Source organism: uncultured Aliiroseovarius sp., from assembly GCF_947497285.1.
Classification (GTDB): domain Bacteria; phylum Pseudomonadota; class Alphaproteobacteria; order Rhodobacterales; family Rhodobacteraceae; genus Aliiroseovarius.
This window is the reverse complement of record NZ_CANMFT010000002.1, coordinates 338577-395957: the sequence shown is the minus strand read 5'-3', so window position 1 is coordinate 395957 and position 57381 is coordinate 338577. Positions and strand designations below refer to the sequence as shown.

The window sequence follows — 57381 nt, the reverse complement described above, 5'->3', positions numbered from 1 at the left end:
TTCCTTGGACGGCTGGCGTGCCAGCATGACTTCGCGAACCACCTCATCACGACCCATGCCATGAGTTTTCATCTGGTCCGGGATCTGCGCCTCGACCAGCGGTGTCAGCACATAACCGGGGCAGATCGCGTTGCAGGTGATGGGCTCTTCGGCCGTTTCAAGCGCAACCGTCTTGGTCAGCCCGACCACACCGTGTTTGGCCGCAATATAGGCCGATTTGAACGGTGACGCCGTCAACCCATGCGCCGAAGCGATGTTAACGATCCGGCCCCAGCCACCGGCGCGCATCTTGGGCAAAGCGGCAGCCGTCGTGTGAAACGCCGAGCTAAGGTTGATCGCGATGATCGCATTCCATTTGTCCACTGGAAATTCGTCCACCGGTGCCACGTGCTGAATGCCGGCGTTGTTGATCAGGATGTCGCACTGGCCCGCTTTCGCAATCAGGTCGCGACATTGATCGGCGTCCGACATGTCGGCTTGGATGTATCGCACCTCGACCCCGAATTCCTTGGCGATCTGCTTGGCCAGGGCGTGGTCTTCATCCGTATCCGTAAAGGAGTTCAGCACAACATCTGCGCCCGCGCGGGCAAGTTCGCGGGCAATGCCCAGACCGATACCGGAATTGGACCCGGTGACGACTGCGGTTTTTCCGTTCAACGATGTGGTGATGGCCATGGGGATCTCCTCTGCGTAATATGTTGCGCCGCAGCATAGCTGAATGCCGCCCGCACGCCAGCGGATATCCGAGCGGCGGCCTGATCACCCATGCGGACCGATGCAGAGCGGTCCGAGCCAACCGATTCTCTCGACCTTTGGTGTGACGTGCGCGGTATGAAGGCTGCCCGAGTGGTCCATAAAAAAAACGCCCGCACGAAGCGGGCGTTAAGTTATTGAGGCAGGTTTCATACAGGCAAGAAACCTATCGAGCAGTGAATTCTTTATAAGCGGTCTGGCGCCGCGTTCCAAGCTAAAAGTTTGAAAAGGCTCGGGGACAGGTCTAGGCTTTCCTCAAATCATATCAGGGACGTGAAGGATGCAGTCGCCAATGAGATCCGATATCTTCAACAATCTGCGCGCACTTGCTGGTGCCGTTTCGCTTTCGATCCTCACCGCCCAGTTTGCCTATGCTGAGCCCCAGCATGGCATAGCTATGTATGGCGACCCTGCCCTACCACCTGATTTTGTGTCCCTGCCCCATGTGAACCCAGACGCCCCCAAGGGTGGCAAGATCATTTTCGCCGAGGCGGGCGGCTTTGATTCGCTGCACCCGTTCATTCGCAAAGGGTCCGCCCCGTGGCAGCTTCGCTTTATGTTGGCAGAAAGCCTGATGGGGCGCAGTTATGACGAACCGTTCACCCTTTACGGTCTTTTGGCCGAATCGGTCGATACCGATCCTGATCGCACATGGGTCGAATACACCTTGCGACCAGAGGCCCGTTTTTCCGACGGCAGCCCCGTCACGGTCGAAGACGTGATGTGGTCCTATGAGACCCTCGGCACCCTCGGCCATCCGCGCTATCACGGCGCCTGGAGCAAAGTGGCCTCCATGGAGAAAACCGGCGAGCGGTCGGTGAAATTCACATTCAACACCGAGGATCGGGAATTGCCGCTGATCCTTGGCATGCGCCCGGTGCTGCAAAAAGCCCAGTGGGAGGGCAAGGACTTTGAAGCCTCTGGCATCGACGTCATCCCCATCGGGTCGGCGCCCTATGTGATCGCCGATTTCGAAGCCGGCCGTCATCTGACGTTAAAGCGCAATCCCGACTATTGGGGCAAGGACGTGCCCTTCATGCGTGGACAAGCCAATCTGGACGAGATCCGGTTCGACTATTACGGCGATGGCGATGTGATCTTCGAGGCCTTCAAGGCCGGCGAGGCAACGACACACCGCGAAACGAATGCGCAGAAATGGGCGACACAATTCACGTTTCCTGCTGTGACTTCGGGCGACATCGTGCTGTCGGACATCCCCCATCAGCGCCCCACCGGGATCATGGGGTATGTCATGAACACCCGCCGCCCCGCGTTTCAGGACATTCGCGTGCGTGACGCGATGATCCACGCCTTCAATTTCGAGTTTATCAACCAGACCATCAATGCCGGCGCCAAGAAGCGCATTCAGTCCTATTTCCACAACTCGGTGCTGGGAATGACACCGGGGGCGCCTGCGGAAGGTTTGGTGAAGGACATGCTGATGGCCTTTGACGACCTGCCGAAGGGCGCGCTTGAGGGCTATGCCCTGCCGGTGTCTGACGGCTCGGCGCGCAACCGCGACGGATTGCGCAACGCCATGGCGCTGATGGAAGACGCCGGCTGGACCGTGCAGGACGGCGCGATGAAAGACGCAAATGGGTCGCCTTTCACCTTCGAGATCCTGTTGAAAACCGGCGCCTCCGAGAACCGGCAAGAGATCGACATCTTTACCGCCGCCCTTGAGCGTATGGGGATCGCGCCCACCATCACCTCGGTCGACAGTGCGCAATACAAGGAACGCACCAACGCGTTTGATTTCGACATGGCCTATTACTGGCGCGGCCTGTCGCTCAGCCCCGGCAACGAACAAAAGCTGTATTGGGGCAGCGAAAGCGCAGACGAAGAAGGCACACGCAACTGGATGGGCGTGAAAAGCGCGGCAATTGACGGCCTGATCGACCGCATGCTGAACGCCAAGGGGCAGGACGAATTTCGCGCGGCCACCAAAGCGCTTGATCGTGTGCTGACCGCTGGCCGCTATGTCATTCCGCTGGGGTTCTCCGAAATGTCCCACATTGCTCATGTCAAAGAACTGAAATACCCCGCGCGCATTCCGATGTATGGCGATTATCTGGGCTTCCAGCCTGAGATTTGGTGGTATGAGGAATAGGATTGCCGCAGGCGAGGCACGTCGCCAAACGCTGGCGACGCTGGTTCTCGGCGTGTAGGCCCAATCATCCTTTGGGTCAGGTCAGCGACGTGACCCAAAGGATCATCGCGTCCTCATCGCTGATCGACACAACGTTATGGCCCATCGACGCATCGTAATAGGCGCTGTCGCCGCGCCGCATTTCGACGGGTTCGTAGAATTCCGTAATCAGCCGGATCGCGCCGGTCAGAACATACAGGAACTCCTCTCCGTCATGGCGCACCCAGCCGTCAAACTCGTCAAAGCTGCGGGCACGCACCCGGGCGCGATAGGGCAGCATCGCCTTTTTGGTCAACGCGCCTGCCAGCATTTCATGTTCATAGGTGGCGGTCGGATGGGACGCGCCATCCCCCGATTTGGTCACGGCCATGCGCCCGGACACCTGTGCCGCCTTCGGCGCGGTGAAAAGCTGAGGCACCGAGATCTGCAGACCCACTGCCAGCTTCTTCAGCGCCTCGTATGTGGGTGACATCTGGCCGTTTTCGATCTTCGACAGGGTGGATCGCGCCAGCCCGGCCTGAACGGCCGCTTGGGCAAGGGTCCAACCGCGCGATTTGCGCAGGTCACGCACCCGTTCGCCAAGGTTTACGGGGCTTGGATCAGGCGCATCCTCGCCGCTTTCGCGTGCCAGACGGATCAAGCTGGGTTGGTTGAGGCTCTTCATGGCCTCTGAATACACCGAAACCGGATCAATGCAACTGCTAGCCCTTGTAAGTGCCCGCAGAGCTTGGCACATCAAGGAAATGAGATCCGAAATGACACCCACGGCCCCCCTGCCTCCGCCGCCTTCGGACTTTAATATGGCGCGCTATGTGTTGACCCATGCCGATGATCTGGGCACGAAAACCGCTTTGTCGGTGGTGACGCCGAATGGTGCTGGGGAAACACATTGGACCTATGCGCAGTTGGCACGGGCCGTGTGCGGGCTTGCGGGTGGGCTGTCGGCGCAGGGCGTGCGCCCCGGTGACCGTGTGCTGCTCCGCCTCGGCAACACAGTCGATTTTCCGCTGGCTTTTCTGGGGGCCATTGCGGCAGGCGCGGTGCCGGTTCCCACCTCGTCCCAGCTGACCCGCGCCGAGATCTCCAAAATGGCCGCGATGGTCGACCCCAAGCTGATTTTCGCAGATGAGGGCATCGCGCTGCCAGATGGGACCGATGCGCCGGTTTTGAATGTGGACATGCTTCATCGTCTGGCCGACCACCCGCCCGCAAGCTTTCATATGGGCGATCCCGAGCGGCCCGCCTATATCGTGTTCACCTCTGGCACGTCGGGCAAGGCGCGTGCGGTGGTGCATGCCCATCGTGCCATCTGGGCGCGGCAAATGATGTGGACCGGCTGGTATGGTCTTACCCGCGACGACCGGCTGATGCATGCCGGTGCGTTCAACTGGACCTATACGCTTGGCACCGGGTTGATGGACCCCTGGACGGTTGGCGCAACCGCGCTGATCCCGGCGGCTGGAGCGGCGGCCGCGGATTTGGGCCACTTGCTGGCGCGCGAACAGGTGACCATCTTTGCCGCAGCCCCTGGTGTCTATCGCCAGATGTTGCGCGCGCCCCTGCCCGCCCTGCCCAACCTGCGCCACGGCCTGTCCGCGGGCGAGAAACTGCCGGCAACCACCCGCGCGCACTGGATCGACGCGACCGGCACCCCGATCCACGAAGCTTACGGGATGTCGGAATGTTCAACCTTCGTGTCCGGGTCCCCAGACCACCCCGCGCCCGAAGGCACGTTGGGGTTCCCTCAACCCGGTCGCCATATCGCCGTTGTCGATGACACAGGCCACCCGGTCGCCCGTAACGAGGCAGGCATCATGGCAGTTCATGCCTCCGATCCCGGCCTCATGCTGGGCTATCTTGGTGCCGAAAAAGACACAAAAGCCCGTTTTCGCAACGACTGGTTCCTGACAGGCGACACTGTCAGCATGAACCCAGACGGTGCCATCACCTTTGAGGGACGCTCAGACGATATCATGAACGCCGGTGGATTTCGTGTCTCTCCGATCGAGGTTGAGGCCGCAATGGCGTTGCACCCCGGCGTCCACGAAGCCGCCTGCGCCGAGGTCGCCATCAAAGCTGACGCCACCGTCATCGCCTGTTTTTATACCCTCGAAGGCGCGGCCCTGTCAGATCAAGACCTGTCAGCCCACGCCCATGCCACCCTCGCCCATTACAAATGCCCGCGCCTGTTCATTCCGGTCACCACCTTACCGCGTGGGGCGAACAACAAACTGCTCAGGTCAAGCCTGCGCACCGCCTTTGAACGTGGCGGGCTTTCTTCGGGCTGATCCCCGTGCCCTTTCCTATGACCCCAATCCCGGCTAAAGCCTAGCGCAAGGAGTTTGCCATGATCCGTCTTGATGTGTTTTCCGATCCGATCTGCCCATGGTGCTACATCGGCAAGGCCCGCCTTGACCGCGCCCTTGCCGCGCGGCCGGATCATCCGTTTCAGGTCCAATGGCACCCGTTCCAGCTGAACCCCGACATGCCTGCATCCGGCATGGATCGCCGCACCTATCTTGAGGCGAAGTTCGGAGGCCAAGCCGGTGCTGTTCAGGCCTATCTGCCGGTTGTGACCGAAGCCGAAGCCTCGGGTCTGAAGATCAATTTCGAGGGCATCACGCGCACGCCCAACACGTTGAACGCCCATCGGTTGATCCATTGGGCGGGGATCGAGATGAAGCAAAACGCCGCCGTTGATCGTCTGTTTCGGGCCTATTTCGTGGACGGTGTGGATATCGGGGATCCAGCGCAACTGGTTCAGATCGCGTCAGATATCGGTATGGATGGCGACGTGACCGCCCGGCTTTTGGAAACCGACGCGGACGCAGACGACATCCGGGCGCGTGACGCGGATGCGCGCCACAAGGGCGTGCAGTCCGTGCCGACATTCGTGGTTGCCAACCAGCACGTCATCGCCGGTGCCCAACCGACCGAGCTTTGGACGCAGGCCATCGACGAGATCACCGCCCAGCTTGGGCCGGACACGCCACAGTGATCGCCAGATCCTTTCCACCAGTCCAACCGCTTCGGCTGGGCGAATACGTTCTGCTTGTCGCCGCATTGTTTTCAATGGTCGCGTTCTCGATCGATTCAATCTTGCCGGCACTGCCCGAAATCGCCTCGACCTTGGTGCCCGAAAACGTGAACCGCGCGCAGCTTTTGATCAGCGCTTTCGTGATCGGCGCGGGTGCGGGCCAGTTGTTTTTCGGACCGCTGTCGGATGCGTTGGGGCGGCGATTTTCTCTGTCGATGGGGATGCTGCTTTATATGCTGGCAGCCTTCGCCGCCCTGTGGGCCCAAACGCTTGAAACGCTTCTGTTCTGGCGTTTCATCCAAGGGCTGGGCGCAGCAGGCCCGCGCGCCTGTGGCATGGCCATGACCCGAGACCTGTATCAAGGGCGCGAAATGGCACGGGTGAACTCGATGGCATTCGGGTTTTTCGTGTTCGTGCCAGCGGTCGCCCCGATGATTGGTCAGGGGATCGTGCTGGCCTTTGGCTGGCGCCAGATGTTCACCGCCTATATCCTGCTGGCGCTGGTCATTCTGATCTGGTTTTTGCTGCGCCAACCCGAGACCCTGCCACCCGAACGGCGGCGCGCCCTGTCACTGCGCCCCATCCTTGCGGCGTTCAAAGTGGTCTTGAGCACCCGTGTCACGCTGATCTACATGGGCGTCATCACGCTGGCCTTCGGTCAGCTCATGTCGTTCATCAGCTCGGCCCAACAGATTTATGTCGACGTGCTGGGCGTGGGCACCCGCTTTCCGCTCTACTTTGCACTGGTGACGGTGTTTTCCGCCGCCGCCGGTTTTCTGAACGCCAAACTTGTCATGCGCCTGGGCATGCGGCGCTTGGCGGTCACGGGGTTTGCGGTCCAGACCGTGCTGGCCGCGGTGACGCTGTTGGCGTGGTGGGTGTTTGCGCCTCAGGGTGCGTGGGCGCTGTGGCTGTTCTGTGGCTGGGCAACCACGCTGTTTTTCCTGAACGGCTTGAGCTTTGGCAACCTGAACGCGTTGGCCATTCAGCCTTTGGGCCACGTGGCTGGCACGGCCAGTGCTGTGATTGGCGCGGTGCCCACGATTGCAGCCATCGCCATTGCCGCCCCGGTCGGATTGGCGTTCAACGACACACCGTTTCCGCTTTTGATCGGCGTGACGATCTGTTCAGCGCTCGCGGTCGCGTTGATGCAGCTTGATCGTGGCAATACGGACTAATCCACCAGCTCAGTTGCGCGTTGCGGCTTTCGCCTTGTCCTTCGCCTCTTTCACCTTGATCGCCAGATCTTGAGCGATCGCAAAAGCCCCTTTGATCTTGTCGGCGGTCTTGCGCCAGTCGCGGCGCACAACGATCTTGTTGTCACGCACCTTGGCCAGCCCGTTCTGCGCGTGGATGAAATCGACCAACCCCTCGGGCGAGGCGAACTTGTCGTTGTAAAACTGGATCGTCGCGCCCTTCGGCCCACCATCCAGCTTGGCAATCCCGGCTCGTTTGCACATGCCCTTGATGCGCACGACCAACAGCAGCGTGTTGACCTCTTTCGGCAACGGGCCAAACCGGTCGATCAACTCGGCGGCGAAGCCCTCAAGCTCGACCTTTGACGTGAGCGAGGACAGACGGCGGTAAAGCCCCAGCCGCACATCCAGATCGGGCACATAAGTGTCGGGGATCAGAACCGGCACACCAAGGTTGATCTGCGGGGCCCATGTGCTGTCGGCCTCGCTCAAGCCTTCAAGTTCGCCCGCCTTGATCTTGGCAATCGCCTCTTCCAATAGCTGCTGATACAGCTCGTATCCCACTTCGCGCATCTGGCCGGATTGCTCTTCGCCAACCAGATTTCCCGCCCCCCGAATGTCGAGGTCCTGGCTGGCCAGCGTAAAGCCCGCCCCCAGCGCATCAAGGGATCCCAACACGCGCAACCGTTTCTGCGCCGTCGGTGTCAACGGCACGCGCGGCTTGGTCGTCAAATAGGCATAGGCACGCGTTTTCGACCGCCCGACCCGACCACGGATCTGATACAGCTGCCCCAGCCCGAACATATCGGCGCGGTGGATCACCATCGTGTTCGCGGTCGGAATGTCGATGCCGCTTTCCACGATGGTGGTGGCCAGCAGAACATCGAACTTGCCGTCATAGAAGGCATTCATCCGGCGATCCAGCTCGCCCGCTGCCATTTGCCCATGCGCCACGACATAGGTGACTTCGGGCACGTGATTGGCCAGGAACGCCTCGATTTCCGGCAAATCCTTGATGCGCGGCACAACAAAGAAGCTTTGCCCACCGCGGTAATGTTCGCGCAGCAAAGCCTCGCGGAGCGTGACGCTGTCAAACTCGGAGACATAGGTGCGGATCGACAGGCGATCCACAGGCGGGGTGCCGATGATCGACAGATCCCGCACGCCTGACAGCGACATTTGCAAAGTGCGTGGGATCGGCGTTGCGGTCAGCGTCAGCACATGAACGTCCGAGCGCATTTGCTTCAGCCGTTCCTTGTGGCCCACGCCGAAACGTTGTTCTTCATCCACGATGAGCAGCCCAAGATTTGCAAAGCGCACGTCCTTGGCCAACAATGCATGTGTGCCGACAACAATATCCATCGTGCCGCGCGACAGGCCTTCGCGGGTCAGTTTCGCCTCGCGATGACCCACGAAGCGGCTCAGCTGCCCGACCTGGATCGGAAAGCCGCGGAATCGTTCCGCGAAGCTTTTGAAATGCTGACGCGCCAACAAGGTGGTCGGTGCGATCACCGCCACCTGCTGGCCGGACATTGCCGCAACAAACGCCGCGCGCATCGCGACCTCGGTCTTGCCAAACCCAACATCACCGCAGATCAGACGGTCCATTGGACGGCCTGAGGCTAGGTCGGCCAGAACATCCTCGATCGCGCCCAGTTGGTCGTCGGTTTCCTGATAGGGGAACCGGGCCGAGAACTCCTCCCACGCGTGATGCGGGGCGTCCAGCACCGGTGCCTTGCGCAATTCGCGTTCCGCGGCCAACCGGATCAACTTGTCGGCAACCTCGCGGATCCGTTCCTTCAGCTTGGCCTTTTTGGCCTGCCACGCGCCGCCGCCCAGCTTGTCCAGCAGGCCGGTGTCGTGTCCGAACCGGGACAGAAGCTCGATGTTTTCGACCGGAAGGAACAAGCGATCCCCGCCGGCATATTCCAGCGCGAGGCATTCATGCGGCGCGCCCATCGCGGTGACGGTCTCCAGACCGTTAAACTTGCCCACGCCATGATCGACATGCACGACCAGATCGCCCACCGACAGGCTTTGCGCTTCGGTCAGGAAGTTTTCCGCGCGGCGCTTGCGTTTGGGCGCGCGGATCAACCGGTCGCCCAGCACGTCCTGTTCGGAAATGACGGTCCAGTCCGGCCCTTCGAACCCGTGTTCCAGCGGCCAGACCGCCAGATAAACGCCGCCTTTACCATCGGGCACGTCGCGGGCGGTTTGGATCAGGGTGGTGGTAATCAACCCTTCATCGGCCAACAACCCCTGCAAGCGTTCGCGCGCCCCATCAGAGTAGGAGGCAACGATAACAGCATGGTCCTCTTTCGCCTCAATATGGTCCTTCAGGGCGCTGAAAAGGTTTATGTTTTCCTGTTGTCGCTCTGGCGCGAAGTTGCGACCGATCCGTCCGCCACCATCCAAAACCCCCGCCCCGGTGGCCTGTGGTAGCGCCGCCAGTTGCACGACGCGGGTCTGGGCCAGCGCGGCCTCCCATGCGGTGTCGTCAAGATAAAGGAGCGCGGGGGGACAGGGCTTATACACCGTGTCCATCCGGTTCTTCGCCGTCATCGCGATCTTGCGGGTCTCATACTGGTCAACGATCGCGTCCCAGCGGGCAAGCCGCGCGGGCGTCAGCTGGTCATCAAGGATGACTGAGGCACCCGGCACATAGTCGAAGAGCGTTTCGAGCGTCTCATGAAAAAACGGCAACCAATGCTCGATCCCCTGATGCTTGCGCCCGGCCGAAACCGCTTCGTAAAGCGGATCATCAGACCCCGCGGCGCCAAACTCGATCCGGTAGTTTTGCCGAAACCGGGTGATTGATGCCTCGTCCATGATCACTTCTGACACCGGCGAAAGGTCGACCTTGTTCAACGTATCCGTGGTGCGTTGGGTCATCGGATCAAACCGCCGCGCGCCATCCAGAACATCGCCAAACAGGTCCAGACGCACCGGACCCTCGTCGCCGGGAGGGAAGATGTCGATGATGCCGCCACGAATGGCGAAATCACCGGGTTCGGTCACCGTGGGCGCTTGCGAGAACCCCATCCGCACAAGGAAGGATCTTAGCGCGTCAATGTCGATCTGATAGCCTACACGGGCGGTGAAGGCGGCTTCTTGCAACAAAGTGCGCGCCGGCAGGCGCTGGGTGGCGGCATTCAGCGTGGTCAGCAAAATGACCCGTCCCGCAACCTGCCCCGTCGCCAACCCGGCCAATGTGGCCATGCGCGCGGCCGACACGTCGGCATTTGGCGACACGCGGTCATAGGGCAGGCAATCCCAGCCGGGAAACCGAAGGGTCACCACGTCGGGGGCAAAGAACTGCAGCGCGGCCTCCATCGCGGCCAGACGTTTGTCGTCGCGCGCCACATGAACGACGGGTCCGCCGGACCGCTCCAGCTCTTTTACCAAAAGCGTGGCGTCATAGCCTTCGGGGGCACCAGAGAGAAGAAGCTTGTTCATGAGGGGGAGTTATCGGCCTGTGGTCTGGTGTCAAGGGTGCGCCTTAGCGCAGCACCCCCAGCGACAGGTTTTGATACATGCCCCAAAGCGAGGTCACAAAGATCGCGCCCATGCCCAGAAACTGCGTCTGCACCCGGTGACGGTGCAGGCGTTTGCGAAGCTCTTCGCCCGCCAACGCCTGATCCCGGATAATCGCGGCGGTGTTTAACGACATCAGACCTGCAAGCGACATGGGAAACAGCAGCAAGAACACGGCCTGCGCAAACTCCACCCAATACCAAAAGCCCAGAATGGCCAAAGAGGTCAGAAGCGCCGAGGCAAACCCCAGCAGCCAAAGCCCCGCCATTCCCGCGATATAGAGCAGTCGGTTGCAATTGATGCGCACCATGTCTTCAAGATCGCTTTGCGCCTCGCCGCCAAGGCGGGCGGCCTTCTGGATCATGTCAAAGGGCACCCCGATCACCCAATGGCTGACCGTGGACCATGACACGGCAAGCGCAATCCAATACCACAGGTTGGAAAAGGAACGCATGTCGATGATTTCGAAAACGGTGGAATACCAATCCACGTGCAATTCCTTTGATTTCAGGCTGCAAGGCACAAAACCTTTGAAAGCCCCTGCTCTGGCGACTTATTTATTCGGGCAGATTAACCGCGCGTTTCCGGCAATACCACCCGCTTTTGCGCTAAAGCGGGTCAGATTGCGCTCTTGTGAACATGGCGGACACATGGCAGGAAGTTTCAAGCCAGACGGGTGCGTGACCACGCGACCGATCCACAGCCAAAGGAGAGCCTGATGAGCCGCGCCCCGCATTCCCGCACCCTCGCCCCCTTTCCGATGACACGTCTGCGTCGCACGCGCGCGACCGCGGCGTTGCGCGATCTTGTGCGTGAAAATACGCTCAGCGTCAGTGACCTGATCTGGCCGGTCTTTGTTGTCGATGGTGAGGGGCGCGAAGATGACATCCCATCGATGCCCGGTGTTACCCGCAAATCCATCGACCGGCTGGTCGACGCGGCACACGAGGCGGCCGACCTTGGCATTCCGGCGATCTGCCTGTTTCCCTATACCGACCCCGCGTTGAAAACCGAGGCCTGCGAAGAAGCTTGGAACCCGGACAACCTGTCAAACCGCGCCATCCGCGCCATCAAAGCGGCTGTGCCGGACATCGCCGTCATGACCGATATCGCTCTGGACCCCTATAACGCCAACGGGCATGACGGCATCGTGCGCGACGGCGAGATCGTCAATGACGAAACCGTGGCCGCGCTGACCAAGATGGCCCTGGCACAGGCCGAGGCTGGGGCCGACATTCTTGGGCCCTCTGACATGATGGACGGACGCATCGGTGCCATGCGTCATGCGTTGGAGGCGGAAGGGCATACCAACGTCACGATCATGAGCTATACGGCCAAATATGCCTCGGCGTTTTATGGACCGTTTCGTGATGCGGTGGGGGCCTCGGGCGCGTTGAAAGGCGACAAGAAGACTTATCAGATGGATCCGGCCAACGCGGATGAAGCAATGCGCCTGGTCGAACGCGATCTGTCCGAAGGGGCCGACATGATCATGGTCAAGCCCGGCATGCCCTATCTGGACATCTGTCAGCGCGTCAAAGACACGTTTGGTGTGCCGACCTATGCCTATCAGGTGTCTGGCGAATACGCGATGTTGATGGCGGCCGCGCAAAATGGCTGGCTGGACGGTGACACGGTCATGGCCGAAAGCCTGATGGCGTTCAAGCGCGCTGGCTGTGACGGAATCCTGACCTATTTCGCGCCCCGCATGGCGCGCGCCCTTCAGGGGCGTTGAGCCAAGCGGCAGGTTTCCGCGACTGACGCTTGTAATAGGTGACAGGCCTGCCGCGGTCCGCTATATCTTGTGGTAATGCGGACAAAGAGCCGCAAGCGAGCAAACCACAGCGCCATCGGCGCGTTGAACGAGGCGAAAAGATGCAACAAAACAGGCTTTCCCGCAGAGGGTTCATGATCGGTATGGGGGGTGTCGGCGTTACGCTTGCAGCCTGCGACAACAGTGTTGGGTCGCAAAGCGGTGCGCGGATCGATGCGCGTGTGGAAAGCACGCTCAACTATCTTTACAACCGCTATCCCGGTGCACGCGAACTGGCGTCGAAATCGTCAGGTCAACTGGTGATGCCATTGGTCACCGAGGCTGGCTTTGGTCTGGGTGGCGCTTACGGGCGCGGAGCGCTGCGGATCAATGACACAACCGTGGATTATTACCTGCTGACCCAAGCCAGTGCGGGTCTTCAGATCGGCGCGCAGCAATACGCGCATGTTCTGTTTTTCATGACGGATCAGGCGTTGCAGGAATTCCGTCAGGCGGCCGGTTGGGTCGCCTCTGCCGATATCAAATACGCCTTCCAGACAGAAGGCGACCGGTTGACGGCCGACACGATCACCGCGTCATCACCGGTGGTGGCGGTGGTCTTTGGTCAGGCCGGACTGATTGCAGGTGCCTCGATTGAGGGTGCGAAATACACCCGGATCATTCCTTAACCGAAAACGGCGTAACGCTTGCGCGGGTTCAGCCGCGCAAGCGCTTTTCAGACCATCTGCGAAGAGGCGATGCGCCCCACGCGATCCTGCACCTTCGCCGCGCGACACATCAGTCAGAGCCGTCAAGCGCCCTGAGGCGTTTGATCAGGCTAGAGGTGTCCCAACGGCCCCCGCCCATATTCTGAACATCCTTGTAATACTGATCGATCAGGGCGGTTCCCGGCAACGAGGCGCCATTCTCTTCTGCGGTCGCCAGACAGATCCCCAGATCCTTGCGCATCCAGTCTACCGCGAACCCGTGATCGAATTGGTCGTCCAGCATGGTTTCATGTCGATTCACCATCTGCCAGCTGCCCGCCGCGCCGCCTTGAATGACCTCGATCACCGCGCGCCCGTCCAGCCCGGCTTTCTCGGCAAAATGCAGCGCCTCGGACAGGCCTTGCATCAGACCGGCGATGCAGATCTGGTTGACCATCTTGGTCAATTGCCCGGCACCGCTTTCCCCCAGCCGTTTCACCGTGCGCCCAAACGCCGACATCACTGGCAGGGCAGCGTCGAAAGCGGCCTGATCGCCGCCACACATGATCGACAACACGCCGTTTTCCGCCCCGGCCTGCCCGCCCGAAACCGGCGCGTCGACAAACGCAACCCCCTTGGACAGAGCCGCGGCATGAAGTTCGCGCGTGACTGCGGCGGACACTGTGGTGTGATCTATGAAAACCGCACCCGGCTTGATCCCGGCCAGCGCCCCGTCGTCGCCCAGAACGACGCTGCGCAGGTCGTCATCATTGCCGACACAGCTCATCACGAAATCGGCGTCTTTCACCGCCGCGCGCGGGGTCGCGGCCCAGTGACCCTCATGCGCCTTTGCCCAAGCCTCGGCTTTGGTGGAGGTGCGGTTGAACACGGTGACGTCGTGACCCTGTGCCGCAAGATGCCCCGCCATCGGATATCCCATCACGCCCAAGCCCAAAAATGCGCATTTCGCCATCACGCTTCCCTTCCGTTGAATTCCCTTGTGATGCACAGTAGTTACCGCAAGAGGCTGCGACGTCAACGGCGCCGGGCTGCAATGTGAGCAAACGGTGGAAGAAGACATATGGGCAAGGTCGTGCTTTGGATGGTTCGGATCGTCTCTGGCCTGATGGTCCTTGCGGCGCTGTGCCTTCTTCTGGTCTATTATCTTGCCGCACAATCCCTGCCCGACTACAGCGCAACGCGCCAGACCGCGGGCATTTCTGCGCCGGTCGAAATCGTGCGCAACAATGCCAATATCCCCCACATCTTCGCCCAGAATGACAACGACGTCTTTTTCGGTCTTGGCTACGCCCATGCACAGGACCGGCTGTGGCAAATGATGATGATGCGGCGCACGGTTCAGGGACGGTTGTCCGAGATTTTCGGTAGCCGCACCTTGCATGTCGACGAGCTTATGCGCCGGCTGGACCTTTACGCATTGGCCAAAGGCGCGGTCGAATTTCAGGATGTCGAGGCACTGGACGCGCTGAAGGCCTATAGCTCGGGCGTCAACGCCTATCTGAGCCGTGTGAACAACGAGGCGCTGGGCCGTGGAGCGCCAGAGTTCTTCTTATTCTCCAACGATATTTCGCCCTGGCAACCCGCCGACAGTATCGCCATCCTCAAACTGATGGGCGTGCAGCTTTCCGGCCATCTGGAAGAAGAGGTGATGCGCGCCCGTGTCTCTCTGGCCCTGCCCGAAGATCGCGTGCGTGACATCCTGCCCGACATTCCGGGCACCGGGGTGGCTGCCCTGCCCGATTATGCCGCGCTGTATCAAACCTCAGCCCAGAAATTCGCGGCCCAGACCACGGCCCCAAACGACCGGCCTTTCCTGTGGCCCGCACCCGATCGCGGACAGGCTGGGGCGTCGAACGCATGGGCAGCGGCTGCGAACCGGTCTGCTGCGGGGGGCACGTTGTTGGCCAACGATCCGCATCTGGGCTTCAGCGCCCCGTCGATCTGGTATCTGGCCCGGTTGGAGCTTTCGACAGGTGGTGTGATCGGCGGCACCATCCCCGGAATGCCCGCAATGATGCTGGGTCGTTCAGACGATTTTGGCTGGGGTATCACCGCATCCTATCTTGATGATCAGGACTTGCATGTCGAACAGCTGAACCCCGACAACCCCAACGAACTGAAAACCCCGGACGGGTTCAAGGCATTGGCCAGACGCGGGTCGATTGTGCAGATTAAGGATGAAGCCCCGGTCACGTTCGATCTGATGTGGTCCGAGAACGGCCCGGTCCTGCCCGGTCATCTATTCAACCTCGGTGGCATCACACCGCCGGGTCATGTCATGTCCCTGAGCTGGACCTTGTTGACAAAACGTGACCGCTCCATGAGTGCCGCCATCAAGCTGATGCGGGCCAAGACGGTGATGCAAGGCATCGCCGCCAGCGCCGACTATGTGGCGCCAAGCCTGACCCTGACCATGGCGGACCGCGACAATATCGCGATGAAGGTCATCGGCGCCATGCCAAAGCGCGACCCGCAGCACCAGACCCGCGGACGCATTCCCAGCCCCGGCTGGATCGCGACAAACCGCTGGAAAGGCATAAACAGTTTCGCGGCAAACCCGGAGTTCGTGCAGCCCTCGGGCGGGATTGTCGGCAACACCAACAACAAACTGGTGGACCGGCCCTTCCCCAACCATATGAGCTACAACTGGGGCGACAGCCAGCGCGTGCAACGCTGGACCCGCCTGATGCAAGCGCGCGAGGTCCACACCCGCGACAGTTTCATCGAAGCGCAGCTGGATACGGTGTCGGTCACTGCGCGCACGCTTTTGCCGCTGGTCGGGGCAGATCTGTGGTTCACAGGCGAGGCAGCGCCCGAGGGCACGCCAGAGCGTGAACGACAGCGCGCGCTTGAGCTTCTGGCCAATTGGAACGGAGAGATGAACGAGCACATGCCCGAGCCGCTGATCTATTCCGCATGGCTGCGCGCGCTTCAAAAACGGCTGATCCGCGACGAGCTTGGCCCCCTGGCCGAAAAGATCGCACATGTGGAGCCGATCTTCATCGAACGCGTCTTTCGCGACATCGAAGGTGCCGGTGTCTGGTGCGACGTCATCCAATCGGCGCCCAAGGAGACCTGCACCGATATTTCGCGCGCAGCCCTTGATGACGCGCTGTTGTGGTTGTCGGAACACGCGCGCGGCGCGCAGGAAAGCCTGCGTTGGGGCGACCACCACGAAGCCAATCACAAACACCCTGTTCTGGGCGATGTTCCGTTCCTGAAATGGTTCGTCAACATTCGCCAATCGACCTCTGGCGGGGACAACACGCTGCAGCGTGGGCGCACCGCTGGCACGGGATCGCAACCGTTTCGCAATGTCCACGGCGCGGGTTTTCGCGGCGTTTATGATTTCTCAGATCCCAACAGCTCCCTGTTCGTGATCGCAACCGGACAGTCCGGCCACCCACTGTCGCGGCACTATGACGATCTGGGCGAGCTATGGCGTCGTGGTGAATATACCCCGATGTCCTTGGACCCGGCACTGGCGCGTGCGGCGTCAGTCGGGGTTACGAACTTGCTGCCGCGCGCGCCCTGATCTGCGACGCAAGCCGGTTGGTTGATGGGGACGTCAGGCAGGGTTTTCCCCTTAACCGCGCGCGCCAAATACCGGATTTTCACAGCAAGCATACCGTTACGAGCAGTTCGTGAAAGGCGGGATCAAAACCCGACCTCACAGATCGTCGTCCATCGCGCCAGTGGAGTGCAAGCTCATTGGGGACGACGTAAGGCCGCTCACGGCCAGAAGGTCGCCTTTCGGGGCGGCCTTCGTTCTGTTCAAAGCGTGACGACAGGCAATCAAAGCGCGGCGAAGTCAGCCGCCTCGCGCTCTGTCCATGTGACCGTCAGAACCCAACCATCGTCTCCCGGCTCTTCCGCCTCGACGATCCCCTTGTCAAACAGCCATGCGCGCTTGCGGCCTTCGGAAAACGGTAAGGTCATCGTCTCGGTCTGGCGCGGGGCACCAAGAGCGGTGTCGATGGCGTTCACCAGATCATCGAACCCTTCGCCGGTCAAAGCCGAGATGGCCACGACAGAGTCATTGCGCGCAGCCTCATGGCGCCGCGCGTCCTGCGCGTCGGGGTCCAGCAGGTCGATCTTGTTCCAGACCTCAAGCTGCGGTGTGTCTTCGCTGACACCAAGTTCGGCCATGATCGTTTCGACATCACGTGCCTGTTCATCGGTGCTGTCATGGCTGATGTCGCGCACATGCAAGATCAGGTCGGCGGCCAGCACCTCTTCCAGCGTCGCGCGGAAGGCCGCGACCAACTGGGTCGGCAGGTTGGAAATGAACCCCACCGTGTCCGACAGGATCACCTTGCGCCCGCCACCCTGCGCAGGCGTCTTGCCAAGCGCGGGCAGTTCGATTTGCCGCATCGTGGGATCCAGCGTTGCAAACAGCATATCCTTGGCCAACACCTTGGCCCCGGTCATGCGATTGAACAGGGTGGATTTTCCCGCGTTGGTATAGCCGACCAACGCCACGATCGGGAACGGAACCTTGGCACGGGCAGCGCGGTGCAGCTCGCGAGTTTTGACGACCTTCGACAGCTGCTTGCGCAGCCGGTTCAGGTGATCGTCAATCGCACGGCGGTCAGCCTCGATCTGGGTTTCGCCGGGGCCACCCACGAAACCAAGCCCGCCGCGCTGGCGTTCCAGGTGGGTCCAGGCCCGCACAAGACGGGTGCGCTGATAGGACAGCGCGGCCATTTCGACCTGCAAAACCCCTTCGCGGGTGCGTGCCCGATCTGAGAAGATTTCCAGGATCAAGCCGGTTCGATCAAGGATCTTGACCTTCCATTCCTTCTCGAGGTTGCGTTGCTGAACGGGGCTGACGGGTCCGTCGATCAACACCAGGTCGATCTCGGCGGCGTGCAGCTTGTCACCAAGCTCTTTCAGTTTGCCCTTGCCAAACAGTTTGCCGGGATGAGGCGTGGGCAAGCGCACGATATCAGCGCCCACCACGTTAAGATGAGGAAGCGCCGCCGCCAGAGCCACGGCTTCTTCAAGCGCCGGACCCGGATCACGACGGTCCCTGTCTGATGTCAGTTCCGGGTGAAAAACCCAAGCCCGCGTGGGCTGTTCTTCACGTTCAAGAAGGTCGCTCAGCTGTCTTCGCCGTCATAAAGGTTGATGGGTTGGCCGGGCATGATCGTGGAAATCGCATGCTTGTAGACAAGCTGCGACTGGCCATCACGGCGCAGAAGGACACAAAAGTTGTCGAACCACGAAATCACACCCTGCAATTTCACACCATTGATCAGAAAGATCGTCACCGGAACTTTTGATTTACGAACATGGTTCAGGAACGCGTCCTGCAAGTTTTGCTTGTCGGCAGCCATCGCTTTTTTCCTTTGTTGTCTCGTGCTGCCGGCAGGTCCGGCATGATTCATAGCTTTGGTTACTATGGCGCGACAATTGCACCTTTTCCACCCCAAAATTTTGGGCTGCAAGTCACCGTGTTTGGTATGGCGGACCGATTGCGGCGGCCGTTGGGTGGAATGGCCTAGCGCCGCCAGATCTCGGGGCTGAACAAGGCGATGATGGCCAGTGTTTCCAATCGCCCAAGGATCATGGCACCGGCCAGAACCAGTTTTGCGGTATCGCTGAGCGCGCCGTAGGAAATCGGCTCGGCCATTGCACTGGTGGCAATCGGGCCTGTGGTCGTCAACGCCGCAATGGTCAGCGCCATCGCGTTTTCGAAGTCCTGCCCGGTCAGCGTCAGCAGGGCAGACACAAGCGCCACCGACATCGACATCAGCATGAAGAACAGCCACGCCATATAGGCGCCTCGACCGCGCATGTGGCGGGCGTCAGTCCCTGACCCACCGACAGAGGAAGGATGGACCAGCTTTTCCATCTCGCGAAGCCCGTGAAGGTAAAGCGCATAGACCCGCATCAGCTTGGCCCCACCCGCGGTGGTCGCCACCCCGCCGCCGACCAGGGCCAGTCCCATCAAAATCAGACCCGGCGTTTGCAACCCGGACCAATCGCGGCTGTCGCTCCAGGCTGAGCTTTCGAACCCGGTTGTGGTCAAGAACGAAAGCACCGTGAAAAAGCTGCCCCACAGAGATGCAATCCCCGCCAAAAGGTTTTGTTCCTCGTCCACTTCGAATGCACCGACCCAGTGGCGGAAAAACAAAAACAGCGGCAGCACTATCACGATCGCCAGCGCCATGCGAATTTCGGGATCCTTGTGCAAGCGCCGCAGCTCTCCGGCTTGCATGTCAGAGGCGAAGGTCAACCGCGACACCGCAAAGATAAAGAACGCCGCGATCACCATTTCGCCTGCGTAGCCCGCCCCTCCACCAGCAGGCCCGCCGACCGGAGAAATTCCACTGGTCGCCATGGTGGACATCGCGTGACACAAGGCGACGAACGCCCCGTCGCCCGCGATGATCAGGCATATCCAAAGGGCCAGCGTCAGCCCGGTATAGACGGGTAACAAGCGTATCGCATAGGCGCGGATGCGCTCTGAAATGTCTGCAACCCGGGTAATCTGGTTCAGCCCTGCCCCCAACCGATCGTCCCGAAATGTGGCGCCTGCCCGGCGGGCACCAAATCGAGCGCGCACCTCGAACCCGCCCAACGCCATCGGAGCCAGAATGGCAATTGCACCCACCCAGATGAACAACCCGCCAAGCCAACCCACCAATGCGCGCCATAGATGCACCGACCGCGCAAGGCGCGTCGGGTCATCAAACAGCGTCGCCCCCGTGGTGGTCAGGGCGGACACCATTTCAACATAGGAATTCAGAAAGGTCGTTGTGCGCACCGCCTGATGAAAGGGAACGGCCAGCATCAGCGGCAGCAGGACAAACAATCCCAACAGCGCGACAAGGTGTCGGCGTGGTCGCGTTGAACGCGGCCGGTCTGCCATGGCAATGGCCAGAAACGAGGTCAGAAAGCCAAACAGCAGCGCGCCGTAAAGGAACACTCGCGCCTCGAAAAACTCGCCAATCATCCAACCGAATCCCGCCGGCAACAGCATGGCCAGCGCACTGATCCCCATCAGAATCACAAGCAGTGGCAGTTTGGCGATTTGAGCGAGCATGAAGGCGACCTTGCGCTGGCGTCAGGATCAGAAGAAGTCGATTGTCACCTGAAGCAGGCGTTCGACTTCGGGGACATCGGCGGCCATGCAGAAAAGCGTGATCACATCCCCTTCGTCGACACGCGTCTTGCCGGTGGGTTTGATGACCTCGTCCCCCTTCAGGATGGCGCCGATCAACACCCCTTCGGGAAAATCAATGTTGCGCACGGCCTTACCCGCAATGGACGAGGTGGACATCACCTGAGCCTCGATCACCTCGGCCTCGGCGTCGCCCAGCGAATACACCTCGCGCACCTTTCCGTGTCGGATATGGCGCAGGATTGAGCTGACCGTCTGAGTGCGCGGGTTGATATAGGCGTCGATGTCCAGCGGCTCCATCAGATTGGCAAGCGATGGATCGTTGATCAGGCAGATGGACAGCGAACAGCCCACCGATTTGGCCCGCACCGAGGCCAGAAGGTTGACCTTGTCGTCATCTGTGACCGACAAAATGGCGTCAGCGCGGGGCACTCCGGCCTCTTTCATCAGGTCCATATTCATGCCGTCGCCGTGCAAGACGACCGTGCGTTCCAGCGCGTCAGCGGCTTGTTCAGCAACATCGCGGTTCAATTCGACCACCTTGGCTCGAATGCGGTCGGTGCGGTTTTCCAACTCGCGCGCGACCGCCAGACCAACATTGCCACCGCCCAGAATGACCACGCGCTCCTGTCGCTTGGTCACTTTGCCGAACACTTCAAGTGTGCGGTCCAGATCGGTGGCCTTGGTGAACACGTAAATCTGGTCGCCCGCAAACAGCTGGTCTTTCGGTTCAGGGGCAAACAACGACCCCTCCCGTCGGATGCCCACCACCATCGCGCTGAGCGTCGAGAACAAATCCGTCAACTGCCTGAGCGGCGTGTTCAGCACCGGGCATTCCGCATCAAGCTGAATACCCAGAAGCTGCACCCGGCCATCCATGAAATTCTCAATGTCGAAGGCCGAGGGCGCTTGCAGGCGTTTCAAAACCGCCTGCGCCACTTCACGTTCGGGGCTGATCACCACATCAATGGGCAGGTGGTCGCGGCGATAGAGATCGGCATAGATCGCATCAAAATAGCTTTGCGCCCTGAGGCGCGCGATTTTGCGTGGAATGGAGAAGACCGAATGGGCCACCTGACAGGTGACCATGTTCACCTCGTCGGAATGCGTTGCGGCGATGATCATATCCGCGTCACGCGCGCCTGCCCGGCCCAACACGTCCGGGTAAGAGGCATGTCCCGCAATCCCTTGCACGTCCAGTGTATCAGTGGCGCGCGCGACAAGCTCTGCGTTGTTGTCCACAACGGTCACGTCGTTCTTTTCGCTGGAAAGCTGTCGGGCAATCTGCCAACCAACCTGACCTGCACCGCAAATGATGACCTTCATCCGGTTCTCCCTGATGTCACGTCAAAATCCATGGCAGATGCCCATGTCAGGGTCAATGCCTGCCCATGGGAAGGACCGCAATCCAGTGTTGTGCAGCGTGCACGGTGGATCAGGCGTCGGCCTCTTCTTCTTCCTCATCGCCCGCGACATAGGCGACCCGTGCCCCGGCTTTGGACCCGGTCACGACCCCCAGCGATTTTAGCTTTCGGTGCAGGGCGGATCGTTCCATCCCAACGAAGTTCGCCGTGCGCGAAATGTTACCGCCAAAGCGGTTGATCTGGGTCAGCAGGTATTCGCGTTCAAACGCCTCGCGCGCTTCGCGCAGCGGCATCATGGCAAGGGCCCCGGACACGACAATACCTTGATCGTGGCTGTCTTCGCCCCCGTGATCGTTCCCCGGAAGCTCGGTCGCCAGAATGTCGCCCGTCCCTTCCCCAAGGATCAGAACCCGTTCAATCACGTTCTTCAACTGCCGCACATTGCCCGGCCACTGCATGGTTTGCAGCATCGCCTCGGCGTCCTGCGCCATATTGCGCAAAGGCAAGCCCTGATCGCGGTTGAAAACCTCCAGGAAATAGCGCGCAAGTTCGGGGATGTCTTCGCGGCGCTCGCCCAATGGCGGCACCGAGATCGGCACGACATTCAGCCGGTGATATAACTCCTCGCGGAAGTTTCCAGCCTCAATCTCGGCTTGCAGATCGCGATTGGTCGAGGTGATGACCCGCAGGTCAACCGACACCTTGTCGGCACCGCCCACCCGCTGGAACCTCTGATCAACCAGAACACGCAGGATCTTGGATTGCGTTCCAGACGGCATGTCGGCCACTTCATCAAAGTAGAGCACACCGCCGTTCGCCTCTTCCAGCAGTCCCGGTTCGATGCCCCGATCCGCGCTTTCACGGCCGAACAGAACCTCCTCCATCCGCTCCGCATCGATCGAGGCAGAGTTCACCACGACAAACGGCGACGATGCGCGATCGGAATTGGCGTGCACATAGCGCGCCGCCATTTCCTTGCCCGAGCCCGCCGGCCCCGTCAGCAACACCCGCCCGTTCGACTTCGTCACCTTATCCAACTGGCTTTTCAACGACTTGAACGCAGCACTGGTGCCGATCATCTCGGTTGGATGGGTGTCACGGCGTCTGAGTTCAGTGTTTTCGCGCCGCAGCCGACTTGTTTCCATCGCCCGACCGATCACCACCATCAACTGGTCTATGTTGAAGGGCTTTTCAATGAAGTCATATGCGCCCTGCTTGATCGCCGCGACGGCGATTTCAATATTGCCATGCCCCGAGATGATCACAACCGGAACTTCCGGGTGTTCGCGTTTTACCATCTTCAGGATGTCGATCCCGTCCATGGCGCTGTCTTTCAACCAGATGTCCAGGATCATCAGTGCAGGAAGCTCTGCCTTGACCTGCGCCACCGCCTCGTCCGACGTGCCCGCCAATCGAGTGGTGAACCCTTCATCTTCCAAGATATCCGAGATCAGTTCGCGGATGTCCCTTTCATCATCGACAATCAGAATATCGCTCATGTTTCCACCATTTCTACTTGCTCAGCCTGCCCGTCGTCACTGGGCAGAAATATGCGTGCCATGGCGCCGAAATGGGCGCCGCCCTCGTTAAAGACGGGCGCATCTTCAAGGGTCAGACGCCCGCCATGTTCTTCAATGATCTTCTTCACAATCGGAAGCCCGAGCCCGGTGCCCTTTTCACGGGTTGTCACATAGGGTTCGAACAGCCGCGCCCGGTCCTCGGGCAAGCCAATTCCGTTGTCGGCAATGGTGACTTCGATGCCACCCGCCACCCGCGCCAGAACGACGCGAATTTCTGGTGAGTGCCCTTCTGGCGCTCCCTTTTCCTCAAGGCTTTCAATAGCCTCTCCGGCGTTCTTAATCAAATTGGTCAAGGCCTGACCGATCATGGTTGCGTCGATTTCGACGTTGATCGGACCCTCCAGAAGCTCAGACGTGATCTGCACGCCTTCCTGACCGGCCTGCTGCAACAGAACGGCATCACGCACCAGCCTAACGATGTCCGTTGCGCGGCGTTCTGGCTCAGGCATCCGGGCAAATTTGGAGAACTCGTCGACGATGCGCCGCAGGTCGTTGGTCTGGCGCACGATCACGTCGGTATATTGCTCCAACGCTTCGACATCGACACCGTCAACGCGACTGAATTTGCGCTTGATGCGTTCGGCCGAAAGCTGGATCGGGGTCAGGGGGTTCTTGATTTCATGGGCAATGCGCCGCGCCACGTCGCCCCATGCCGCCATGCGCTGGGCCGAGACAAGATCCGTGACATCGTCGAATGCGATCACATAGCCTTCCAGCCCGCCTTCATCGTTGCGCCGGGTGGCAATGCGCACCAGCAGGTTTTCCTGCGACCCGCTCCGGGTCAGGCGAATCTCGCTTTGAGCAGTTTCGCGCCCGCCCTGCGTCACCTCATCCAGCAAGGGCTGAAATTCCGGCACGACAAGTGACAACTCGTGCTCCTGATCGTTTTCGTCCTGCACTTCAAGCAGCTGCTCGGCAGCGCGGTTCAGAAACGTCACCTGCCCGGCTGGGTTCAACCCAATGACCCCGCCGGTGACAGAGCTCAGCACACTATCAAACAGCCGCCGGCGGCGTTCGATCTGTTCGGTGTTCTCCAATAGCCGCGCGCGCTGACCTTTCAAGCGCGTGGTCATCTGGTTGAAATACCGGCCAAGCATCGCAATCTCGTCGTCACCCTCTTCTTCAATGACGCGCACATCCAGATCGCCCGCGCCCACACGCTGGGCTGCCCCTGCAAGCCGCCCCACGGGGCGCGCCAGCCGTTCGGCAAACCACATTCCCATCCAGATTGCCGCAAGGATCAAGATCACCGCAAAGCCCAGATAGATCAGACCGAACTGGAACAGCCGCTGGCCACGTTGGCTTTCCAACTGGTTATAGACGCGCGCCGCTTCCTGGGTTTCATCCACGAGGCTCAGGATCTCGCCATTCACATCTCGGGTCAGTTGGACAAGGTGATCGGCAAACCCGTCCAGCTTGATCAGGACACGAAACTCATTGTTGTCCCAATCCTCGATCACAACGGTTTCCCCGGCCAAGGCACGGCGCAACTGCGCCGCATCCGGCGCTTCATAGTCGAACAGGTAGGACCCCCCGCCCCGGACCAGAATTCCGCCTTGACTGTCAATCACATAAGCCTCGCGCAGACCGCGCTGAATGCGCGCTTGACCCTGGGTGAGAAGCTGGCCCAATTCGGCATCCGTCAGCAGGGCCTGTGTCTGGCGTTGCTGCTGCAAGAACCTGACCAGCGCGTCGGCATCCTGCACCAACCCGTCGCGGCTTTCCTGTTTATAGGCTTGCGCGGCCGACAGCGAATTGCCCACGACAGTGCGCACCCGGTCTGAAAACCAGCCTTCAAGCCCCATATTCAGCGTCAACATGGCGAAGATGGCGACAAGGATCGTCGGGCTGAGGGCGATCACGGCGAAGACTACCGTCAGCCTCAGGTGCAACCGCGAGCCCGCGCTTTCCTGACGCCGCGCCACGATCATCCGGCCGACACCCGCCAGCACGAACCCCGCGACCAAAATCACATAGATGATATCGGCCAGCAGGATGAACCGAAGCGCATTGCTTTGTGCACCTTGCGCAAACGGTCCAAGCGCCAGGAATGTCGTAATGGCAAGGATCGGGCCCAGAACAATCATGCTGAACGCGCCAAGCGATCTGAACCTACGCCAACGGCGCAAGGACAGGTATCGGTCCAACCTCGACTTCCGCACCGCGCGTCGCGCCACTGTGCTTGCCCCTATTCCTGATGGCCGCATCTCTGCGGCGACCGCCTGAGTGGCTGCGGGTCTTATGCCCATTTGCCACGCTCTGTTGCTTTATTACATCAACTTGCGGCGGCGTGTCACCTCGATTCCGAGTTCCGTGATCTTTTTACGCAAGGTATTGCGGTTGATGCCCAGCAAATCAGCACATTTAGCTTGATTTCCCCCGGTCGCATCCAATGCAATCTCGATCAGAGGCAGCTCGATTTCGCGTAAAATTCGCTGATAGACGCCCGCAGGCGGCAAGGCACCGCCGTGCAGATCAAAATAGCGCTGAAGGTGGCGGGCGACCGCGTCTGTCAGGCGCTCATCTGTGTGATCTAGCGGCTGGATCGCGTTTGCGCTCCGTGCACCTCCTCGCGCACCTCCTCGCGCGCCCAAGGCAACATCGACCTCGGCGGTGTTGATTTCGTCTTCGCCCCCCGTGACCACCAGCCGCGTCACGATGTTTTCAAGTTCACGCACGTTACCCGGCCAGGGATAAGCGCGCAGCCTTTCGGTCGCTTCGGCGGAAAAACGCCGCTCTGCAAGACCATCACGCGCGGCGCGGGCCAGAAAATGCTGGGCCAAGGCCGGGATGTCCTCAAGCCGCTCACGCAAGCTGGGGACAGGAATCATCACGCCGGCAAGACGGTAATAGAGGTCATCTCGAAACCGGCCCTGCGCCGAGGCTTTGGCCAAATCCCCTTGCGAGATCGCCAAAACGCGCGGTCCCCCTTGCCCAAGATGATCCAGAAGCCGCGACAGGCGGGCCTGCGCTTCGGCGTCGAGATCGCCAACACCATCAAACAGGATCGTGCCCGATCCGGCACGGCGGGCAACCTCGTTGACGCCATCGGACGGGATCAGGTCATCGGGCGTGGCCACGACAAACGGTGCCTCGCGCCGGTCCGAGAAATCGTGCAAGGCCTGCGCAATCAGCGATTTCCCCGTGCCGCTTTCCCCGGTGATCAACACCGGCAGATCGACGTTCAAAACCCGCGCGACGAGCCGATACAGATCCTGCATTGCAGGTGTGCGCCCTACCAAGGGCAGCTCGGTCGCGACATCCGCGCGCTTGGCTGTTTCGGTGTCGGGGCTGCGTGCCTTGACGCGCTTGCGGTCCAGCGCCTGTGCTGTGCGTTTCATCAGGTCAGGCAGATCGAAAGGTTTGGGCAGATAGTCGAACGCCTCGGCTTCGGCGGCCTGAATGGCGGTCATGATGGTGTTTTGCGCCGAGATGACAATCACCGGCAGGTTCGGGCGCAGCTTTGCGATCTGCGGTAAGGCCTCTAGCCCGTTCCCGTCCGGCATCACCACGTCCGAGATCACCGCATCCCCGCGCCCATCCTCAACCCAGCGCATCAGGGTCGCCATTGACCCCGTCGCATGCACCCGACACCCCGCGCGGGTCAGCGCCTGCGTCAAAACCGTGCGGATCGTGCGGTCATCATCTGCAACAAGGACAGTTCCATCCATGTTCAGTCTCCTTTGCGGTGAGGGGCCGGGGCGATCGGCAATGAAATGCGAAACGCGGTGCGCCCCGGCCGGCTGTCAACGGCGATCAGCGCGTCATGGTCCGACAGGATCTTGGACACCAGTGCCAAGCCCAGCCCGGTGCCGTTTTCACGCCCCGACACGAACGGGTCAAACACCTGATCGGCGATATCGGCAGGCAACCCCGGCCCGTTGTCGATGATCTCGACCTGAAGGGGCAAACTGGCCAAGCCGCCATCGGGAAGGTGCAGTTTCAACCCGGCCTCGTAGAACGTGTGAAGTTCAATTTTTCCTGCACCAGAGCAGGCTTGCGCGGCGTTCTTCAACAAGTTCAGGAACACCTGTTGCAACTGATCGCCATCCACCCAGACATCGGGCAAGGACGGATCATATCGTTCCAGAATGTCCATCCCCGGCGCAAACCCGACCTGAGCGGTGGCGCGTGCGCGGTCCAGAATGTCGTGGATATTCACGGCGGTGCGGGCTGGGGGGCGAAGGTCTCCGAATTGCTCGACCTGATCCAGCAACGCGACCACCCGGCGGCTTTCCGCGACGATCAAGTCTGTCATCTCTTGATCCTCTGCCGACAGGGTCATCGACAAAAGCTGCGCGGCACCGGTGATCCCGGCCAGCGGGTTCTTGATCTCGTGCGCCAGCATCTCGGCCATGCCGATGGCCTGACGGGCCGCCGCTTTCGACCCCTGCACAAGGCCAAGATGTTCGGCGCCATGGCGTGGTTGAAACAAGATCACCACGTGGTCGTCGCGCCCGTCCGTGGTGGCCAGAGGGGCTATTTGCAAGTTGACTTCGCGCACCATGCCAGAGGGAAGCGTCAACTTGGCCCCGTCCACATAATATGGCCCTTTCGAGTTGCGCACCCGGTCTTGCGCGCCCTCGATATCTATTGAAAGGGTCAGCTTCGTTGACAGCTTCGCCCCGCGAAAACTGCGCTCCGAGCTGTTCAAAAACGCCTCGCCCGCGCCGTTCAGGCGGACCACCAGCCCTGCCCCGTCCAACTCGATCGCCGGGACGGGCAGCGCGGCCCATAGTGATGCGTCGCTGATCATGCCGCCCGCCGCTCTGTCATGATGGCATCGGGCAACATGGCGCATACGTCTATGGGGTTTCGGTTGGACAGCACACGGCGGCGCAGCTCCGCGTCGGTGCCCGCCTGATCCATATACCAGCCCAGATGCTTTCGTATGACGCGCGCGCCAAGCTCAGGTCCGTAAAACTCAAGACTGGCGCGGTAGTGGTCTTCGACAAGCCGGGCCAGTGCCGCGCCTTGCGGGATCATGGGGGCGCCTGTGCCATAGATATCATGCGCGACCTGTGCCAGGAGCCACGGTTGCCCGCCTGCCCCACGCCCGATCATCACGCCATCTGCGCCGCTGTCTGCCAGCGCTTGCCGGGCGGTCTGCGCGTCTACGATGTCGCCATTGGCAATGACCGGGATCGAGACGGCGTCCTTGACCGGACGGATCGCCGCCCAATTGGCGCGGCCTTTGTAGAACTGACAACGGGTGCGGCCGTGGATGGTGATCATCTGAATGCCCGCCGCTTCGGCGCGCTTGGCAAGCTCGGCAGCGTTCAGGCTGTCATCGTCCCATCCCAGCCGGGTTTTCAGCGTGACCGGGAGCGACACTGCGGCCACGATTGCCTCGACCAGCTTCAGCGCATGATCCAGATCGCGCATCAGGGCTGATCCAGACATGCCGCCCACGACCTTACGGGCGGGGCAGCCCATGTTGATGTCGATGACCCTCGCGCCGTTCTGTTCGACCATCCGCGCAGCCTCGCCCGCCCAATAGACATCGCGCGCGGCCAGTTGCACGGCGGTGTTTGCGTGGCCAAAGCCAAGCTCGGCCCGTTCGCGCACACCCGGTTTGGCCTGCACCATTTCCTGGCTGGCAACCATTTCCGACACCACAAGCCCCGCGCCGAAGCTGCTGACAATGTTGCGAAAGGGAAGATCCGTGATCCCGGCCATTGGGGCCAGAATAACCGGAGGGTCGAGCGTTACATCTTTGACGCGGACTGACATGCCTAATCCTTGTGCAGTGGGTTCAACCTGCCCGATACCCCTGCGAAATATCAACTTTCAGCGCGATGTGCGAGCCGTCATTTCACAAACCGCCCATTTTTTGTGCAGTTTTTCGCACCCAAACCGCCCCATTGTCCTTCATTTCAGCACGGCCTAAACAAGAGCCATGGATATCGCAGCGATCATCGTTGCCGCAGGGCGCGGCACCCGTGCGGGCGGGCAGCGCCCCAAACAGTGGCAAACCGTGGCCGGGGCATCGGTCGCAGCCCACAGCGTGGCCGCATTCCGCGATCACCCGCGTGTCACGCGTTGCGTGTTGGTCATCCACCCAGAGGATCACGGTGACGCGCAGCAGATCGACGGCATCCAAACCGTGATCGGGGGCGCCACCCGCGACGCAAGTGTGCGGGCTGGACTGGAGGCGTTGCAAGCCAACCCGCCCGATCTTGTGTTGATCCACGATGTGGCCCGGCCCTTGGTCTCTGCCAAAGTGATCGACGCGGTGATTGACGCTTTGTCATCCGCGCAAGGGGCCGCGCCTGCGATCCCCGTAACCGACGCGTTGTGGCGCGGTGATGAAGGGGTGGTAACAGGCACGCAATCGCGCGACGGGCTTTATCGGGCGCAGACCCCGCAAGGTTTCCGCTATGCCCCTATCCTTGCCGCTCACCGTGCCCATAACGGCGGCGCGGCGGATGACGTTGAGGTTGCGCGTAAGGCCGGGCTGGACGTTGCCATCACGATGGGCGATGAGGCGAATATAAAGATCACCACGCCGGACGATTTCGCGCGTGCAGACAAGTTGATCCGCGACAGAGCAAAGGAACAGGCCATGGATATTCGTGTGGGCAACGGGTTTGACGTGCATGCGTTTGAAGATGGCGACCACGTCATCCTGTGCGGTGTGCGCATCCCGCATGGTCGCAAGCTGAAGGGTCATTCCGACGCCGATGTAGGGATGCATGCCCTGACCGATGCGATCTATGGCGCGCTGGCGGAAGGCGACATTGGCCAGCACTTCCCGCCCTCGGACCCGCAGTGGAAAGGGGCTGAGAGCGATATTTTCCTGCGCCATGCGGTCAATCTGGCCAAATCGCGCGGCTATCGGTTGTCGAACGTGGACGTGACGCTGATCTGCGAACACCCCAAGATCGGGCCTCATGCGGTCGCCATGCGCGAGGCCTTGGCGAGTATCATGGGCATGGATGTGGACCGGGTGTCGGTGAAAGCCACAACCTCCGAACGGTTGGGCTTCACCGGGCGGTCCGAAGGCATTGCCTCGCTGGCCTCGGCCACTTTGATCAAGGACTAAGCCATGCAGAAATCCACCGCCAAGCTGATCGCAACCTTCTTCTATGCGGGGCTTTTGAAGCCCGCCCCCGGCACATGGGGCACGCTGGCCGCCCTGCCCGTCGCGTGGCTGCTACACATGATTGGCGGGCCAATTGCCCTGACTGGTGCGACCATCGTCGCCTATTATGTCGGCCTGAAGGCGACCGAGGCGTATACGGCAGGTTCCGACAATCACGACCCCGGCGAGGTGGTAATTGACGAGGTCGTCGGCATGTGGATCACCCTGTTTCCCGTGTCCTTCGGGGCCAAGATGATGGGCGCGGAAATACTGGCGCTCTATCCCGGGTGGGTCATCGGCTTTCTGGCCTTCCGGTTCTTCGACATCACCAAGCTTGGTCCCATCGGCACAGCCGACCGGCGCGGCGATGCGACGGGGGTCATGATGGATGATGTCTATGCTGGCGTAGCAGCGGCGATCACGGTGATCGTTGCGGCCTACGGTGTTCATGCGTTTATGATGTGACCTATGCCCGACACGTTAGAAATCGCTGATCTTCTCGACCTGTGCCGCAGCAAGGGCCTCAAGATCGCTGCAGCGGAAAGCTGCACGGGCGGCATGGTGGGTGCTTGGCTGACGGACGTGGCGGGCAGCTCGGACGTCTTTGACCGGGGCTTCATCACCTATTCCAACGCCGCCAAACGCGACATGTTAGGGGTCAGCCCAGCCACGCTTGACGCGCACGGGGCTGTATCGGAACAGGTCGCGCGCGAAATGGCGCTGGGCGCGTTGTCCAGATCGCAGGCAGACCTTGCGGTGTCGATCACCGGCATCGCTGGCCCCGGCGGGTCCGAGCACAAGCCCGAGGGGCGTGTGTGCTTCGGCTTGGCGAAGCGAGACGCCTGCCAGACCGAGACCGTCGAATTCGGCGCGCTGGGCCGTGCCAAGGTCCGCCACGCCGCTGCGAAACACGCGGTTAAACTTCTGGCGCAAGCTGCCCTGTCCTTAGGCAAAGCCTGAAACGCAGATCCGGTTTGCGCCCATATCTGCGCCATACACCCCAAAAAACCGCCTAATATTTAAGCGCGCGTCGTTTTGTGCCTGCCGCATGGGCGTAAATCCCCGTGCGCCTGTCCCCTCCTCCTGCGCATTGCGCCACAAAACGCAGCACCACCAACTCTTTGAAGGAGCATTCCATGAACGGGGCAGACACCGCCTGGATCATCGTCGCCACAGCCCTTGTGCTTTTCATGTCGCTGCCGGGGCTCGCGCTTTTTTATGGCGGGCTCGTGCGCGCCCGCAATGTGCTGAGCGTCTTTATGCATGTCTATGCCATTGCCTGTTTGATGAGCGTGCTGTGGCTCGCCTTGGGCTACACCATTGCCTTCGGGGATGTGACACACGGCTGGTTTGGCAGTCTGGACAAAGCCTTCCTGTCCGGCGTCACCGCTGACAGCCTGTCAGGCACCCTGCCCGAGGTCTTGTTCTTCGCCTTCCAGATGACCTTCGCGATTATTACGCCCGCGCTGATCGTTGGGGCCTATGTGGAACGGGTTGGCTTTGGCTTTGTCATGACCTTCTCGGGCCTGTGGATGCTGCTGTGCTATGCGCCGGTTGTGCACTGGATCTGGGGGGGCGGCGCATTGGCGGATGGCGGCATTTTCGGAGCCATCGGCACCCGCGACTTTGCCGGTGGTATCGTCGTGCATGAAACCGCAGCCATCGCGGCGCTGTTGATCGCCATCTTTCTTGGACCGCGCAAACACCGCACCACGCCGCCACATGCGCCTTGGATGGTGTTCATGGGCGCAGGCATGTTGTGGGTCGGCTGGTTTGGCTTCAACGGAGGGTCGCAATTGGCGGCTGACGGGGGCGCCGCGATGGCGATCACCGTCACCCATATCTCGGCCGCCACAGCGTCGCTGTCATGGGCTGTGTATGAACGGATCAAATACGGCAAAGCCAGCCTCGTGGGTATCGTGACCGGCACCATCGCGGGGTTGGCCTCGATCACACCTGCGTCTGGCTTTGTCGGTCCGGTCGAGGCGCTGATCATCGGGGCGATTGCAGGTGTTTTGTGTCAGGAAGCGGTCAACTTCATCCGCAACACACTGAAAATCGACGACACGCTGGACGTGTTCGCGGTGCACGGTGTTGGCGGCATCTTTGGCACAATTATGATCGCGGTCTTCGGTCAGGGCAGTTGGATTTCCCAATTAGGCGCCCTGATCATCGTCGGCGCATTCACAGCTGTCGCCACGGTCGCCTTGATCAAACTGGTTGGGCTTGTCTTCCCCCTGCGCGTCGATCTGGAGACAGAGGCCAACGGGCTGGACCTGTCAGCGCATGGCGAACGGGCCTATGACATCATGTCCTGACCTTCCATAGGACCAGAAGAGGAGAAGGCGGGGCTGGTCCTCGCCTTCTGTCTGCCTGTGAACCTGCCAGATCACGCCGCCCGCAACAAACCCGTCAGGACTGGCAAATCCGGTCCGGCCCGGATGGCGTTGAACACCTGATCGGACTGCGCCCCCAGCAAGGCGCGCGACTTTGCCACAATCTTGGCCTGACGCTGCGCAAGTGACATGGGCGCATTCAGGTTGTGGTCGCGCGTGAATAGCGCCCCGGTGGTCGAGGTCAGTTCGACCAATGCCGCCGTTTCAGGCAAATTGTCATCGGCTGATACATGCACCCGCGCGGCCAGACGGATCAGGTCAGGATCCTGCGCAATCGCGTCGCTGAAGCTGTCGAGCGCCGCCGTATTCACACCCGACAGGGCCATCGCCGCCAGATGGGCATAGGAAAATTTGACCTCAAGCCCTGTTGCAGGGTGGGGAATGTTACACACGCTCAGCCAGCGCGGATGGGTCCAAAGCTGAAGCTCGGCCACCTCGTCTGCGGGGCAATTTATCCCGGCCAGCGCCTCTAGCATCGCGTGGGTGCCGTGGCAGCAGGCATGAAACTTGTGGCTGATCGTCAGGATGTCCCATGTCACGCCCAGACCGTCAAAGGCCTGTCGGTTATCTTCGCCGGCATGGGTTGGACCAAAGCCCTGCGGCCCGTCAATGCTTTCTGGCGTCGAGGTAAACCCCGCCTTTGCGGCGCGCACGACCTCGACCCCGGTTTGGGCGGCAAGACCCGCGTGATAGGGTTTGCCCATCGTGCCGAACTGGCTTTTCAATCCGGTCGCGCGTGTGGCGCACAGTCCAAGCGCATGGCTCATCTGAGCGGCGGTCAGCCCTGCCAACCGCCCTGCGGCCACGCAAGCCCCAAAGGCGCCCGCTGTGGCGGTTTGATGAAAGCCGGTTTCGTAATGGGTCCGCCCCAGCCAGCGCCCGACCCTGATCGACGCCTCGACCCCGATCAGGGCGGCATCCAGCATGTGCGCGCCAGACGCCCCGGTGGTTTCGGCCATGGCAATCGCCGCGGGAAGCACGGCAACCGAAGGATGCCCGATATGGGCAAAATGCGTGTCGTCATAGTCCAGCGCATGCGACACCGTGCCATTCACCAGCGCCGCCGCCGCCGCGGGCAGTGTTTGGGGGCAACCGATCACGCTGGCCTGCGCCGCACCGCCGCTTTCCACCGCCAGATCACGCAGGATTTGCGACACCGGTTCCCGGCTGCCAGCCACCCCGACGCTGACCCAATCCAACAGCGACAACGCCATCATGCGCCGCGCTTCGCTGGCAGACGCCCTATCAATCGGCGCCAAACCGAACTGCACCAGATCGTTTGAAACGCCTCCCATGTTCCCCCTCTTACCAGCGCCCAATGGGCCCGTCGCTTGCGCGTCCCTTGAAAGCACGCTCATTGCCCCCCATAAGACTAAGCAGAATGCAAAAAGGCAAATGGGATCATCATGGATAGTGGCTTTTGGCTCAGTTGCGCGGCAATTACGGCTTTGCTTGTGCTGTCAGCCTTCTTCTCGGGGTCGGAAACCGCCCTGACGGCGGCATCGCGCGGCAAGATGAGGTCGCGCGCCGATCGCGGGGACCGGGGCGCCGAACGCGCGTTGGAAATCACCGAAGACAACGAGCGTCTGATCGGGTCCGTTCTGCTGGGCAACAACCTGGTGAACATTCTGGCGGCTTCACTGGCCACCGCCCTGTTTACCCGCCTGTTCGGAGACAGCGGCGTGGCGCTGGCGACGCTTGTGATGACCTTGTTGGTCCTGATCTTCGCCGAAGTGCTGCCCAAGACCTATGCCATCACCCGGCCCGAGGACGCGGCCGCAAAAGCCTCGGCGCCCATTCGGCTGGTCATCTTGGTCTTTGCGCCCGTCGTTTCTGCGGTGCGTGTCATCACCCGCGGGTTGCTGAGCCTTTTCGGTGTGAAAACCGACCCCGACAGCCACATTCTGGCCGTTCGCGAAGAAATCATCGGCGCCATCGCCCTGGGCCATTCCGAAGGAGCGGTCGAGAAAGAAGACCGCGACCGGTTGTTGGGCGCGCTGGATCTTGGCGACCGGGTGGTCGAGGAAATCATGCTTCACCGCAGCCAGATCGAAATGATCGACGCCTCGGCCCCGGCGCTTGAAATCCTCGAACAGATCCTTGCCTCGCGCCACACGCGCCTGCCTGTGTTTCGCGACGAGCCCGAAAACATCATCGGTGTGATCCACGCAAAGGACCTGAGCCGCGCGATGTATATGGCGCAGGCCGAGGGCAAACCGATCGAGGAATTCGACGTTCTGCAAGTGGCCATGAAGCCCTATTTCATCCCCGAAACCACGACGCTGGACGACCAGATGCGTCAGTTTTTGCGCCGCCACACGCATTTTGCGCTTGTGGTGGACGAATACGGTTCGCTTGAAGGTCTGATCACGCTGGAAGACATTCTGGAAGAGATCGTGGGCGAAATCACCGATGAATTCGACGTGCAGAGCGAGCTTGAGATCAAACGTGTTGCGGACGGCAATTATGTGGTCGATGGCGGCGTGACGATCCGCGATATCAACCGTGCCATTGACTGGAATCTGCCTGATGACGAGGCCAACACCATCGCAGGGCTGGTGATCCACGAAGCGCAGATGATCCCCTTCGAAGGACAGGTCTTTTCGTTCCACGGCTTCCGTTTCGAGGTCTTGAAACGCGAAGGAAACCGGGTTGCGCGACTGAAGATACGCCCGTTGTAGCGCGTCCATATGTCCTTCAGTTCTCGCTTGAACCGGCGGGGCTGATCGCGCCATGCTGCATTCAACCAATATCAATCGGAGCCACAGATGACCCGAAACACGATCTTTCCCCTCTGCCTCGCCTCCGCGTTCAGCGGCTTGCTGGCGCTCGCACCCCCCGTATCGGCGCAAAGCGACGCCGATAGCGCTTTGATTCAGGCGCTGTCAGGCAAATCTTTCGTAGGCAAGACCGGTATGGCCATCACGCTGGAAGCTGACGGGACGATCAGCGGCGGCAACGACGCGTTTCAATTTGGCGGCACCTGGACGGTCGAGGACGGACAATATTGCCGCACCCTGACCGAACCCACGCCCGAGCCGATGCGCTCTAGCGGGTGTCTGGACATTGTGATCGACGGTGAACAGGCGACCCTGACCAGCGCGGATGGCACCATACGCACCTATACGTTGCGCTAAATTTCAAGACACCACCGGTTGGCAAAGGGTCGCTAGCGACCCTTGAACAGCGATCCCAGGATGCCGCGCACGATGCGCTTTCCGGTGGTGCCCTTCAGCTCTTTCATGACCACATCTGCGACCGCGCCGCCAAACCCGCCGGATGATTTGCGCGACGACGAACGCCCCACTTTGGTGCCGGAATAGCGGCGTCCGGCGCGGTATTCGCGTTCGGCTACACTTTTGGCTTCTTCTTCCTTGCGCTCAGCCTCTTCCGCTTCGCGCGCTGCATCAGCCGCGCGTTTGGTCAACACCTCATAGGCGCTTTCACGGTCTTTCAGCGTCTCGTATTTTCCTGCGATGGGTGAGGCATCAATCAACGCCTTGCGTTCCGCCACATCAATCGGCCCAAGCTGAGAGCTGGGCGGGCGGATCAGCGTCCGTTCGACCACACCCGGCGCGCCCTTGCGTTCCAGAAACGAGGTAACGGCCTCGCCCACACCGACTTCGCGGATCGCATCCTCGGTCGAAAACCGCGGATTGTCGCGATAGGTTTCGGCGGCCTGCCTGAGCTCTTTTCTGTCCTTGGCGGTGAACGCCCGCAGGGCATGCTGGATGCGATTGCCAAGCTGACCAAGGATGTCCTCGGGCACATCAGCAGGGTTTTGGGTGATGAAATAGACGCCAACCCCTTTGGATCGGATCAGGCGGGCGACCTGTTCGACCTTATCGACCAGTGCCTTGGGGGCGTCATCGAACAACAGATGCGCCTCGTCAAAGAAGAACACAAGCTTGGGTTTGTCCGGGTCACCGACCTCGGGCAATTCTTCAAACAGCTCAGACAGCAACCACAAAAGGAAGGTCGCATATAGGCGCGGCGCACCCATAAGCTTGTCGGCCGCCAGGATCGAGATACGCCCCCGCCCGTCACGATCGGTGCGCATGATGTCGGACAGCTCCAACGCCGGTTCGCCAAACAGCTTTTCCCCGCCTTGGTTTTCCAACACCAACAGCGCGCGCTGGATGGCCCCGACGGACGAGGTGGACACGTTGCCATAGCGCAGCGACATCTCTTTGGCGTTTTCCCCGACCCAGACCAGAAGCGCCTGAAGATCCTTCAGATCCAACAGCGGCAAGCCTTGTTCGTCAGCAACGCGGAAGGCGATGTTCAGCACACCTTCCTGCGCATCAGTCAGCTCCAGCAATCTGGCCAGCAATAGCGGCCCCATTTCGGACACCGTGGTGCGGACCGGGTGGCCCTGATCGCCGTAGAGATCCCAGAAGGTGACGGGAAACGCGCCATAAGCGTAATCCGTGAACCCGATTTTGGTGGCCCGATCGGTGAAGGCTTTGTGCAGTTTGAACCCTTCCGTCCCGGCTTTTGCAAGGCCAGACAGATCGCCTTTGACATCCGACAGGAACACAGGCACGCCCGCAGATGCGAAGCTTTCGGCCATGATCTGCAGGGTCACGGTCTTGCCGGTGCCGGTTGCGCCGGCGACCAGCCCGTGGCGGTTGGCATATTTCATCAACAGCCCCTGCTTCACGCCATAGTCTTCGCCACCACCACCAATGAAAATCGCACCGTCCATCTGATTGCCTCCCAGGGCCTGAAAAATCTCTTGGTTGAAACAATACTTAATTAACCATTTTGCACCAGAGTGGAATCATTCCCGAATACCTGACGTTTTGGGAATGACTTCCTCCCTGTCAGACTGACCTCGCCTTCGGGCGGGGTCTTTTTTCTTAACACTGACAAGTATTTGCACCTTAAAGGCGATCTTGACCGCTGAATGTGCCGTTCTCGGCCGGTCCATCCAAATTTGCGCGAAAAAGGCTCTTGACCGGTTTTGGCAAGTGACATAGCGTCACACCCAATAAGCCGGTCAGTCCGGCAGGGAGAGAATATTGAAAAGGGTCCGCTGGTCGGGCCCTTTTCTCATTTACAGTCAAGCGACCATCCCCAGAGACCCAGGCAAGCTTACCAAGACCCGAATGGCGTCTGGTCGGCAAGGACTTGCCAAATCCCGGCGCGCGAACGGACTTCAAGCACAGAACACGGGTTTTTGCACCTGACACCTTCAAACAGCCATGGTATCCAACCCGGCAACGAGACCTGAAGACAAAGCAAGGATCCACTATGAAGGCTGAGCTGATGAAAACACTGCCGCTGGCAGTTCTTCTGGCATTGGGCACCCCTGCCCTTGCACAAGACACAACCGCAGATACGAACGCTGACGCACCTGTCGCCGAGGCGCCCGCCGCCGACCAGCCGGCACAGGCAGACGCGCCCCAGCAACCCGCAGTCGATATGGGTGAAGCGGTCGATGGCACACGCCAGCCCGGCCAGACCTATGTCGAAGATGTGGTCGGGGACTGGGAACGCAAATGTATCACCTTGCCAGAGGGCCAAGGCGATGATCCGTGCCAGATGTATCAGTTGCTGAAAGATGAAACCGGCAACCCGGTGGCCGAGATTTCGCTGGGCAAACTGCCCGCCGGGTCGCAGGCCGTGGCAGGTGCCACCGTCGTGGTGCCTCTTGAAACCCTGCTGACGCAGCAGTTGACCATCGCTGTTGATGGTGGTCAGGGCAAACGCTATCCCTTCCGCTTTTGTTCGCAGCCCGGCTGTGTTGCCAATATCGGCTTCACCGCAGACGAGATTGCAGGCTTCAAGAAAGGGGCCAAGGCGACGGTTTCGATCGTGCCCGCCGCTGCGCCGGATCAGAAAGTGAACCTGACGATGTCGTTGTCCGGGTTTACCGGTGCCTTTGACGCGCTGATCGTGCCCGCGGGTCCAAAGCCCGCGCAGTAGCACGCTGACCAAGCTGAAAACAAAACGCCGCCCCATCCCGGGCGGCGTTTTTCGTTTGTCCTTGGGTTGGATCAGGCGGCGCGCAATGCCAAAACCGCGTTCAGCCCACCAAAGGCAAAGGCGTTTGATAACACGGCATCGACCTTCGCCGAGCGGGCAACATTCGGCACAACATCCAACGCACATTCCGGGTCGGGTTCCTCGTACCCAATCGTCGGCGCAATCACACCGTCGCGCAGCGCCATGATACAGGCCAGCAGTTCCACCGCACCCGTCCCCCCAATCAAATGCCCATGCATCGACTTGGTTGACGAAATCATCAGGTCATCCGCATGGTGCCCGAACGCGTCCGCGACGGCGGCGCATTCCGTTTTGTCATTCGCCGCAGTGCCGGTGCCGTGGGCGTTGATATAACAAATGTCTTCGGGGTTGAGCCGCGCATCCTGCATCGCGCCCGAGATCGCACGGGACGCGCCTTGTTTTGACGGCATGACGATATCGGCCGCGTCCGAGGTCATGGCAAACCCCACCACTTCGGCCAGGATTTCAGCGCCGCGCGCGCGGGCGCGCTCGTATTCCTCGAAGACAAACACCGCAGCCCCTTCGCCCTGCACCATCCCGTTGCGGTTGGCTGAAAACGGGCGGCAGGCGTCTTTGGACATCACCCGCAGCCCCTCCCATGCCTTGATCCCGCCGAAACACAGCATGGCTTCGGATCCACCGGTGATCATCACATCAGCCATCCCGCTGCGGATCATCAGCATCGCCTGCCCCATCGCATGATTGGAGCTGGCACAGGCAGTCGCCACGGTGAAGCTGGGCCCTTTCAGGTTCCATTCCATCGACACGTGGCTGGCGGCTGCGTTGTTCATCAATTTGGGCACCACGAAGGGATGAACGCGGTTCTTTCCATCCTCGTAGACCGACCGATAGTTTTCATCCAGCGTGTTCATGCCCCCACCCGAGGTGCCCAGCACGACGCCCGCGCGCGCCGCCAGATCGCCAGAAAAGCTCAGCCCGGATTGCCCGATCGCTTCGCGGGCGGCCAAAAGGGTGAACTGGGTGAACCGGTCATAAAGCGAGATCTGTTGGCGGTTGAACCACGCCTCGGCCTCGTAATCCTTGATCTGTGCCCCGATGCGGATCGACAGGCGTTCGACGTCCTGAAACTCCAGATCGGTGATCGCGCAGCGGCCTTCGCGCATGGCCTCAAGCGTGTCGGCTACATTGCGGCCGAGCGCGTTGATGGTGCCCTGCCCGGTGATGACGACGCGTCGCATCTGACCTGTCACGCGCAGGCGGTCCGCTGATCGGCAACCAACCCTTCGACCGCGGCGATGATTGCCGCGACGGACGATATGTCGAAGTCACCAGAAGCGGGATCATTGGCATTGAACGGCACCGAGACATCGAAGGCCTCTTCTATGGCGAAGATGCTTTCGACCACCCCAAGACTGTCAATTCCCAGATCGTCGAGTGTCTGTTCAGGGTGCACATCGCCCGGTTCCAGAACCGCCTGTTCGGCGATGATGGCAATGACGCGATCCTTGATGCTGTCCGACATGGTGTTCCCTTTCGCGTTGCGAGGCGTTCTAGTCCTTGTCGACGAGTTTTGAAACAGTTTTCTGAAGCTCGCGCAATGTCTCGGCAAGGCGCGGAAGACGGCGCAATTCGCGCCGAATGGCCATCTCGGTTTCGATTTTCACGGCGGGGCTTCCCAGCACGGCACGGCCTGCAGGGACGTTGGTATAGATGTTGGTTCCACCACCTGCGATCACGTCATCGCCGATGAAGATATTGTCACTGACGCCAACCTTGCCGCCCAGCACCACCCGGTCGCCAATCCGCGCCGACCCCGACACGCCGACATTGCCGCACATCATCACGTCTTCGCCGACCTCGGCATTATGACCAACCTGCACCTGACAATCGATCTTGGTGCCACGCCCGATGCGGGTGTCACGGATTGTGCCCCGGTCGATGGTCGAGCTTGCGCCAAGTTCCACGTCGTCGCCAATCGTCACACCGCCCAAAGAATGCACGCGCGCCCAATGCGCACTGCCTTGCACCGACGCGCGCTGGTCACCTTCGGCCATGCCGCTGCGCAGGCTTTCCACAGCGCTTTCCTTGTCCAGTGTCACGAACGAAAACCCGTCGCCGCCCACCACAGCGTTGGATTGCGCCACGAACCGCGCACCAATGGTGCACAGATGCGCGATGCGCGCGCCCGGATGCAACACGACGTCGTCGCCGATCACCGTGCCGTAGCCAATCGACACATGTGCGCCAACCTGCGCGCGCGTGCCAAGCGTTACACCAGCGCCGATCACGGCCAATGGGCCAATTGCGACACCCTCCCCCAGCACGGCTGTTTCATCAACAACGGCTGAAGGGTGGATGCCCGGCGCAATCCCCAGACCGGGATCCAACGCACGGGTCAAAAGCGGCATCGCCGCTTTGCCTCGGTTCAGGCAAATCGCGCCCTCAAGACCAAGCGCGCGCCAGTCCGCGCCATCCCACAAAAGGGCCGCACGGGCCGCGCCTTTGATGATACCGTCGGCATATTTCGGGTTCATCGCCAGCGCCAACTGATCAGCCCGCGCGTCCGCAGGTTCCGCGGCACCCGACAGCACGATGTCTCCGTTTCCCAGCACGTCCGTGCCAAGCGATGTGGCGATTTCTGAAAGGGTGAACTGCATGATGCCTCCTTGCAGGGTGCCGGGGCCGCCCCGGCAACGCTGATCAGAGATTTAACCGCCAACGGCGCCAAGCGCCACCCCGGCTTTTTCCAATCCGGCCCAAACTTTGGCATCCCGCCCGTAAACGTCGCGACGATAATTCATGCGCCCTTTGGCCGGGGCAACCGCGGTGCGATAGACCAAGTGCACCGGCACAGGCGTTTGCAACGTGATCGGGGTTTCCACTCGGCTGTTCAGGGCCTTTTTGAAGGTGCCTTCGGGGTCGCTGGTCTGTTTGGCCAGAAGCGCATAGGCGAAATCGAACGGATCGCTCAGCCGGATGCAGCCATGGCTAAAGGCGCGCACTTCACGCGCAAACAGGCTTTTGGAAGGCGTATCGTGCAAATAGATGTTGTGCTTGTTGGGAAACATGAACTTCACCAGCCCCAGCGCGTTCCGGCTGGACGGCGGTTGCTTGATCGCAAACGGAAAGGACTTCGCCGAAAAGGCATTGAAGTTCACCGCTGACCGGTTCACCACGCGTCCCCGGCTGTCGATCAGCTTCAGGTGGCTGACCGCATTTGGATTGCGCTTCAGCATCGGCAGATACTCTTTCGTCGCGATCGAACGCGGCACGTTCCAGGTCGGGTTGACCACCATGAATTCCATCACGTCCGAAAACTCGGGGCTGCGGCGGTCAGGCTGGTTTTTCCCGACGACCGAGCGCGTGGCAAATGTGACCCGCCCATTGTCGATGATCTGCGCGCTGAAATCAGTCAGGTTAACCCAGATGTGACGCTCGCCGCGCGCGATGTTGGTCCAGCGCTCCCGCTCCATCGCCACGACGACCGATGCCAACCGGCGTTGCAGTGGCGTGTTGATCTCGACCATCGTGCCAGCACCGGCGACACCATCAGGGGTCAGACCGTGATCTTGTTGAAACAGCTGAACCGCCGTCTGGATCGAAGCATCATAGCTTTGGCTGGCCGACCGATTAAGATACCCCATACGGATCAATCGGTTGCGCAACTCCACCACAGCCGCACCGCTTTGCCCAGGTTTCAGCGACTTTGCCGACACGGGCGTGCCCCAGCCGCCTTTTGCCAAAAGCGCTTCAAGACGCAGCTTTTCTTTCATCAAACGGGCATATTCGGGCGATTTCGGCGGCATGGCCTTTAGAAAACCACTTGGGTTTGAGTTGGCAAACCCAGCAAGAAGGCTCGTGCCGCTTTTGCGTGGCACAGATCGAACGATGCCGCTGTCAATCCGGGCCGGGACCAGAACGCCGCTGTTGATGTCTTGCGCATACGCAACGAACAGCTTTGACATTTCGACTTCAATGCGGCCAAGCGCGCGCAGGCTTTTCACGTTTTTCAGTTGGGTTTTCAACACACTGACATCATAGGTTGGCAAGCCATGATCTTTTGCCGAGGCCAGCGCCTTCAGCAGTGCCGCGCGGCGCGATTTGTCCTGCGCCCCGGTGCCTGTCCACAGGGGTTGATACCCGTTGGAGCGATAGAACGCGGCAATTTCATCGTCACGCGCCGCGGCTTCGGCGACGGCCTGCGCAAAAGCAGACACTTTGCTTTGGGCATGCAGGGGGGACGACGCGAGAGAAGCCCCGACCACGACGATCAAAGCGACCAAGGTGGAAAAGCCAAAAGCACGACGGAAAGACAGCGCGTTCGTAATCATATTTCGTCCAATAGAGATGCAACAGATCTGTAGTCTAGAACATCTCATACTCCCTTAGGGCAAGTCCATTGAGAAAGAGGAAAAATCGAGGGCGATTGTATCCGTCCTGCGCAGCTGCCCGACCTCTGGCGCGTTTCGGCCACGGTTAACCAGAAATTCACTGGTTTCAGCAAAATTCTGCCGATTTTTCTTGAACGCGTTAACCGCCCGAAATCTTTGCTTGGCCCACGATTCGAGTTGTGTAATAACACTCACACGCCTGGGGAGAGGCATATAAACACTCTGAACGCGCGCGGGACGCAGAATCCTGCAGTGATCAGACATCAGGCAAGCGACGGGACACGCTGGAACAATGACTCACGACACCTCAGTCGGATCTAAATCGATTTTGACACGCCGCGGTTTGCTGGGGGCGTTTACCGCCACAGCCGTGACCGCAACGCCCTTCTATGCAAATGCAGCTGGTTTCCTTCGCGGTGGCGGAGACGTCCGGCGCATCGCAATGCATTCGGGTCGCACCGGCGAAACGATCAACATGATCTACTGGATCGAAGGCAAGTATATCAAAGACGCCTTGAAAGAGGTCAATCACTTCATGCGCGACTGGCGCACGGATCAAGCCATCAAGATCGACACCCGCACAATCGACATCATGGCCGCAGCCCACGGGCTGATGGACGTGCGCGAACCCTACCTGATGCTTTCGGGCTATCGGTCGCCAAAGACCAACGCCATGCTTCGCTCGCGCTCACGCGGGGTAGCAAAGAATTCGCTTCATATGAAGGGTCAGGCCGCTGATCTGCGGTTGAGCTCTCGTTCGGTCAACCAGATGTTCAAAGCGGCGGTCGCTTGCAACGGCGGTGGGGTCGGGAAATACTCCGGCTCCAACTTTGTGCATATGGATTGCGGTGTGATCCGTAGCTGGGGGCGCTAGACCGTAGCCCCACCGGTATAACACCAGAACATCCGTCAAGGCCCCCTGTCAGGTGGGCCTTTTCTTTTGGGACGCAGACATCGCACGGCCGTCCCGAAAGACCCGGCGGCTTGCGCAGACCACCCGCGCGCACGCCTGAGTGCGGCACCTGACAAGCAGCGATTTCCCTTCCAGGGCCAAATGCTCATGAAAAAAGGCGTGCGGTGTTGCCACGGCACGCCTTTAGACTGTCCATCAGCTGTCAGCCCTGCTTGGGCATCAAACGCTCAGGCTCGTTGGTTTCCAGATAGGCTTCCTGCTCGGCCGTCAGGTCGATGCATTCATAGCCGGTTACCATCGGGCGCACGTGTTCCTTGAACCCATGCCCGACCGTCAAAAGATAGACGTGGATCACAACGAAGGCCGCGATCACATAGGCGGCAAGCAAGTGCACGTTCGCAATGACAAACAGCGCAAATGTCGACCCTTCGTCCCCGGCCCAGAAATTATAGGTCAGATAAAGCAGCCCTGATCCCCAAATTGCGGGGAACACGACCACTTTCAGGCCGAAATACGTGAGCGCCTGAAGCGGGTTATGCTTGCGCCAGAAGACCTTGCGATACGGAGGTTCTTCGCCCCGGAACACGCCGTAGGCATAGAAGCGCGCCATCTTGAACAGCCCTTCGATCTGCGGCACGAACTGCTTCCAGGTTCCGGTTGTGAACAACCAGAACGTGGCGAAGATCCAGACCGCCAGCAGGACAAGCGCCGCGATTGTGTGAAGCATCACCGCCGGGCCGAAAGGCAGAACTGAATGCATCCCGTTCAGACCAAAGCCGGTAAACAGCAAGATCATGATCATGATCATTTGCGTCCAGTGCCAAAGGCGCTCGAAGCGGGGATAAACCTTGACGATACGTCTAGCCATGATCTGTGCCTCCTTTGCGACCACCGAAGATACGCAGGATGATGTGAAGCCCAACGCCCAGAAGGGTCAGCGCCACCAGCGCCATCCCCAACAGTCCGACAGGTGAACGCGGATTGGTGCCGGGCATGTAAACGCCCGCAAGCCCGTCCAGCCGACCGTCTTCAGCATGGCACGCCGCGCAGTCCAAGGCGTCCTTTGCTGGCGCGACCATGTGGGTGATTGGCCAATACATATGGGTGTCCACAAAATCGAACTGACCCGAATACTCCTGTCCGGCGGCTTTCATGCCAGCCTCAATCGCCTTGGGCCAGTCGTAGTTGGTCCAGAACGCGGTGTCAGTCGTGGGCCCCCACACCTGGGAATAGGCCAGCTTATTGGACACGGTGTCATAGGCTTGGCGTCCCTCCATCTGTTTGAAGGGCCAGATGCGACTGTCTTTGCTGCCCGGCGCGCCATTGATCCGATTGACCGCGACCGTATTTGTCGGGTCGATCGGTTCCCCGGTCGCGTATTCGACATGGCCGTTGAACCAAGCATAGTGTGGAACGACATCCTCGCCCCATTTGAAATCACCCTTGGTGGACAGGTAGGTGTGAAGCTCTTTTCCGTCCGACTGGACATAGTTCGCTTCGTGCATCGGCTTGCCGTCAGCACCCATCTTGCCTGCGGTCGACCAATCCCAGAAGGTTTTTGTCGCGACACCGCCACGGGCAAACTCCGGGATGTGACACGACTGACAGGCCACCTTGTCGACGTGATCGTTCAGCTTCACGCCTTTGATGTTGAGCGGGTGCGGATCGTTCGAGTGACAGCTTTCGCAGGTCGCCGCGGTGCGCACGGACCCCGGCTTGCCGGTGCCGACCATATCCTTGGCCACCGTATCATACCGCGACCCGGCCCAGTTGTGCTTGTCTTCCACGTGGCAATTCGAGCAGGTGAAGTTCAAACCGTCGGGCGACATGTGGACATCGACCTCTTTCGGGGGCGCATAAAGCGCCGAGCTGAGATCGCCGTGCTTCACGTTGTCACCGCCCCCGCCGTAGAAGTGGCAGTTGCCGCAATTGTCGCGCCCCGGCATCCCGACCGATTGAGCGGCCTTCGCCAGATCAACAGGCCACGCCAAGGCCCCTGTTATCGTCTTCGTGCCCGCCTTCACAGGCTCAAGAGGCGGATGACCCGCCCCAGTGGCCGTCTTGGTATACTGACCAGAGCGGTCGTGACACACCAGACAGTCTGCCGTCACCCCGGCCTGTTCAGGTGTCTTTGACATGTCGTCCCAGCCATAGCCAGCGTGACACGACGTGCAGCGCGGCTCGTTACCCGCGACGTTACCACAGAACGCGTTGATAACCTTGGATTTCCCCAAGGTTTGTCCGCTGTCGCTTTCATAGGTCCAGTCAAAATGGATCGAGTGCATGATCTGGTCATCAGCCTCGGTGTGGCAGCTGACGCAGGCCTGCGTGACCTCAGGTCCAGAGGCAAACGGCTTTTTCAGGATGTCGAATTTCGAGTGATCCGCCGTCGCTGCCGTCGGAATTGCCGGAGGCGCGGGCGGAGGCTTGGGGGCAGCCGCCTGCGTTTCGGCCCATGCTGATGTGCCAATTCCGGCCAGCATCACAAGTGTCAGGATCGTCGTCACGAGTCTGTTCATGGCTATGCCTTCCTCATCTCCGGTTCGCGCCGCGGAGGATTACATTCTGCTATTCTAATATGTAGCAAGCTTCCGGCGCTTCACCTAATGCCAAAATGCCGCAGTTGACCGGCAGAACGATTGACCCGACGCCCGTGCTTTGGCATCGTCGACCGACCTGATAAGAGGCGCATATGAAACCCTTTTTGATCTTGCAGCTGCGCCCCGAAACGGATGCGTCAGACGACGAATTCCGTGCTTTCTTGTCCAAAGGCGGGCTGGACCCGGATGACGTGCAGCGCATCAGGCTGGATCAAGAGGACATTCCCGCGGATCTGTCGCTTGACGCCTATTCAGGTGTGATCGTCGGCGGTGGGCCGGGCTGCGTCTCAGACGCACCGGACAAGAAATCTGCGCTGGAGGCACGGATCGAAGCCGCCTGCCTGTCCTTAATGCCCCAAATCACGGAGGGCGACGTTCCGTTTTTGGGATGCTGCTATGGGATCGGCATTCTGGGTCATCACCTTTCACCCGGCTCTGTGTCCAAGGAAAACTATGGCGAACCGGTCAGCGCAAGCGCCTGCCATCTGACTGCAGAAGGTGCGAAAGACCCGTTATTGAAAGGTATTCCTGCGGCATTTGAAGCTTTCGTTGGCCACAAGGAAGCCATGCAGGTTCTGCCAGAAGGTTGCACCCATCTGGTCGCCTCTGGCCCCTGCCCGTTTCAGATGATCCGCTTTGGGCAGCACGTCTATGCCACCCAGTTCCACCCAGAGGCCGACGCACATAGTTTTGAAACCCGCATCGGGATTTACAAACATCACGGGTATTTCCCGCCAGAGGAAGCCGAAGCTTTGGTCGACATGGTGCATGCGGCAAACGTGCATGCCCCTGCGCAGATTTTGCGGAACTTCGTTGATCGGTATCGGGCCTAGATCACGGGCTGTAAGCCATTAAGGGTAAAGAGGTGGCGCACCCGAGAGGATTCGAACCTCTGGCCTCTGCCTTCGGAGGGCAGCGCTCTATCCAGCTGAGCTACGGGTGCCAATGACACTTTGTCTGGGCCGGGATATAGGCCATCGCCCTGCGCCTCGCAACACGAAAAGCCACCAAAAGATTGACCCAAAAAGAAAAGGGCCACCCGAAGGCAGCCCTTTTCGAAAACATGTTCGCAGCGATTAACGCTTCGAGAACTGGAAGCTCTTACGGGCTTTGGCTTTACCGTATTTCTTCCGTTCCACCACGCGGCTGTCGCGGGTCAGGAAGCCAGCGGCTTTCAGGGCGCCACGCAAGGAGGGTTCGTAAAGCTGCAGGGCTTTCGAAATCCCGTGCTTGACGGCACCGGCCTGACCGGACAGACCGCCACCTTTGACGGTGGCAACCACGTCAAATTCGCCTTCGACACCGGCGATTTGCTCGGGCTGGCGCACGATCAGCTGCAGAACGGGACGTGCGAAGTAGACGCCCATTTCCTTGCCGTTCACGGTGACCTTGCCGGAACCCGGTTTGATCCATACGCGGGCGACTGCGTCTTTACGCTTGCCGGTCGCATAGGAGCGGCCCAGATCGTCGCGAACGGGCTCACGGGGGGCGGCAATCTCGACCACGGCTTCGGTGCCTTCGGCAACTTCGTTCAGGTCTTCGAGTGTTTTGATCTCTTCAGCCATGATCAGCCCTCACGCGTGTTTTTGGAGTTCATGGATTTGACATCCAGCACTTCGGGGCTTTGCGCCTCGTGGGGGTGCTCGGTGCCAGCATAGACGCGCAGATTGGTCATCTGCTGACGGCTCAGCGGACCGCCCGGCAGCATGCGCTGCACGGCTTTGGTCAGCAGACGCTCGGGGTGTTTACCCTCAAGGATCTGACCGGCGGTGCGCGACTTGATGCCGCCCGGATAACCGGTGTGCCAGTAGTGCACTTTGTCGGTGCGCTTCTTGCCGGTCATTTGAACTTTGTCCGCGTTGATCACGATGACGTTGTCACCCATGTCCATATGCGGTGTGAACGAGGCTTTGTGCTTGCCACGAAGACGCGTTGCGATAATCGACGCCAGACGGCCCAGAACAACGCCTTCGGCGTCGATCAGGATCCACTTTTTGTCGATATCTGCAGGCGTTGCAGAGAAGGTTTTCATTGATTCAGCCCTAACTGGGTTTCGGATGGGCTGTTTCTAGAGATTTCGTGCGCGCGGTCAAGCGCTGTCTTTGCCTCAAATTAACGTGTTTTCAAGGGCTTACAAATAAGGTATTATTTTACCCCACGCCAAATCGCCTGAAACAGCTCAATCGCCCCTATTCGGGCTGGCAAATCTCTCCACGCGCGATTGCCTGACCGGTGCGTAGGATCAATCCCGCAACCACAACGACCAGCACCACAAGGATTACCACCCCGGCGGTTTGGTGCCCGCGTGAGCCGTCCAACTGGGAAAACCGGAAAGATGCGATCGACAAGGCCGCCAGCGGAAAGCTCAGCGCCCACCAGCTCAGCGCAAAGGGAAGCTGGGCCAGTCGCGGCACCTGCACAACCACCAGTGCTGCGAAGATATAGCCGGCATTCAACAAGATACGCGCGAACCCGTCCACCTCGCCTGTCATACTGACATAGGCAAGAAACGCGACGGCAGGCGGCGCGATCAGGATCACCATGGTGGGAAACAGCCGCGCCACAATCGGGTCGTGAAAAATCAGCCGGTTCATCACCAGTGTCAGCAACACGATCCAGAAGATCATGCCGCCCGAAAAGAACAGCCACGAGGTTTCAATATAGCCAATCCGCGCGCCCAGAATGGGCACAATGACGTTGCCAACGGCCGGAATGAACCATGCGGGCGTCAAATGCCCAACCTGAAAGCTGCGGTGACTCATCCATCCAGTGATCACCGCAAGGGTCAGAACGCCCTGCCCGGCAACACCTGCCAGCCAGATCCATTCCGCCAGCGTCGCGCCATAGGGATACGTCGCGGTTGCCAGCAGCAAAAGCGAAACGGTGATCGTCGGGAAAAATGCGAGCTTCACCGGATGGTGCCACTCTTCGGCCACCATCCCCGGATAACGCAGCGCCTTGGCCAGATAGAAAAGCGAGATCACGATCATCACGGTCGCACCGATCAACAACATCAGCGACGAGGCATGTTCCAGCCAACGATAAGCCGGCGCACCGGCATGAAGCGCCAGCGTCAACCCCATCAGCCCCATGACGATGGCAAAGAAGGTGACGGGGAAATGCGCAAGCCGGCTGATTTCTTGCGGTGGGGTGATGGGATCTGGGGAATTGGTCATCTGGTCGGACATGGGGGCCTCGTTATGACATGGTGACGGCGTGTGCCAGCCTCACTCTTGGTGCGTCAATCACCCGAAGCGGTCAAGCCCGTTCAGGTGGAATTGAGTAGGTCAAACTGGCGCGGGCAACCGGGCTGTCATTGCCTTCGGAATGGATCAGCACGTCGCCCACGGCCAAAACGCGACCCAATTTGTGCAGCCGCGCATGGGCCACCAGATCGGTATTGGCGGCGGGCTTGCGCATGAAGTCGATCGAGCAATTGGTGGTCACTGCCAGCGCCTTCGGCCCGATCATCGCAAGGATCGCCAGATAGATCGACACATCTGCCAGCGCGAACATGGTCGGACCTGATACCGTGCCGCCGGGGCGCAGATGTTTGTCGCCAATCCGTGTGCGCACGGTGACCTGCAAAGGGGCCACGTCAGCGATCTCAAAATCAGGCGCGACTTGCGGAAACTCGGCCTCCATGAAGGATTGAAGCTCGTCGCGCGTCATTTTCAACTGCATGGTTTCCCCCCGTGATTTTCCCGCCTATCGTGTGCCAGAACACCAAGCGAGGACAAGATGGCAGACCCAATACTGATCCGAGAGGACGCAGCGTCAGTTGCGCGATTGACCCTGAACAACCCCGGCGCGCTGAATGCGCTGTCGGATGCGATGCTTGCGGCCCTGAAGGCCGAGTTCGAGGCGCTTGCGCAAGACAGCTCGATCCGCGCTGTCGTGATTGCGGGCGCGGGCAAGGTTTTCTGCGCCGGTCACGACCTGAAAGAAATGACCGCCGGGCGGCAGGCCGAGGATGGTGGGGCGGCCTATTTCAAAGACCTGTTTGATCGCTGCGCCGAGGTCATGTGCATGATCCCCCGCCTGCCCCAACCGGTGATCGCCGAGGCCCACGGGATCGCCACCGCCGCAGGCTGCCAGCTTCTGGCGACCTGTGACATGGCCGTCGCCGCCGAAGGCACGCGGTTTGGGGTGAATGGCGTCAATATCGGGCTGTTTTGCTCGACGCCGATGGTGGCGCTGACCCGAAACGTGCCGCGCAAGGTCGCGTTTGAAATGCTGACCACCGGCGAGTTCATCGACGCGCCCCGCGCGCGTGAAGTCGGGCTGGTCAACCGTGTCGTCCCGCATGATCAGTTGCGCGCGGCAACCGACGAACTGGCGCAGACCGTGGCCTCGAAGCTCGGGGCGGCGGTCAAGATCGGCAAGGCGAGCTTTTACGATCAGGCCGATATGTCGCTTGAGGCTGCCTATGCCTTCGCCGGTGCCGCCATGGTCGAGAACATGATGCTGCGCGACACCGAAGAAGGCATCAGCGCCTTCATAGAGAAACGCAAACCGGACTGGGATCAGTCCCAGTAATCCCTGGACCACGAGGTCGCCATGCCATACCTGATCCTGTTTTTCGCCGTGGTTGCCGAAACCATTGGCACGACCGCCTTGCAGGCCAGCCAGCAGTTCAGTCGGCTGTGGCCATCCGTGACGGTGGTCGTTGCCTACGGGATCAGCTTCGTGCTTCTGGGCTGGGCACTGAAATACATGGCCGTAGGCGTCGCCTACGCGATCTGGTCCGGGCTGGGCATCGTGCTGATCGCCTGCATTGGGTATGCGCTGTTTGGGCAACGGCTCGATCTGCCTGCGCTGATCGGCCTGGCTATGATCCTTGGCGGGATTCTGATCATCCATCTGTTTTCACAATCTGCCCAGCATTGATCCCCAGGCTGAAGCGGCGCGAAATTTAACAAGATTGGTTTTTAGGGTGGCTTTCGCATCCCAACCGGGCTATGCGCGCCCCTAACTTCTAACATATTTACACGTTTCCCCCACAAGGTGGCCCTATGGACCTGCGCAATATCGCGATCATCGCACACGTTGACCACGGCAAGACAACTCTGGTTGACGAGCTTTTGAAACAATCCGGCGCGTTCCGGGAAAATCAGGCCGTGGCCGAACGCGCCATGGACTCGAACGATCTGGAGCGTGAGCGCGGGATCACCATTTTCGCCAAACCTACCTCGGTCGAATACAAAGGCACGCGCATCAACATCGTCGACACCCCCGGCCACGCAGATTTCGGTGGCGAGGTGGAACGCATCCTGTCGATGGTGGACGGCGTTGTCCTGCTGGTCGATGCCGCCGAAGGCCCGATGCCGCAAACAAAATTCGTGACGTCGAAAGCGCTGGCGCTGGGTCTGCGCCCCATCGTTGTCTTGAACAAAGTCGACAAGCCCGACGCCGAACCCGACCGCGCGCTGGACGAATGTTTTGACCTGTTCGCCAACCTCGGTGCAGATGATGACCAGCTCGACTTCCCGCATATGTATGCCTCGGGCCGCAACGGCTGGGCGGATGCGGAGCTGGACGGGCCGCGCAAGGATTTGCACGCGCTGTTCAACCTGATCGTGAACCACGTCCCCGCTCCGCGCCAACTGGCGCATCAGGACGAAGATTTCTCGATGCTGGCCACAACGCTGGGTGCTGACCCATTTGTGGGTCGTCTGCTAACCGGACGGGTGGAAACCGGACGCCTCAAGGTCGGTGCAACCGTGCAAGCCCTGTCGCGCATCGGCCAAAAGATCGAGCAGTTCCGCGTCACCCGCATTCAGGCCTTCCGCGGTCTGGGGCAGCAAGACATCGACGAAGCCATCGCAGGCGACATCGTGTCCCTTGCGGGCATGTCAAAAGCCACAGTGGCCGACACGATTTGCGCGCTGGCAGTTGACACGCCGCTGCCCGCGCAGCCGATTGACCCGCCCACCATCACCGTGACCTTCGGCATCAATGACAGCCCGCTCGCCGGCCGTGACGGCAAGAAGGTGCAGTCGCGTGTCATCCGCGAACGCCTGATGAAAGAAGCCGAAAGCAACGTCGCCATCAAGATCGCGGACACCCCCGGCGGTGAAGCCTTCGAAGTGTCGGGCCGTGGCGAATTGCAGATGGGCGTGTTGATCGAAAACATGCGCCGCGAAGGGTTCGAACTGTCAATCTCGCGCCCGCAGGTGATCATGCGCGAGGTCGATGGTGAGACGGTCGAGCCGATCGAAGAAGTTACCATCGACGTGGATGACGAATATTCCGGTGCCGTGATTGAAAAAATCACCGGCACGCGCAAAGGCGAAATGACCGAGATGAAGCCCGCAGGCGCTGGCAAAACCCGGATCATCGCCCATGTGCCGTCGCGCGGCCTGATCGGTTATCACGGCGAGTTTCTGACAGACACCCGCGGCACCGGCGTTCTGAACCGCGTGTTCCACGGCTGGGCCCCCCACAAGGGCAATATTCCCGGCCGTCGCGCGGGCGTTCTGATCTCGATGGAAAACGGCACCTCGGTCGCCTATGCGCTGTGGAACCTCGAAGATCGCGGTCGTATGTTCATCGGTGCGCAGGAAGAGATCTATCAAGGCATGATCATCGGCGAGCACTCGCGCGAAAACGATCTTGAGGTGAACCCGCTGAAGGGCAAGAAGCTGACCAACGTGCGTGCCTCGGGCACTGACGAGGCCGTGCGCCTGACCACGCCGATCACCATGTCGCTGGAAGAGGCGATCGCCTATATCGACAATGACGAATTGGTCGAGGTCACGCCGAACAACATCCGCCTGCGCAAACGCTTCCTTGATCCGCATGAACGCAAGCGGCAAGCACGGTCATCGGATCAGTAAAGCGATCCATCTAAAACACGAAAGCCCCGGATTAACGCCGGGGCTTTCTTCGTTTAATATCAGCGGTTTATTCGTCGATCTCAACCACCAGCAATTCCCGCTCGGATGCATTGCGCGCATGGCTTAACGCCTCTTGATACTCGGGCGAATGATAGCATGTCTCAGCGGCCTGAACGCTTGGGAACTTCGCCACGACATTGCGCGGACGGTCCTTGCCTTCCAGCTGAACATAGCGTCCGCCGCGGGCGATGAAATGCCCGCCATGTTTTGCAATGGCAGGGCCGGCGAGCTTGGCATATTTGCCGTAAGCCTCTTCATCTGTGACGGTCACATGAGCAATCCAAAGGGCGGGCATATTGTTTCTCCTGCATGAAAAAGGCCGCGTATGTCAGGTGACGATACGCGGCCTTTCGAAATTTGCAATGGGGGTTGGTCAACCCACGATGACGGCCTCGGCCGCGGCCACGGCGACGTCAGCTTTGGTAATGTCCTGACCTCCGCCCTGCGCCAGTTCTGGGCGACCTCCGCCACCCTTACCACCGAGTTCGGGGACAGCGGCCTTAACCAGGTCAAGAGCCGACACACGGTCGGTCATATCGCTCGTCACACCAGCAGCAACAGCGACTTTTCCGTCATTCTCCGAGATGATCAGAACCGCGCCAGAGCCAAGCGCATCCTTCTGCTCATTCACCAGCGTTTGCAGGTCTTTGCCCGCAACACCCGATATGGTCATTGCAAGGAACTTCACGCCATTGATGTCCTTGGCTTCCGCCCCGGCTCCCGCGGCCTTTGCCAGTTCGCGTTTCAACGCCGAAATCTCGTTGTTCAGCGCCTTGCGTTCGTCCAGCATGGCCTTGACGCGGTCAACAACCTCGTCCGGTTTGGCTTTCAGCATGCCTTGCAATTCCGAGGCACGCGCGGCTTCATCTTCGATATAGGCGACGGCAGCCTTGCCCGTCAGCGCCTCGATCCGGCGAATGCCCGCCGCGCTGGCCCCTTCAGACAGGATCACGCAAACGCCAATGTCGCCGGTCTGCTTCACATGGGTGCCGCCGCACAGCTCGATCGAATAGGTCTGGCCGTCGGTGCCTTTACCGGTCGGTGAATGTCCCATCGACACCACGCGGACCTCGTCGCCGTATTTCTCGCCAAACAGCGCCTGCGCCCCGATCTCGCGCGCATCATCCGGCGTCATGATCCGGGTTTCAACCGGCGTGTTCTGGCGGATATAGGTGTTCACCTCACGCGAAATATTGCCCAATTCCTGCGCCGACACCGCGTTGTTATGGCTAAAATCAAACCGCAGCCTGTCGGGCGCGTTCAACGACCCGCGCTGCGCGACGTGATCGCCCAATTCATTGCGCAACGCTTCGTGCAGCAAGTGCGTGGCCGAATGGTTGGCGCGGATTGCCGTGCGGCGCAGGTGATCCACCGCCAATTCGGCGCCCTGCCCTTTGGCAATCTCGCCCTCATCAACCTTGGCGAAGTGAATGAACACATCCGCCACCTTCTTCGTATCGGTGATATGGGCCGACCCGGTGTCGGTACGGATCAGGCCGGTATCGCCCACTTGACCGCCCGCCTCGGCATAAAACGGCGTCTGGTTGACCACGATTTGAACCTCGTCGCCCGACTTGGCACTGTCCACGACCGCACCGTCTGAGACAATTGCCAGCACCTGACCTTCGGCATGTTCGGCGTCATAGCCCAAGAACTCCGTCACGCCGTGCTGTTCAGCCAGATCAAACCAGATGGTGGCATCCGCCGCCTCACCCGATCCCGACCACGCGGCACGGGCCCGCGACTTTTGTTCTTCCATCGCCGAGTCAAATCCGGGCTGGTCCACGCCAAGCCCTTTTTCGCGCAACGCGTCCTGCGTCAGGTCCAGCGGGAAACCGTAGGTGTCATATAGTTTGAACGCTGTCTCACCCGGCAGGTCCGCCCCTTCGGGAAGGCTCGACACTTCGTCGTCCAACAGTTTCAAGCCGCGATCGAGCGTCTTCTTGAACCGGGTTTCTTCGTTTAGCAATGTCTCTTCAATCATTGACTGGGCACGCCCCAACTCGGGGTAAGCCTGCCCCATCTGCGCCACCAGTTCGGGCACAAGACGATGCATGACAGGGTCTTGCGCCCCCAGAAGATGGGCGTGGCGCATTGCACGGCGCATGATCCGACGCAGCACATAGCCCCGCCCTTCGTTCGACGGCATCACCCCATCCGCCATCAGGAACGAGGTCGAGCGCAAATGATCCGCAATCACCCGGTGATGCACGTTTTGGTCGCCATAGGGGTCGACATTGGTCGCATGTGCCGAGGCTTCGATCAGCGCTTTGAACAGGTCGGTATCATAGTTGTCATGGCTGCCTTGCAACAGCGCGCCGATGCGCTCCAGCCCCATACCGGTATCGATCGACTGCATGTCCAACGCTTTCATCGAACCGTCTTCGAACTGCTCGTTCTGCATGAAAACGATGTTCCAGATCTCGATGAAACGGTCGCCGTCTTCCTCAGCAGATCCCGGAGGGCCACCCCAGATGTGATCACCGTGGTCATAGAAAATCTCGGTGCACGGACCACAGGGGCCGGTCGGGCCCATCTGCCAGAAATTGTCCGCCGTATCGATCCGAATGATCCGGCTTTCCGGCACACCGACCTTCTTCCAGATTTCAAACGCTTCATCATCGGTGTGATAAACTGTGGTCAGCAGACGTTCGGGATCGACGCCAAACTCTTTCGTGACAAGGTTCCACGCGAAGGCAATCGCGTCGTCTTTGAAATAGTCCCCAAAACTGAAATTTCCGAGCATCTCGAAAAATGTGTGATGGCGCGCGGTATAGCCGACATTGTCCAGGTCATTGTGTTTACCGCCCGCGCGGACGCATTTCTGAGCGGTGGTCGCCCGCGTGTAGTCGCGCGTTTCAATGCCGGTGAACAGGTTCTTGAACTGCACCATGCCGGAATTCACGAACATCAGTGTCGGATCATTGCGTGGTACGAGTGGGGAACTGTCCACCACCGCGTGCCCATTGCGTTCGAAATAGTCCAGAAAAGTTGAGCGGATATCGTTGAGGCTGGCCATTATGTCTTGTCCCAAAGGAGCGTCAAACATCGTTTACCTGCGCCAGTGGCGCCTGTCCACAGGGTGGGCCGCCAAAAACAAAGGGCCGGGGAAACCCCCGGCCCTTCCGAACTTGAAAGCGATAAATTCAGGCTTCGAGCAACCCGTCATCATCCTTATCTTTTTCCATTGGGGGCATGTCGAAATCCAACCCGTGAGCGGCGCGGATCTTGTCTTCGATCTCCAGTGCTGTGCGGGTGTTTTCGCGTAGATAGGTCTTGGCGTTTTCGCGCCCCTGACCGATCCGCTCATCGCCATAGCTGAACCAGGCACCGGACTTCTCGACGACACCCGCTTTGACACCAAGATCCAGAAGCTCGCCCATTTTTGAGATGCCTTCGCCATACATGATGTCGAATTCAACTTGTTTGAAGGGCGGCGCGACCTTGTTTTTCACCACCTTCACGCGGGTTGCGTTTCCGACCACCTCGTCACGGTCCTTGATTGCGCCGATGCGCCGGATATCCAACCGCACCGAACTGTAGAATTTCAGGGCGTTGCCACCCGTGGTCGTCTCAGGGCTGCCGAACATGACACCGATCTTCATGCGGATCTGGTTGATGAACACAACGGTACATTTCGATCGTGAAATCGACCCTGTCAGTTTGCGCATGGCCTGGCTCATCAAGCGTGCCTGCACGCCGACATTGCTGTCGCCCATATCACCTTCCAATTCGGAACGCGGTGTCAGGGCGGCAACCGAATCGACCACAACCATGCTCACCGCACCTGACCGAACAAGCGTATCGACGATTTCCAAAGCCTGTTCGCCCGTATCGGGCTGGCTGATCAGAAGCTCTTCCAGATCGACACCAAGCTTCTTGGCGTATTGCGGGTCAAGCGC

49 protein-coding genes and 1 tRNA gene (2 of these 50 running past the window's edge) are annotated in these 57381 nt (G+C 60.2%); 20 read left to right on the top strand and 30 right to left on the bottom strand.

The features are described from left to right. Positions 1–675: the 5' portion of a 3-hydroxybutyrate dehydrogenase gene (locus tag Q0864_RS05350; protein ID WP_298566728.1), read on the bottom strand. 111 nt of this gene lie to the left of the window's left edge; the window shows 675 of its 786 coding nt (coding positions 1–675); the start codon lies at positions 673–675; its stop codon lies beyond the left edge, outside the window. A gap of 370 nt (positions 676–1045) precedes the next feature. Here Q0864_RS05350 and Q0864_RS05345 point away from each other — a divergent pair, with 370 nt between their 5' ends. Continuing rightward, complete coding sequence (locus Q0864_RS05345) at positions 1046–2863, top strand: extracellular solute-binding protein (protein ID WP_298566726.1); 1818 nt, start codon at positions 1046–1048, stop codon at positions 2861–2863. 76 nt (positions 2864–2939) lie between these two features. Here the strand turns inward: Q0864_RS05345 and Q0864_RS05340 are convergent, their stop codons facing one another. After that, entirely contained in the window at positions 2940–3566 is a 627-nt protein-coding gene (locus Q0864_RS05340) for an XRE family transcriptional regulator (RefSeq protein ID WP_298566725.1), read from the bottom strand. Positions 3567–3657: 91 nt separating this feature from the next. Between Q0864_RS05340 and Q0864_RS05335 the strand changes: the two genes are divergently transcribed. From Q0864_RS05335 to Q0864_RS05325, 3 genes are read left to right on the top strand one after another with little or no spacing between them, the layout of a single operon-like run. After that, a complete protein-coding gene (locus tag Q0864_RS05335; protein WP_298566724.1) occupies positions 3658–5190 on the top strand; it encodes a class I adenylate-forming enzyme family protein in 1533 nt (510 codons plus the stop codon). A gap of 59 nt (positions 5191–5249) precedes the next feature. Then, positions 5250–5900: a DsbA family oxidoreductase gene (locus Q0864_RS05330; RefSeq protein WP_298566723.1), complete on the top strand. Its 651-nt coding sequence runs from the start codon at positions 5250–5252 to the stop codon at positions 5898–5900. Then, positions 5897–7117, top strand: a complete 1221-nt coding sequence (locus Q0864_RS05325) for a multidrug effflux MFS transporter (protein WP_298566722.1) — start codon at positions 5897–5899, stop codon at positions 7115–7117. Before Q0864_RS05330 ends, Q0864_RS05325 begins: the two co-directional genes overlap by 4 nt. Before the next feature lie 9 nt (positions 7118–7126). On the opposite strand, the gene mfd is transcribed toward Q0864_RS05325, so the two are convergent. Beyond that, on the bottom strand, positions 7127–10591 hold the full coding sequence (gene mfd / locus Q0864_RS05320; RefSeq protein WP_298566721.1) for a transcription-repair coupling factor: 3465 nt from the start codon (positions 10589–10591) through the stop codon (positions 7127–7129). Between the two features lie 43 nt (positions 10592–10634). Further along, positions 10635–11159, bottom strand: coding sequence for a component of SufBCD complex (locus tag Q0864_RS05315; protein WP_298566720.1), 525 nt, complete (start codon positions 11157–11159; stop codon positions 10635–10637). A 228-nt stretch (positions 11160–11387) separates the two neighbouring features. Between Q0864_RS05315 and hemB the strand changes: the two genes are divergently transcribed. Continuing rightward, positions 11388–12404 carry a porphobilinogen synthase gene (hemB, locus tag Q0864_RS05310; protein ID WP_298566719.1) on the top strand — a complete coding sequence of 339 codons (1017 nt, stop codon included), beginning with the start codon at positions 11388–11390 and terminating at the stop codon, positions 12402–12404. Positions 12405–12577: 173 nt separating this feature from the next. Then, on the top strand, positions 12578–13111 hold the full coding sequence (locus tag Q0864_RS05305; RefSeq protein ID WP_298566718.1) for a YSC84-related protein: 534 nt from the start codon (positions 12578–12580) through the stop codon (positions 13109–13111). Between the two features lie 109 nt (positions 13112–13220). Here Q0864_RS05305 and Q0864_RS05300 read toward each other — a convergent pair whose 3' ends face one another. Next, positions 13221–14102: an NAD(P)-dependent oxidoreductase gene (locus Q0864_RS05300; RefSeq protein ID WP_298566717.1), complete on the bottom strand. Its 882-nt coding sequence runs from the start codon at positions 14100–14102 to the stop codon at positions 13221–13223. Between the two features lie 108 nt (positions 14103–14210). On the opposite strand from Q0864_RS05300, the gene Q0864_RS05295 reads away from it, so the two are divergent. Further along, a complete protein-coding gene (locus tag Q0864_RS05295) occupies positions 14211–16685 on the top strand; it encodes a penicillin acylase family protein (protein ID WP_298566716.1) in 2475 nt (824 codons plus the stop codon). Positions 16686–16945: 260 nt separating this feature from the next. Here Q0864_RS05295 and hflX read toward each other — a convergent pair whose 3' ends face one another. From hflX to Q0864_RS05265, 6 genes are all read right to left on the bottom strand, one after another. Continuing rightward, entirely contained in the window at positions 16946–18256 is a 1311-nt protein-coding gene (hflX, locus tag Q0864_RS05290; RefSeq protein ID WP_298566791.1) for a GTPase HflX, read from the bottom strand. After that, the gene (hfq, locus tag Q0864_RS05285; protein ID WP_091430174.1) at positions 18253–18489 is read right to left on the bottom strand and encodes an RNA chaperone Hfq; all 237 of its coding nucleotides are present in this window, start codon (positions 18487–18489) and stop codon (positions 18253–18255) included. Before hfq ends, hflX begins: the two co-directional genes overlap by 4 nt. Positions 18490–18653: 164 nt before the next feature. Further along, positions 18654–20201, bottom strand: a complete 1548-nt coding sequence (locus tag Q0864_RS05280) for a potassium transporter TrkG (protein ID WP_298566714.1) — start codon at positions 20199–20201, stop codon at positions 18654–18656. Between the two features lie 27 nt (positions 20202–20228). Then, on the bottom strand, positions 20229–21605 hold the full coding sequence (gene trkA / locus Q0864_RS05275) for a Trk system potassium transporter TrkA (RefSeq protein WP_298566713.1): 1377 nt from the start codon (positions 21603–21605) through the stop codon (positions 20229–20231). Positions 21606–21714: 109 nt separating this feature from the next. After that, a complete protein-coding gene (locus tag Q0864_RS05270; RefSeq protein WP_298566712.1) occupies positions 21715–23142 on the bottom strand; it encodes a sigma-54 dependent transcriptional regulator in 1428 nt (475 codons plus the stop codon). Next, a complete protein-coding gene (locus Q0864_RS05265) occupies positions 23139–25310 on the bottom strand; it encodes a PAS domain-containing sensor histidine kinase (RefSeq protein WP_298566711.1) in 2172 nt (723 codons plus the stop codon). The genes Q0864_RS05270 and Q0864_RS05265 overlap by 4 nt, the downstream gene beginning before the upstream one ends. On the opposite strand from Q0864_RS05265, the gene Q0864_RS05260 reads away from it, so the two are divergent. After that, positions 25309–25449 carry a hypothetical protein gene (locus Q0864_RS05260; protein WP_298566709.1) on the top strand — a complete coding sequence of 47 codons (141 nt, stop codon included), beginning with the start codon at positions 25309–25311 and terminating at the stop codon, positions 25447–25449. The two genes, Q0864_RS05265 and Q0864_RS05260, sit on opposite strands and share 2 nt — an antisense overlap. A gap of 44 nt (positions 25450–25493) precedes the next feature. On the opposite strand, the gene Q0864_RS05255 is transcribed toward Q0864_RS05260, so the two are convergent. Genes Q0864_RS05255 through dusB form a run of 3 tightly spaced genes read right to left on the bottom strand, consistent with a single transcriptional unit; the run spans position 25494 to position 28956 of the window. Beyond that, on the bottom strand, positions 25494–26894 hold the full coding sequence (locus Q0864_RS05255; protein WP_298566708.1) for a response regulator: 1401 nt from the start codon (positions 26892–26894) through the stop codon (positions 25494–25496). Between the two features lie 2 nt (positions 26895–26896). Next, a complete protein-coding gene (locus Q0864_RS05250; protein ID WP_298566707.1) occupies positions 26897–27979 on the bottom strand; it encodes an ATP-binding protein in 1083 nt (360 codons plus the stop codon). Then, positions 27976–28956 (bottom strand): tRNA dihydrouridine synthase DusB, encoded by a 981-nt coding sequence (dusB, locus tag Q0864_RS05245; protein ID WP_298566706.1) that lies wholly within the window; start codon positions 28954–28956, stop codon positions 27976–27978. The genes Q0864_RS05250 and dusB overlap by 4 nt, the downstream gene beginning before the upstream one ends. A gap of 166 nt (positions 28957–29122) precedes the next feature. Between dusB and Q0864_RS05240 the strand changes: the two genes are divergently transcribed. The 4 genes from Q0864_RS05240 (at position 29123) to Q0864_RS05225 (ending at position 32625) form a co-directional block, all read left to right on the top strand. Beyond that, positions 29123–30268, top strand: a complete 1146-nt coding sequence (locus Q0864_RS05240) for a bifunctional 2-C-methyl-D-erythritol 4-phosphate cytidylyltransferase/2-C-methyl-D-erythritol 2,4-cyclodiphosphate synthase (RefSeq protein WP_298566705.1) — start codon at positions 29123–29125, stop codon at positions 30266–30268. A gap of 3 nt (positions 30269–30271) precedes the next feature. Next, entirely contained in the window at positions 30272–30772 is a 501-nt protein-coding gene (locus tag Q0864_RS05235) for a phosphatidylglycerophosphatase A (protein WP_298566704.1), read from the top strand. A 3-nt stretch (positions 30773–30775) separates the two neighbouring features. Then, positions 30776–31267 carry a CinA family protein gene (locus Q0864_RS05230; RefSeq protein ID WP_298566703.1) on the top strand — a complete coding sequence of 164 codons (492 nt, stop codon included), beginning with the start codon at positions 30776–30778 and terminating at the stop codon, positions 31265–31267. Positions 31268–31443: 176 nt separating this feature from the next. Continuing rightward, complete coding sequence (locus Q0864_RS05225; RefSeq protein ID WP_298566701.1) at positions 31444–32625, top strand: ammonium transporter; 1182 nt, start codon at positions 31444–31446, stop codon at positions 32623–32625. Between the two features lie 71 nt (positions 32626–32696). Here Q0864_RS05225 and Q0864_RS05220 read toward each other — a convergent pair whose 3' ends face one another. Then, the gene (locus Q0864_RS05220) at positions 32697–33998 is read right to left on the bottom strand and encodes an MmgE/PrpD family protein (protein ID WP_298566700.1); all 1302 of its coding nucleotides are present in this window, start codon (positions 33996–33998) and stop codon (positions 32697–32699) included. 111 nt (positions 33999–34109) lie between these two features. Between Q0864_RS05220 and Q0864_RS05215 the strand changes: the two genes are divergently transcribed. Together Q0864_RS05215 and Q0864_RS05210 are read left to right on the top strand one after the other, a co-directional pair. Further along, on the top strand, positions 34110–35384 hold the full coding sequence (locus Q0864_RS05215) for an HlyC/CorC family transporter (protein WP_298566699.1): 1275 nt from the start codon (positions 34110–34112) through the stop codon (positions 35382–35384). Between the two features lie 87 nt (positions 35385–35471). After that, positions 35472–35840, top strand: coding sequence for a hypothetical protein (locus tag Q0864_RS05210; RefSeq protein WP_298566698.1), 369 nt, complete (start codon positions 35472–35474; stop codon positions 35838–35840). A 32-nt stretch (positions 35841–35872) separates the two neighbouring features. Here Q0864_RS05210 and Q0864_RS05205 read toward each other — a convergent pair whose 3' ends face one another. Continuing rightward, positions 35873–37411, bottom strand: coding sequence for a helicase HerA-like domain-containing protein (locus tag Q0864_RS05205; RefSeq protein ID WP_298566697.1), 1539 nt, complete (start codon positions 37409–37411; stop codon positions 35873–35875). A gap of 548 nt (positions 37412–37959) precedes the next feature. On the opposite strand from Q0864_RS05205, the gene Q0864_RS05200 reads away from it, so the two are divergent. Further along, entirely contained in the window at positions 37960–38634 is a 675-nt protein-coding gene (locus Q0864_RS05200) for an invasion associated locus B family protein (protein ID WP_298566696.1), read from the top strand. A gap of 71 nt (positions 38635–38705) precedes the next feature. Here Q0864_RS05200 and Q0864_RS05195 read toward each other — a convergent pair whose 3' ends face one another. From Q0864_RS05195 to Q0864_RS05180, 4 genes are read right to left on the bottom strand one after another with little or no spacing between them, the layout of a single operon-like run. Next, the gene (locus tag Q0864_RS05195) at positions 38706–39914 is read right to left on the bottom strand and encodes a beta-ketoacyl-[acyl-carrier-protein] synthase family protein (protein WP_298566695.1); all 1209 of its coding nucleotides are present in this window, start codon (positions 39912–39914) and stop codon (positions 38706–38708) included. Between the two features lie 8 nt (positions 39915–39922). Then, entirely contained in the window at positions 39923–40198 is a 276-nt protein-coding gene (locus Q0864_RS05190) for an acyl carrier protein (protein ID WP_298566694.1), read from the bottom strand. A 28-nt stretch (positions 40199–40226) separates the two neighbouring features. After that, positions 40227–41333 carry a UDP-3-O-(3-hydroxymyristoyl)glucosamine N-acyltransferase gene (locus Q0864_RS05185; protein ID WP_298566693.1) on the bottom strand — a complete coding sequence of 369 codons (1107 nt, stop codon included), beginning with the start codon at positions 41331–41333 and terminating at the stop codon, positions 40227–40229. Positions 41334–41384: 51 nt separating this feature from the next. Then, a complete protein-coding gene (locus Q0864_RS05180; RefSeq protein WP_298566692.1) occupies positions 41385–43007 on the bottom strand; it encodes a L,D-transpeptidase family protein in 1623 nt (540 codons plus the stop codon). A gap of 352 nt (positions 43008–43359) precedes the next feature. Between Q0864_RS05180 and Q0864_RS05175 the strand changes: the two genes are divergently transcribed. Further along, on the top strand, positions 43360–43941 hold the full coding sequence (locus tag Q0864_RS05175; protein WP_298566691.1) for a DUF882 domain-containing protein: 582 nt from the start codon (positions 43360–43362) through the stop codon (positions 43939–43941). Between the two features lie 241 nt (positions 43942–44182). Here Q0864_RS05175 and Q0864_RS05170 read toward each other — a convergent pair whose 3' ends face one another. Both Q0864_RS05170 and Q0864_RS05165 read right to left on the bottom strand, forming a co-directional pair. Next, a complete protein-coding gene (locus tag Q0864_RS05170) occupies positions 44183–44848 on the bottom strand; it encodes a cytochrome b/b6 domain-containing protein (RefSeq protein WP_298566690.1) in 666 nt (221 codons plus the stop codon). Continuing rightward, positions 44841–46499, bottom strand: coding sequence for a tetrathionate reductase family octaheme c-type cytochrome (locus Q0864_RS05165; RefSeq protein ID WP_298566689.1), 1659 nt, complete (start codon positions 46497–46499; stop codon positions 44841–44843). The genes Q0864_RS05170 and Q0864_RS05165 overlap by 8 nt, the downstream gene beginning before the upstream one ends. A gap of 173 nt (positions 46500–46672) precedes the next feature. On the opposite strand from Q0864_RS05165, the gene Q0864_RS05160 reads away from it, so the two are divergent. Continuing rightward, positions 46673–47413, top strand: coding sequence for a glutamine amidotransferase (locus tag Q0864_RS05160; RefSeq protein WP_298566688.1), 741 nt, complete (start codon positions 46673–46675; stop codon positions 47411–47413). 33 nt (positions 47414–47446) lie between these two features. Here the strand turns inward: Q0864_RS05160 and Q0864_RS05155 are convergent. From Q0864_RS05155 to Q0864_RS05135, 5 genes are all read right to left on the bottom strand, one after another. Beyond that, positions 47447–47523 (bottom strand) — tRNA-Arg (locus tag Q0864_RS05155). 133 nt (positions 47524–47656) lie between these two features. Beyond that, positions 47657–48145, bottom strand: coding sequence for a 30S ribosomal protein S9 (gene rpsI, locus Q0864_RS05150; RefSeq protein ID WP_248362999.1), 489 nt, complete (start codon positions 48143–48145; stop codon positions 47657–47659). A gap of 2 nt (positions 48146–48147) precedes the next feature. Next, positions 48148–48612 carry a 50S ribosomal protein L13 gene (rplM, locus tag Q0864_RS05145; protein WP_298566686.1) on the bottom strand — a complete coding sequence of 155 codons (465 nt, stop codon included), beginning with the start codon at positions 48610–48612 and terminating at the stop codon, positions 48148–48150. A 157-nt stretch (positions 48613–48769) separates the two neighbouring features. Beyond that, a complete protein-coding gene (locus Q0864_RS05140) occupies positions 48770–49768 on the bottom strand; it encodes an SLAC1 anion channel family protein (RefSeq protein ID WP_298566685.1) in 999 nt (332 codons plus the stop codon). 70 nt (positions 49769–49838) lie between these two features. Beyond that, positions 49839–50264, bottom strand: a complete 426-nt coding sequence (locus tag Q0864_RS05135) for a PaaI family thioesterase (RefSeq protein WP_248363002.1) — start codon at positions 50262–50264, stop codon at positions 49839–49841. 57 nt (positions 50265–50321) lie between these two features. Here Q0864_RS05135 and Q0864_RS05130 point away from each other — a divergent pair, with 57 nt between their 5' ends. The 3 genes from Q0864_RS05130 to typA all read left to right on the top strand — a co-directional run bounded on the left by Q0864_RS05130 (position 50322) and on the right by typA (position 53419). Beyond that, positions 50322–51119 (top strand): enoyl-CoA hydratase, encoded by a 798-nt coding sequence (locus Q0864_RS05130; protein ID WP_298566684.1) that lies wholly within the window; start codon positions 50322–50324, stop codon positions 51117–51119. Between the two features lie 21 nt (positions 51120–51140). Beyond that, positions 51141–51470 carry an SMR family transporter gene (locus tag Q0864_RS05125; protein ID WP_248363004.1) on the top strand — a complete coding sequence of 110 codons (330 nt, stop codon included), beginning with the start codon at positions 51141–51143 and terminating at the stop codon, positions 51468–51470. A 125-nt stretch (positions 51471–51595) separates the two neighbouring features. Next, positions 51596–53419 carry a translational GTPase TypA gene (gene typA / locus Q0864_RS05120; protein ID WP_298566682.1) on the top strand — a complete coding sequence of 608 codons (1824 nt, stop codon included), beginning with the start codon at positions 51596–51598 and terminating at the stop codon, positions 53417–53419. Between the two features lie 67 nt (positions 53420–53486). Here the strand turns inward: typA and Q0864_RS05115 are convergent, their stop codons facing one another. The 3 genes from Q0864_RS05115 to recA form a co-directional block, all read right to left on the bottom strand. Beyond that, on the bottom strand, positions 53487–53774 hold the full coding sequence (locus tag Q0864_RS05115) for a DUF1330 domain-containing protein (protein WP_298566681.1): 288 nt from the start codon (positions 53772–53774) through the stop codon (positions 53487–53489). A gap of 78 nt (positions 53775–53852) precedes the next feature. Beyond that, positions 53853–56498: an alanine--tRNA ligase gene (alaS, locus tag Q0864_RS05110; RefSeq protein WP_298566680.1), complete on the bottom strand. Its 2646-nt coding sequence runs from the start codon at positions 56496–56498 to the stop codon at positions 53853–53855. A 127-nt stretch (positions 56499–56625) separates the two neighbouring features. Continuing rightward, a protein-coding gene (gene recA / locus Q0864_RS05105) for a recombinase RecA (protein ID WP_298566679.1) crosses the window boundary here: on the bottom strand, positions 56626–57381 show its 3' portion. The gene runs 321 nt beyond the window's last position; the window shows 756 of its 1077 coding nt (coding positions 322–1077); the start codon falls outside the window, past its right edge; its stop codon occupies positions 56626–56628.

What these genes read in the sequence shown, in the direction of transcription:
- Q0864_RS05220 (WP_298566700.1), bottom strand. Translation starts at nt 33,998, where the DNA reads ATGGGAGGCGTTTCAAACGATCTGGTGCAGTTCGGTTTGGCGCCGATT.
- Q0864_RS05180 (WP_298566692.1), bottom strand. Translation starts at nt 43,007, where the DNA reads ATGATTACGAACGCGCTGTCTTTCCGTCGTGCTTTTGGCTTTTCCACC.
- Q0864_RS05270 (WP_298566712.1), bottom strand. Translation starts at nt 23,142, where the DNA reads ATGAGCGATATTCTGATTGTCGATGATGAAAGGGACATCCGCGAACTG.
- Q0864_RS05330 (WP_298566723.1), top strand. Translation starts at nt 5,250, where the DNA reads ATGATCCGTCTTGATGTGTTTTCCGATCCGATCTGCCCATGGTGCTAC.
- Q0864_RS05195 (WP_298566695.1), bottom strand. Translation starts at nt 39,914, where the DNA reads ATGCGACGCGTCGTCATCACCGGGCAGGGCACCATCAACGCGCTCGGC.
- Q0864_RS05125 (WP_248363004.1), top strand. Translation starts at nt 51,141, where the DNA reads ATGCCATACCTGATCCTGTTTTTCGCCGTGGTTGCCGAAACCATTGGC.
- Q0864_RS05140 (WP_298566685.1), bottom strand. Translation starts at nt 49,768, where the DNA reads ATGTCCGACCAGATGACCAATTCCCCAGATCCCATCACCCCACCGCAA.
- trkA (WP_298566713.1), bottom strand. Translation starts at nt 21,605, where the DNA reads ATGAAGGTCATCATTTGCGGTGCAGGTCAGGTTGGTTGGCAGATTGCC.
- Q0864_RS05175 (WP_298566691.1), top strand. Translation starts at nt 43,360, where the DNA reads ATGACTCACGACACCTCAGTCGGATCTAAATCGATTTTGACACGCCGC.
- Q0864_RS05165 (WP_298566689.1), bottom strand. Translation starts at nt 46,499, where the DNA reads ATGAACAGACTCGTGACGACGATCCTGACACTTGTGATGCTGGCCGGA.
- Q0864_RS05345 (WP_298566726.1), top strand. Translation starts at nt 1,046, where the DNA reads ATGAGATCCGATATCTTCAACAATCTGCGCGCACTTGCTGGTGCCGTT.
- Q0864_RS05295 (WP_298566716.1), top strand. Translation starts at nt 14,211, where the DNA reads ATGGGCAAGGTCGTGCTTTGGATGGTTCGGATCGTCTCTGGCCTGATG.
- Q0864_RS05265 (WP_298566711.1), bottom strand. Translation starts at nt 25,310, where the DNA reads ATGATTGTTCTGGGCCCGATCCTTGCCATTACGACATTCCTGGCGCTT.
- rpsI (WP_248362999.1), bottom strand. Translation starts at nt 48,145, where the DNA reads ATGGCTGAAGAGATCAAAACACTCGAAGACCTGAACGAAGTTGCCGAA.
- Q0864_RS05185 (WP_298566693.1), bottom strand. Translation starts at nt 41,333, where the DNA reads ATGCAGTTCACCCTTTCAGAAATCGCCACATCGCTTGGCACGGACGTG.
- Q0864_RS05190 (WP_298566694.1), bottom strand. Translation starts at nt 40,198, where the DNA reads ATGTCGGACAGCATCAAGGATCGCGTCATTGCCATCATCGCCGAACAG.
- dusB (WP_298566706.1), bottom strand. Translation starts at nt 28,956, where the DNA reads ATGTCAGTCCGCGTCAAAGATGTAACGCTCGACCCTCCGGTTATTCTG.
- mfd (WP_298566721.1), bottom strand. Translation starts at nt 10,591, where the DNA reads ATGAACAAGCTTCTTCTCTCTGGTGCCCCCGAAGGCTATGACGCCACG.
- Q0864_RS05135 (WP_248363002.1), bottom strand. Translation starts at nt 50,264, where the DNA reads ATGCAGTTGAAAATGACGCGCGACGAGCTTCAATCCTTCATGGAGGCC.
- rplM (WP_298566686.1), bottom strand. Translation starts at nt 48,612, where the DNA reads ATGAAAACCTTCTCTGCAACGCCTGCAGATATCGACAAAAAGTGGATC.
- Q0864_RS05200 (WP_298566696.1), top strand. Translation starts at nt 37,960, where the DNA reads ATGAAGGCTGAGCTGATGAAAACACTGCCGCTGGCAGTTCTTCTGGCA.
- Q0864_RS05335 (WP_298566724.1), top strand. Translation starts at nt 3,658, where the DNA reads ATGACACCCACGGCCCCCCTGCCTCCGCCGCCTTCGGACTTTAATATG.
- hemB (WP_298566719.1), top strand. Translation starts at nt 11,388, where the DNA reads ATGAGCCGCGCCCCGCATTCCCGCACCCTCGCCCCCTTTCCGATGACA.
- Q0864_RS05255 (WP_298566708.1), bottom strand. Translation starts at nt 26,894, where the DNA reads ATGGATGGAACTGTCCTTGTTGCAGATGATGACCGCACGATCCGCACG.
- Q0864_RS05300 (WP_298566717.1), bottom strand. Translation starts at nt 14,102, where the DNA reads ATGGCGAAATGCGCATTTTTGGGCTTGGGCGTGATGGGATATCCGATG.
- Q0864_RS05250 (WP_298566707.1), bottom strand. Translation starts at nt 27,979, where the DNA reads ATGATCAGCGACGCATCACTATGGGCCGCGCTGCCCGTCCCGGCGATC.
- Q0864_RS05130 (WP_298566684.1), top strand. Translation starts at nt 50,322, where the DNA reads ATGGCAGACCCAATACTGATCCGAGAGGACGCAGCGTCAGTTGCGCGA.
- Q0864_RS05235 (WP_298566704.1), top strand. Translation starts at nt 30,272, where the DNA reads ATGCAGAAATCCACCGCCAAGCTGATCGCAACCTTCTTCTATGCGGGG.
- alaS (WP_298566680.1), bottom strand. Translation starts at nt 56,498, where the DNA reads ATGGCCAGCCTCAACGATATCCGCTCAACTTTTCTGGACTATTTCGAA.
- Q0864_RS05340 (WP_298566725.1), bottom strand. Translation starts at nt 3,566, where the DNA reads ATGAAGAGCCTCAACCAACCCAGCTTGATCCGTCTGGCACGCGAAAGC.
- Q0864_RS05230 (WP_298566703.1), top strand. Translation starts at nt 30,776, where the DNA reads ATGCCCGACACGTTAGAAATCGCTGATCTTCTCGACCTGTGCCGCAGC.
- hfq (WP_091430174.1), bottom strand. Translation starts at nt 18,489, where the DNA reads ATGGCTGCCGACAAGCAAAACTTGCAGGACGCGTTCCTGAACCATGTT.
- Q0864_RS05205 (WP_298566697.1), bottom strand. Translation starts at nt 37,411, where the DNA reads ATGGACGGTGCGATTTTCATTGGTGGTGGTGGCGAAGACTATGGCGTG.
- typA (WP_298566682.1), top strand. Translation starts at nt 51,596, where the DNA reads ATGGACCTGCGCAATATCGCGATCATCGCACACGTTGACCACGGCAAG.
- Q0864_RS05215 (WP_298566699.1), top strand. Translation starts at nt 34,110, where the DNA reads ATGGATAGTGGCTTTTGGCTCAGTTGCGCGGCAATTACGGCTTTGCTT.
- Q0864_RS05305 (WP_298566718.1), top strand. Translation starts at nt 12,578, where the DNA reads ATGATCGGTATGGGGGGTGTCGGCGTTACGCTTGCAGCCTGCGACAAC.
- Q0864_RS05225 (WP_298566701.1), top strand. Translation starts at nt 31,444, where the DNA reads ATGAACGGGGCAGACACCGCCTGGATCATCGTCGCCACAGCCCTTGTG.
- Q0864_RS05160 (WP_298566688.1), top strand. Translation starts at nt 46,673, where the DNA reads ATGAAACCCTTTTTGATCTTGCAGCTGCGCCCCGAAACGGATGCGTCA.
- Q0864_RS05115 (WP_298566681.1), bottom strand. Translation starts at nt 53,774, where the DNA reads ATGCCCGCCCTTTGGATTGCTCATGTGACCGTCACAGATGAAGAGGCT.
- Q0864_RS05170 (WP_298566690.1), bottom strand. Translation starts at nt 44,848, where the DNA reads ATGGCTAGACGTATCGTCAAGGTTTATCCCCGCTTCGAGCGCCTTTGG.
- Q0864_RS05210 (WP_298566698.1), top strand. Translation starts at nt 35,472, where the DNA reads ATGACCCGAAACACGATCTTTCCCCTCTGCCTCGCCTCCGCGTTCAGC.
- Q0864_RS05260 (WP_298566709.1), top strand. Translation starts at nt 25,309, where the DNA reads ATGCTGAACGCGCCAAGCGATCTGAACCTACGCCAACGGCGCAAGGAC.
- Q0864_RS05280 (WP_298566714.1), bottom strand. Translation starts at nt 20,201, where the DNA reads ATGCTCGCTCAAATCGCCAAACTGCCACTGCTTGTGATTCTGATGGGG.
- Q0864_RS05240 (WP_298566705.1), top strand. Translation starts at nt 29,123, where the DNA reads ATGGATATCGCAGCGATCATCGTTGCCGCAGGGCGCGGCACCCGTGCG.